Origin of the sequence: Chryseobacterium paludis (assembly GCF_025403485.1) — a bacterium.
Taxonomy (GTDB): domain Bacteria; phylum Bacteroidota; class Bacteroidia; order Flavobacteriales; family Weeksellaceae; genus Chryseobacterium; species Chryseobacterium paludis.
Map to the genome: position 1 here is coordinate 4,556,200 of NZ_CP099966.1, position 57,671 is coordinate 4,613,870.

The 57,671-nt window shown below is 34.0% G+C and carries 57 protein-coding genes and 1 riboswitch (2 of these 58 only partly in view); of the genes, 20 read left to right on the forward strand and 37 right to left on the reverse strand.

All coding sequences use genetic code 11. The features are described 5' to 3' along the window. The 6 genes in view from NG806_RS20710 to NG806_RS20735 are tightly spaced (at most 49 nt apart) and all read right to left on the reverse strand, a layout consistent with a single transcriptional unit that may run on beyond the window. Positions 1-591, reverse strand: the 5' portion of a protein-coding gene (locus NG806_RS20710) for a succinate dehydrogenase/fumarate reductase iron-sulfur subunit (RefSeq protein ID WP_261511197.1). 159 nt of this gene lie to the left of the window's left edge; only the first 591 of its 750 coding nucleotides appear in the window; its start codon is at positions 589-591; the stop codon falls past the left edge of the window. 11 nt (positions 592-602) lie between these two features. Then, the gene (locus NG806_RS20715; RefSeq protein ID WP_261513135.1) at positions 603-2,519 is read right to left on the reverse strand and encodes a fumarate reductase/succinate dehydrogenase flavoprotein subunit; all 1,917 of its coding nucleotides are present in this window, start codon (positions 2,517-2,519) and stop codon (positions 603-605) included. A 9-nt stretch (positions 2,520-2,528) separates the two neighbouring features. Further along, positions 2,529-3,185, reverse strand: coding sequence for a succinate dehydrogenase cytochrome b subunit (locus tag NG806_RS20720; protein ID WP_261511198.1), 657 nt, complete (start codon positions 3,183-3,185; stop codon positions 2,529-2,531). A 19-nt stretch (positions 3,186-3,204) separates the two neighbouring features. Further along, positions 3,205-4,635, reverse strand: coding sequence for an anion permease (locus NG806_RS20725; protein WP_214832481.1), 1,431 nt, complete (start codon positions 4,633-4,635; stop codon positions 3,205-3,207). A 20-nt stretch (positions 4,636-4,655) separates the two neighbouring features. Beyond that, positions 4,656-5,813, reverse strand: coding sequence for an OprO/OprP family phosphate-selective porin (locus NG806_RS20730; RefSeq protein WP_261511199.1), 1,158 nt, complete (start codon positions 5,811-5,813; stop codon positions 4,656-4,658). Positions 5,814-5,862: 49 nt separating this feature from the next. Next, complete coding sequence (locus NG806_RS20735; RefSeq protein ID WP_261511200.1) at positions 5,863-6,015, reverse strand: hypothetical protein; 153 nt, start codon at positions 6,013-6,015, stop codon at positions 5,863-5,865. A 336-nt stretch (positions 6,016-6,351) separates the two neighbouring features. On the opposite strand from NG806_RS20735, the gene NG806_RS20740 reads away from it, so the two are divergent. The 3 genes from NG806_RS20740 to NG806_RS20750 all read left to right on the forward strand — a co-directional run bounded on the left by NG806_RS20740 (position 6,352) and on the right by NG806_RS20750 (position 10,185). Then, the gene (locus NG806_RS20740) at positions 6,352-8,541 is read left to right on the forward strand and encodes an ATP-binding protein (protein ID WP_261511201.1); all 2,190 of its coding nucleotides are present in this window, start codon (positions 6,352-6,354) and stop codon (positions 8,539-8,541) included. A 26-nt stretch (positions 8,542-8,567) separates the two neighbouring features. Continuing rightward, positions 8,568-9,119: a biliverdin-producing heme oxygenase gene (locus NG806_RS20745; RefSeq protein WP_214832475.1), complete on the forward strand. Its 552-nt coding sequence runs from the start codon at positions 8,568-8,570 to the stop codon at positions 9,117-9,119. A 139-nt stretch (positions 9,120-9,258) separates the two neighbouring features. Further along, positions 9,259-10,185, forward strand: a complete 927-nt coding sequence (locus NG806_RS20750; protein WP_214832473.1) for a malate dehydrogenase — start codon at positions 9,259-9,261, stop codon at positions 10,183-10,185. Between the two features lie 85 nt (positions 10,186-10,270). On the opposite strand, the gene NG806_RS20755 is transcribed toward NG806_RS20750, so the two are convergent. The 9 genes from NG806_RS20755 to NG806_RS20795 form a co-directional block, all read right to left on the reverse strand. Then, positions 10,271-11,005, reverse strand: a complete 735-nt coding sequence (locus NG806_RS20755; RefSeq protein ID WP_214832471.1) for a DUF3108 domain-containing protein — start codon at positions 11,003-11,005, stop codon at positions 10,271-10,273. Positions 11,006-11,181: 176 nt separating this feature from the next. Next, the gene (locus tag NG806_RS20760) at positions 11,182-11,598 is read right to left on the reverse strand and encodes a VOC family protein (protein WP_214832469.1); all 417 of its coding nucleotides are present in this window, start codon (positions 11,596-11,598) and stop codon (positions 11,182-11,184) included. A 70-nt stretch (positions 11,599-11,668) separates the two neighbouring features. After that, complete coding sequence (locus tag NG806_RS20765) at positions 11,669-12,583, reverse strand: alpha/beta fold hydrolase (protein WP_261511202.1); 915 nt, start codon at positions 12,581-12,583, stop codon at positions 11,669-11,671. Positions 12,584-12,654: 71 nt separating this feature from the next. Continuing rightward, positions 12,655-14,358, reverse strand: a complete 1,704-nt coding sequence (locus NG806_RS20770) for a S41 family peptidase (protein WP_261511203.1) — start codon at positions 14,356-14,358, stop codon at positions 12,655-12,657. A 560-nt stretch (positions 14,359-14,918) separates the two neighbouring features. Next, a complete protein-coding gene (locus tag NG806_RS20775) occupies positions 14,919-15,842 on the reverse strand; it encodes a helix-turn-helix domain-containing protein (protein WP_261513137.1) in 924 nt (307 codons plus the stop codon). Between the two features lie 13 nt (positions 15,843-15,855). Further along, on the reverse strand, positions 15,856-16,755 hold the full coding sequence (locus tag NG806_RS20780) for an NmrA family NAD(P)-binding protein (RefSeq protein WP_261511204.1): 900 nt from the start codon (positions 16,753-16,755) through the stop codon (positions 15,856-15,858). Positions 16,756-16,894: 139 nt separating this feature from the next. Beyond that, positions 16,895-18,076 (reverse strand): phosphatidylinositol-specific phospholipase C domain-containing protein, encoded by a 1,182-nt coding sequence (locus NG806_RS20785; RefSeq protein ID WP_214832445.1) that lies wholly within the window; start codon positions 18,074-18,076, stop codon positions 16,895-16,897. Positions 18,077-18,098: 22 nt separating this feature from the next. Next, complete coding sequence (locus NG806_RS20790; RefSeq protein ID WP_261511205.1) at positions 18,099-20,951, reverse strand: TonB-dependent receptor; 2,853 nt, start codon at positions 20,949-20,951, stop codon at positions 18,099-18,101. Between the two features lie 145 nt (positions 20,952-21,096). Then, the gene (locus NG806_RS20795; RefSeq protein ID WP_261511206.1) at positions 21,097-22,152 is read right to left on the reverse strand and encodes an AraC family transcriptional regulator; all 1,056 of its coding nucleotides are present in this window, start codon (positions 22,150-22,152) and stop codon (positions 21,097-21,099) included. 429 nt (positions 22,153-22,581) lie between these two features. Between NG806_RS20795 and NG806_RS20800 the strand changes: the two genes are divergently transcribed. Then, positions 22,582-23,595 carry a DUF2268 domain-containing protein gene (locus NG806_RS20800; protein ID WP_261511207.1) on the forward strand — a complete coding sequence of 338 codons (1,014 nt, stop codon included), beginning with the start codon at positions 22,582-22,584 and terminating at the stop codon, positions 23,593-23,595. Between the two features lie 77 nt (positions 23,596-23,672). On the opposite strand, the gene NG806_RS20805 is transcribed toward NG806_RS20800, so the two are convergent. The 6 genes from NG806_RS20805 to NG806_RS20830 all read right to left on the reverse strand — a co-directional run bounded on the left by NG806_RS20805 (position 23,673) and on the right by NG806_RS20830 (position 27,913). Continuing rightward, on the reverse strand, positions 23,673-23,912 hold the full coding sequence (locus tag NG806_RS20805) for a hypothetical protein (protein ID WP_214832438.1): 240 nt from the start codon (positions 23,910-23,912) through the stop codon (positions 23,673-23,675). A gap of 96 nt (positions 23,913-24,008) precedes the next feature. Next, positions 24,009-24,806: a helix-turn-helix transcriptional regulator gene (locus tag NG806_RS20810; RefSeq protein ID WP_261511208.1), complete on the reverse strand. Its 798-nt coding sequence runs from the start codon at positions 24,804-24,806 to the stop codon at positions 24,009-24,011. A 27-nt stretch (positions 24,807-24,833) separates the two neighbouring features. Beyond that, complete coding sequence (locus NG806_RS20815) at positions 24,834-25,811, reverse strand: SDR family oxidoreductase (RefSeq protein WP_261511209.1); 978 nt, start codon at positions 25,809-25,811, stop codon at positions 24,834-24,836. A 230-nt stretch (positions 25,812-26,041) separates the two neighbouring features. Further along, positions 26,042-26,779 carry an SDR family oxidoreductase gene (locus NG806_RS20820; RefSeq protein WP_214832431.1) on the reverse strand — a complete coding sequence of 246 codons (738 nt, stop codon included), beginning with the start codon at positions 26,777-26,779 and terminating at the stop codon, positions 26,042-26,044. A gap of 67 nt (positions 26,780-26,846) precedes the next feature. Then, the gene (locus NG806_RS20825) at positions 26,847-27,431 is read right to left on the reverse strand and encodes a TetR/AcrR family transcriptional regulator (protein WP_261511210.1); all 585 of its coding nucleotides are present in this window, start codon (positions 27,429-27,431) and stop codon (positions 26,847-26,849) included. Between the two features lie 71 nt (positions 27,432-27,502). Next, positions 27,503-27,913: a DoxX family protein gene (locus NG806_RS20830; protein ID WP_261511211.1), complete on the reverse strand. Its 411-nt coding sequence runs from the start codon at positions 27,911-27,913 to the stop codon at positions 27,503-27,505. A 119-nt stretch (positions 27,914-28,032) separates the two neighbouring features. Between NG806_RS20830 and NG806_RS20835 the strand changes: the two genes are divergently transcribed. Next, on the forward strand, positions 28,033-28,374 hold the full coding sequence (locus NG806_RS20835) for a winged helix-turn-helix transcriptional regulator (RefSeq protein WP_214832419.1): 342 nt from the start codon (positions 28,033-28,035) through the stop codon (positions 28,372-28,374). 17 nt (positions 28,375-28,391) lie between these two features. Here the strand turns inward: NG806_RS20835 and NG806_RS20840 are convergent, their stop codons facing one another. The 3 genes from NG806_RS20840 to NG806_RS20850 form a co-directional block, all read right to left on the reverse strand. Beyond that, complete coding sequence (locus NG806_RS20840) at positions 28,392-28,931, reverse strand: GNAT family N-acetyltransferase (protein WP_261511212.1); 540 nt, start codon at positions 28,929-28,931, stop codon at positions 28,392-28,394. Positions 28,932-28,949: 18 nt separating this feature from the next. Next, the gene (locus NG806_RS20845; RefSeq protein ID WP_261511213.1) at positions 28,950-29,606 is read right to left on the reverse strand and encodes a hypothetical protein; all 657 of its coding nucleotides are present in this window, start codon (positions 29,604-29,606) and stop codon (positions 28,950-28,952) included. A gap of 92 nt (positions 29,607-29,698) precedes the next feature. Next, entirely contained in the window at positions 29,699-30,487 is a 789-nt protein-coding gene (locus NG806_RS20850; RefSeq protein WP_261511214.1) for a DUF6896 domain-containing protein, read from the reverse strand. A 96-nt stretch (positions 30,488-30,583) separates the two neighbouring features. On the opposite strand from NG806_RS20850, the gene pafA reads away from it, so the two are divergent. Next, a complete protein-coding gene (gene pafA, locus NG806_RS20855) occupies positions 30,584-32,230 on the forward strand; it encodes an alkaline phosphatase PafA (RefSeq protein WP_261511215.1) in 1,647 nt (548 codons plus the stop codon). A gap of 57 nt (positions 32,231-32,287) precedes the next feature. On the opposite strand, the gene NG806_RS20860 is transcribed toward pafA, so the two are convergent. Next, positions 32,288-33,412, reverse strand: coding sequence for a tetratricopeptide repeat protein (locus NG806_RS20860; protein WP_261511216.1), 1,125 nt, complete (start codon positions 33,410-33,412; stop codon positions 32,288-32,290). Further along, positions 33,409-35,064: a helix-turn-helix domain-containing protein gene (locus NG806_RS20865; protein ID WP_261511217.1), complete on the reverse strand. Its 1,656-nt coding sequence runs from the start codon at positions 35,062-35,064 to the stop codon at positions 33,409-33,411. The genes NG806_RS20860 and NG806_RS20865 overlap by 4 nt, the downstream gene beginning before the upstream one ends. Before the next feature lie 173 nt (positions 35,065-35,237). Between NG806_RS20865 and NG806_RS20870 the strand changes: the two genes are divergently transcribed. Further along, positions 35,238-36,530, forward strand: coding sequence for a T9SS type A sorting domain-containing protein (locus tag NG806_RS20870; RefSeq protein WP_261511218.1), 1,293 nt, complete (start codon positions 35,238-35,240; stop codon positions 36,528-36,530). Positions 36,531-36,614: 84 nt separating this feature from the next. Here the strand turns inward: NG806_RS20870 and NG806_RS20875 are convergent, their stop codons facing one another. The 6 genes from NG806_RS20875 to NG806_RS20900 all read right to left on the reverse strand — a co-directional run bounded on the left by NG806_RS20875 (position 36,615) and on the right by NG806_RS20900 (position 39,874). After that, complete coding sequence (locus NG806_RS20875) at positions 36,615-36,920, reverse strand: barstar family protein (protein ID WP_214832395.1); 306 nt, start codon at positions 36,918-36,920, stop codon at positions 36,615-36,617. After that, a complete protein-coding gene (locus NG806_RS20880) occupies positions 36,917-37,438 on the reverse strand; it encodes a matrixin family metalloprotease (protein WP_261511219.1) in 522 nt (173 codons plus the stop codon). The genes NG806_RS20875 and NG806_RS20880 overlap by 4 nt, the downstream gene beginning before the upstream one ends. A gap of 79 nt (positions 37,439-37,517) precedes the next feature. Beyond that, positions 37,518-38,003: a ribonuclease domain-containing protein gene (locus tag NG806_RS20885; RefSeq protein WP_214832383.1), complete on the reverse strand. Its 486-nt coding sequence runs from the start codon at positions 38,001-38,003 to the stop codon at positions 37,518-37,520. A 10-nt stretch (positions 38,004-38,013) separates the two neighbouring features. Beyond that, complete coding sequence (nadE, locus tag NG806_RS20890) at positions 38,014-38,805, reverse strand: NAD(+) synthase (RefSeq protein ID WP_214832376.1); 792 nt, start codon at positions 38,803-38,805, stop codon at positions 38,014-38,016. 11 nt (positions 38,806-38,816) lie between these two features. Beyond that, positions 38,817-39,344 (reverse strand): GNAT family N-acetyltransferase, encoded by a 528-nt coding sequence (locus NG806_RS20895; protein WP_214832369.1) that lies wholly within the window; start codon positions 39,342-39,344, stop codon positions 38,817-38,819. After that, positions 39,344-39,874, reverse strand: coding sequence for a GNAT family N-acetyltransferase (locus NG806_RS20900; RefSeq protein WP_261511220.1), 531 nt, complete (start codon positions 39,872-39,874; stop codon positions 39,344-39,346). The genes NG806_RS20895 and NG806_RS20900 overlap by 1 nt, the downstream gene beginning before the upstream one ends. 152 nt (positions 39,875-40,026) lie before the next feature. Here NG806_RS20900 and gldB point away from each other — a divergent pair, with 152 nt between their 5' ends. From gldB to NG806_RS20950, 10 genes are all read left to right on the forward strand, one after another. Next, positions 40,027-41,013 (forward strand): gliding motility lipoprotein GldB, encoded by a 987-nt coding sequence (gene gldB, locus NG806_RS20905; RefSeq protein ID WP_261511221.1) that lies wholly within the window; start codon positions 40,027-40,029, stop codon positions 41,011-41,013. A gap of 82 nt (positions 41,014-41,095) precedes the next feature. Continuing rightward, positions 41,096-41,998 (forward strand): ABC transporter ATP-binding protein, encoded by a 903-nt coding sequence (locus NG806_RS20910; protein WP_214832363.1) that lies wholly within the window; start codon positions 41,096-41,098, stop codon positions 41,996-41,998. Between the two features lie 13 nt (positions 41,999-42,011). Beyond that, positions 42,012-44,210, forward strand: coding sequence for a thioredoxin-like domain-containing protein (locus NG806_RS20915; protein ID WP_261511222.1), 2,199 nt, complete (start codon positions 42,012-42,014; stop codon positions 44,208-44,210). A gap of 24 nt (positions 44,211-44,234) precedes the next feature. Continuing rightward, positions 44,235-44,561, forward strand: coding sequence for a gliding motility protein GldC (gldC, locus tag NG806_RS20920; RefSeq protein WP_214832359.1), 327 nt, complete (start codon positions 44,235-44,237; stop codon positions 44,559-44,561). Between the two features lie 91 nt (positions 44,562-44,652). Beyond that, positions 44,653-45,792: a cystathionine gamma-synthase gene (locus NG806_RS20925; protein WP_261511223.1), complete on the forward strand. Its 1,140-nt coding sequence runs from the start codon at positions 44,653-44,655 to the stop codon at positions 45,790-45,792. Positions 45,793-45,892: 100 nt separating this feature from the next. Further along, positions 45,893-46,345 (forward strand): GNAT family N-acetyltransferase, encoded by a 453-nt coding sequence (locus NG806_RS20930; protein ID WP_261511224.1) that lies wholly within the window; start codon positions 45,893-45,895, stop codon positions 46,343-46,345. 35 nt (positions 46,346-46,380) lie between these two features. Continuing rightward, a complete protein-coding gene (locus NG806_RS20935) occupies positions 46,381-46,887 on the forward strand; it encodes a DinB family protein (RefSeq protein WP_214832335.1) in 507 nt (168 codons plus the stop codon). Positions 46,888-46,921: 34 nt separating this feature from the next. Beyond that, complete coding sequence (locus NG806_RS20940) at positions 46,922-47,350, forward strand: hypothetical protein (RefSeq protein ID WP_261511225.1); 429 nt, start codon at positions 46,922-46,924, stop codon at positions 47,348-47,350. Positions 47,351-47,472: 122 nt separating this feature from the next. Further along, positions 47,473-48,021 (forward strand): L-threonylcarbamoyladenylate synthase, encoded by a 549-nt coding sequence (locus NG806_RS20945; RefSeq protein WP_214832331.1) that lies wholly within the window; start codon positions 47,473-47,475, stop codon positions 48,019-48,021. A 138-nt stretch (positions 48,022-48,159) separates the two neighbouring features. Then, positions 48,160-49,584, forward strand: coding sequence for a CCA tRNA nucleotidyltransferase (locus NG806_RS20950; RefSeq protein ID WP_261511226.1), 1,425 nt, complete (start codon positions 48,160-48,162; stop codon positions 49,582-49,584). Between the two features lie 159 nt (positions 49,585-49,743). On the opposite strand, the gene NG806_RS20955 is transcribed toward NG806_RS20950, so the two are convergent. The 3 genes from NG806_RS20955 to NG806_RS20965 form a co-directional block, all read right to left on the reverse strand. Further along, on the reverse strand, positions 49,744-50,781 hold the full coding sequence (locus NG806_RS20955; protein WP_261511227.1) for a YncE family protein: 1,038 nt from the start codon (positions 50,779-50,781) through the stop codon (positions 49,744-49,746). A gap of 11 nt (positions 50,782-50,792) precedes the next feature. After that, positions 50,793-52,640 carry a TonB-dependent receptor plug domain-containing protein gene (locus NG806_RS20960; RefSeq protein ID WP_261511228.1) on the reverse strand — a complete coding sequence of 616 codons (1,848 nt, stop codon included), beginning with the start codon at positions 52,638-52,640 and terminating at the stop codon, positions 50,793-50,795. Positions 52,641-52,673: 33 nt separating this feature from the next. Then, positions 52,674-52,851: riboswitch (cobalamin riboswitch) on the reverse strand. 128 nt (positions 52,852-52,979) lie between these two features. Further along, the gene (locus NG806_RS20965) at positions 52,980-53,462 is read right to left on the reverse strand and encodes a cytidine deaminase (RefSeq protein WP_261511229.1); all 483 of its coding nucleotides are present in this window, start codon (positions 53,460-53,462) and stop codon (positions 52,980-52,982) included. Positions 53,463-53,564: 102 nt separating this feature from the next. Here NG806_RS20965 and namA point away from each other — a divergent pair, with 102 nt between their 5' ends. Genes namA through NG806_RS20980 form a run of 3 tightly spaced genes read left to right on the forward strand, consistent with a single transcriptional unit; the run spans position 53,565 to position 55,279 of the window. Next, positions 53,565-54,617 (forward strand): NADPH dehydrogenase NamA, encoded by a 1,053-nt coding sequence (namA, locus tag NG806_RS20970; protein WP_261511230.1) that lies wholly within the window; start codon positions 53,565-53,567, stop codon positions 54,615-54,617. Between the two features lie 30 nt (positions 54,618-54,647). Next, the gene (locus NG806_RS20975; RefSeq protein WP_214832304.1) at positions 54,648-54,938 is read left to right on the forward strand and encodes a DUF2752 domain-containing protein; all 291 of its coding nucleotides are present in this window, start codon (positions 54,648-54,650) and stop codon (positions 54,936-54,938) included. Positions 54,939-54,958: 20 nt separating this feature from the next. Beyond that, on the forward strand, positions 54,959-55,279 hold the full coding sequence (locus NG806_RS20980; protein WP_214832301.1) for a CCC motif membrane protein: 321 nt from the start codon (positions 54,959-54,961) through the stop codon (positions 55,277-55,279). 192 nt (positions 55,280-55,471) lie between these two features. Here the strand turns inward: NG806_RS20980 and NG806_RS20985 are convergent, their stop codons facing one another. Together NG806_RS20985 and NG806_RS20990 are read right to left on the reverse strand one after the other, a co-directional pair. Next, positions 55,472-57,271 (reverse strand): endonuclease, encoded by a 1,800-nt coding sequence (locus NG806_RS20985; protein ID WP_261511231.1) that lies wholly within the window; start codon positions 57,269-57,271, stop codon positions 55,472-55,474. A gap of 200 nt (positions 57,272-57,471) precedes the next feature. Next, positions 57,472-57,671, reverse strand: partial view of a DUF4136 domain-containing protein gene (locus NG806_RS20990; protein ID WP_214832291.1) — the 3' portion only. It continues 328 nt past the right edge of the window; the window shows 200 of its 528 coding nt (coding positions 329-528); its start codon lies beyond the right edge, outside the window; the stop codon is at positions 57,472-57,474.

The window sequence follows — 57,671 nt, forward strand, 5'->3', positions numbered from 1 at the left end:
CTTACTTCTTTCTTCCTTACCCTGAGGAAGAAGAACCATATGTGTAATTTTAGCAGATGTAAATAAAGCGGCACTTGCATTTTTACAGGTTGCCACACATGCCCCACATCCTATACAGGCAGCGGAGTCAAAAGCTTCTTCGGCAGTTTGATGCGTAACAGCTATGGCTGTTGCATCGGGAGCCTGTCCCGTATTTATGGAAACGAAACCTCCTGAGGAGATTATTCTGTCGAAAGCTGAACGATCTACTTTTAAATCTCTTTTTATAGGAAATGCTTCTGCCCGGAAGGGTTCTATAACAATAGTTTCTCCATCTTTGAAAGAACGCAGATGCAACTGACATGTCGTGGTATTTTTTAAAGGACCGTGAGCTAAACCGTTGATCATCATTCCACATTGTCCACAGATTCCTTCACGACAATCGTGATCGAACTCTACGGGTTCTTCGCCTTCAGTGATCAGTTTTTCATTTAAAGTATCCAGCATTTCAAGAAAAGACATATGAGAATTCAATTCTTTTAAATCATAATTTACCAGCTTTCCTTTGGTCTTTCCGTCCTTCTGTCTCCATATTTTCAAATGTAAATCCATAATTTTTGTTTTTATTTATAACTTCTCACCGTTGGTTGTACCTCTTCAAATACAAGCGGTTCTTTAATTAATTCAGGTTCTTTGTTTTCACCCGTCCATGCCCATGCTGAAATGAACTGGAATTCATTGTCATTTCTCAAAGCTTCACCATCTGGAGTTTGATATTCTTCGCGAAAATGAGCACCGCAGGATTCATTTCGGGTCAAGGCATCATAGCACATCAATTCTCCGATTTCGAAATAGTCGGCAACGCGTCCCGCTTTTTCCAGTTCCGTATTCATGCTGTTTCCCTGTCCGGATACTTTTACATTTCTATAGAACTCTGCTTTTAGCTTTTGTATTTCCTGAATAGCGTATTTTAGACCTTTTTCATTTCTAGCCAGGCCACAATAATCATAAAGCAACTTTCCTAAGGTTTTGTGGTAATGATCTACGGTTTTTGTTCCATTGATGTTGATCAGATTTTCTACCTGTTGTTTAACTGCATTTTCAGCTTTTTCAAATGCCGGATCTTCTGTAGATATTTTTCCAGTATGGATTTCATTAGAAAGATAGTTGGCAATTGTATAAGGAGCGATGAAATAACCATCAACGGAAGCCTGAAGAAGAGAATTTGCTCCAAGTCTGTTAGCTCCATGGTCTGCAAAATTAGCTTCCCCTAAAGCAAATAATCCTGGAATAGTAGTCATCAGCTCGTAGTCTACCCATAAACCACCCATAGAAAAGTGAGCCGAAGGAGATATCATCATAGGCTCCTGATAGGCATCATATCCTGTGATCTTAAGATACATATCAAACAAGTTTCCATATTTTTCCTGAATCTTCTCTTTTCCCTGTTCTTTAATTGCTTTTGAAAAATCGAGATATACAGCATTTTTTAAAGGTCCGATTCCGAACCCGGCATCAATTCTTTCTTTTGCAGCTCGGGATGAGATATCTCTCGGAGCAAGATTTCCAAAAGCCGGATATCTTCTTTCGAGATAATAATCCCTTTCATTTTCAGGAATATCATTAGCAGCTCTGGTTTCATTTTCTTTTGAAGGAACCCATATTCTCCCATCATTACGAAGTGATTCCGACATTAAGGTTAATTTCGACTGATAATCTCCAGATTGTGGGAGCGAAGTAGGATGTACCTGAATCCAGCTGGGAGAAGCCATTAAAGCTCCTTTTTTATGAGCCCTCCAAATGGCAGAGCCATTACACCCCATTGCTAATGTAGAAAGGTAGTATATCTTGCCATATCCTCCGGTAGCCAATACAACAGCATGAGCAGCATGCCTTTCAATTTCTCCGGTATCTAAATTTCTTACGATAACCCCTCTTGCTTTTCCATCTATAACCACCAGATCCAGCATTTCATGTCTTGAAAATAATTCAATTGTTTTTTTGCCAACCTGTCTCATCAAAGCCTGATAAGCTCCTAAAAGTAATTGCTGTCCGGTTTGTCCTCTTGCATAAAAAGTCCGGCTAACCTGAACTCCACCAAAAGAACGGTTATTGAGATAACCACCATATTCTCTCCCAAATGGAACTCCTTGGGCTACAGCCTGATCGATGAGGTTTAAAGAACACTCTGCCATGCGGTATACATTAGCCTCCCGTGCTCTGAAATCGCCACCTTTTAAAGTGTCTACAAACATTCTGTAGACGCTGTCACCATCATTTTTGTAATTTTTAGCAGCATTCACTCCGCCCTGACCTGCTACAGAATGTGCTCTTCGCGGGCTGTCCTGAAAACAAAATGATTTTACATTGTATCCCATTTCGCCTAAAGATGCAGCAATAGAACTCCCTGCTAAACCTGTTCCTACGACAATTACATCTAATTTTTTACGGTTGGCTGGATTAACGAGCTTTGCTGTTTTTTTATAATTGGTCCATTTTTGTTCTAATGGTCCTTGAGGTATTTTAGAATCTAGCATCATCATTTTATTTTAATTAGAAGTAAAGAATATATAGATGGGCATCAGTGCAAAGCCGATACTTATAATTACTGAATAAGCAATTCCTATGGTTTTAACCCATTTTACAAATTTAGGATGATATAATCCTAACGTTCTTATAGCACTGTATATCCCGTGAATAAGATGGTAGCACAAAGCGGCCATTGATATAATATAAATGATCACATACCACCATTCTTTAAAAACTGCAACCACAAGAATATATAAATCTTTATTTCCGTTTTCATCCAGAGGGGGAGTTCCGAATTTATATACATACCAAAAGTTTTGAAAATGGATAACCAGAAAAATTAATAGTAATGTTCCTAATATTCCCATATTGCGGGAATACCATTTGCTGGCTCTTCCACGTCTGTCAGCCTGATAATGGGCGTTGGATTTCTTATTCTTCAAAGTGATTATTAAACCATCGATTGCATGAAGAATTATGCTTGCATACAGAACGTAAGAAACTATTTTAATCACAATATTTCCTGACAGAAAATGTGAATACGCATTAAACTGTAAATGAGCCTGATCCTGGGGAAGAAATAGCTGAAGATTTCCAAGGAAATGAATCAACAAAAAGAAGCTCAGGAAAAGTCCGGTAAGACACATCAGCATTTTTCTTGACAAAGTAGACAGCATAATTTTTTGTTTTATTAATTTAATAATATCCTAATACTTTCATCCAGAGACCTCCTACTACCATATAAATAATAAGTAATACAATTCCTATTTCGAGACCTCGAAGCCACCATGCTTTTAATTCTACATATCCACTTCCGAAAAATACGGGAGCAGGACCATGACCGTAATGGGTAAGAACCCCATAAATAGATCCTAAAAAACCAAGCATCATCGCTAATAACATGGGTGGAATTCCAACAGCAACTCCTACACCTAATAATGCAGCATACATCGCAGCAACGTGAGCTGTAGCACTTGCAAAAATATAGTGACTGAAAAAATAAACTACAATAATTACAGGAAAGGCTATCTGCCAGCTCAATCCACCGATCTTAACCTTGATAAGGTCACTGAACCATCCAATAAATCCAAGTTCATTAAGCGAACTGGCCATCATGACCAATACTGCAAACCATACAATAGTATCCCAGGCGCCTTTCTCAGCTTTTACATCTTCCCATGTCAGTACAGAAGTTAACAATAACAGGGTTAAACCTATGAAGGCTGTTGTAGTGGCATCAATTGAAAGGGATCCTCCAAATATCCAGAGAGCTAATAAGATAAAGAATGCCAATAACATGAGCCATTCATTTTTGGAGATCGGACCCATTTCTTTCAACTTTTGAGCGGCCATTTTAGGAGCATCACCTGTTTTTTTCAATTCTGGTGGATACAATTTATACAATACAAGAGGAACAACAAAAAATGCTACCAGACCAGGTAGGAAACCTGCAGCTGCCCATGACATCCATGTGATATTGATGCCAAGGTTGGCTGCAAACTTCTGACACATCGGGTTGCTGGCTGTTCCTGTTAAGAACATTGAAGAAGCAATCAGATTCATATAGTAGCTGTTCAGTGTTAAAAATGAACCCAGTTTTCTGTGGGTTTCAGGTTTTTCAGGAACAGAATCAAAACTGATGGCCATGGATTTCATAATAGGGTAGATGATTCCACCACCTCTTGCGGTATTACTTGGAATAGCCGGGGCAAGGCAAACGTCTGCCAGTCCTAAACCATAGGCTAATCCAAGGGAACTTTTCCCAAATATTCTGATAAATAGAAAAGCTATACGGTTTCCTAATCCGGTTTTAATAAATCCACGGGCAATAAAAAATGAGATCCCAATCAACCAGATCACTTTATCTCCGAAACCTGAAAGTGCTTTGGTAATTGATTTTCCAGCATCTCCGGGAGCGATCACTTGTGTAAGCGCTGTAAACGCAATGGCCATCATACACATAGTTCCCATGGGAGCAGCTTTAAGAATAATTCCTAAAATTGTTGCGGCGAAAATAGCGAACAGATGCCATGCATCTGCAGTAACACCATCGGGTTCAGGGATAAACCAGATGATAAGAGCAACAGCAAAAGTTATTGCTGTATTCTTGATATTAATTTCTTTCATAATAGTATTGATATTAATGATTAAAATCTACTTTGTACCTGAACAATGAATAGATTATTATTGTATTGTGAGGTGTTTGCGATCTGTTTTTTATATCTGTCGAATTGTACACCCAACTGAATTCTGGCACCATAGTTTTTAAGGAATTCCAATCCGAACATTGGGGTAACCGTCTGTCTGGGATTAGAGCTTACTCTGAAATTAGTATCCAGATATTCATAACGGCACGACAGCTCAAAGGCGCTAAGATTTCTATGGTTAATTTCATACCTCAGATTAGGAAGGAAATAAACTCCGCGAATAAGATAATCATCGGGATTAGAAAGTCTTTGTTCTGGGGTTATGGAGTTGTACAAAACATGGTTGGTTGCCTGTTTACCTTCTAGTTGCATTTCAAGGCTCCATTTGGAATCGAAATTGATCAATGAGCTAAAGTCAACCCCCAATGCATATACTTTCTTGCCCAGAACTTCACCGATACCGCCATTTAAGCCAACATTAAAATTATATTTTTTGGACAGTCCGAATACCAATCGTGTTGAATACTGCTTTCCATTATCGTTATCATTAACCTGATTTTTCCCATTTCCATTAACTACAGAAACGGCATATTGAAACGGTATTTCTCCCAATTCCAGCTGACCTGTTGCCGCCATTCCAATTTGGAAACTCGTCCAGCCTAATTTTCCAAACTCGGTGTACTGATTAGACCAATCCAAAGACTTGATGATATCAATAGGATAAGTTTCTTCGATACCAAATAATGGACGGAATTGACCTACAGTAATGGCCAGTTTAGGGTTAAAAGTGTATTTTAAATAGGCATTTTCAAGAACCCTGCTTTTGGGGTCATTCTTAAAGTCGGCGAGATTGGCCAAAACAACAACTTCTGTTCGTTTGCTGATCTGTGCCCGAACCTGTACCCGCATATATTTCAGCATAAAATTATTGTCTGTTCCTGATCCATCCTCGTGATGAAGGCCGTTAACGTCTACATTTTTGGTCATACCTAAAAGGTATCGAGCCTGGAAAAGACCTTTGATCTGTAGTATGGGATATTTTACATTTTCTTCCTCTGTTTTATTTTGAACAGAATCTTTTACCTGTCCACTCATTGATAAAGAGAAGACTAAGAAGCAAAATAATTGCGTTCTTTTTTTTGTTGAAAAAAAAGTCATAGTGCTTTGTATTGGTTAATGATTGGGTGAATGCTAAAATCCTCGGAATTTAGAAAACCTGATCTTCGCGAAATTTTGTGTGCTCATGATAAATTTTGATATTATCAGAACTGATCACTATTATTTTTTCCTTGGAATTGATATGACTTAATAATCCAGATAGAAGAAAAGAATGAAGCATAATGGATGGGAATTTTTTCATACTGATGTATTTGATTGTTAGAGAAGTAAATAATGAATTTTTTATAATAATATTCAATTATTTATCCGTATTTTCATGTTTTGGTGATATAAATCTACTAAATTTTACTTAATTAAGAGAATAATTTTATTTTAATACTGTTTTAATGTTAATAATCATTTCTCATTAATTTCTATGAAAAAATTGTGATTTTGTTAACAGAATTGTGTATATTAAAGACAATTGGTGTGTATGTAAGGTGTTTAGCTTCAGTTAGTTATTGCTACTCATAAATTAGATACCACACTATAATATATCAGCAAAAAATTCGTTATATTTGATTGATTTTAGAATATTATGAATTTTGTAGAGTGTCATGAAGAACCCATCCATATTCCAGGGTATATACAAAGTTTTGGATACCTGATTGGCATTGACGCAGAATCTTATCTCATTACTTTTTTCAGTGAAAATATCCGGGATATATTTACTATCGAAAATAAGGAATCACTTTTCGATAAAAAAATTACTGATCTTCCTGAAAGCTTTCAAAGCATTATAGAATCTGATATTTACAAGTCATTGGACACATTTACAAGACGTGAAAATGAAACCTATTTTGATAAAATTTTTATTAAAGGAACTGAATATCATTTTTCTGTTTTCCGTAATGGAGGCCAAATCTTTTTAGAGTTTGAAACCGTACTGGAAAATCCTGATAAACGTATTTCGAACAAATATGATAATTTCTATGTGATTGATAACGCACAGGATATTTGGGATCAGCTTCTAAGTACACTTTCTAAAATTGTAAACTATGACCGGATGATGATCTATAAATTCATGACAGACGGTTCTGGGAAGGTAATTGCTGAAAAGAGAGATGATAATATGCAAAGTTACCTTGGCCTGCATTATCCTGAAACGGATATTCCCAAACAGGCAAGAGCGCTGTATATGAAGAAGAGAAAAAGAATCTTCAGTAATGTATATTCTGAAACGGTTCCGATTTTAAGCAAAACAAAACAAAATATTGATCTTACGTTTACGGCTTCACGAGGAATGTCACCGATTCATGGTCAGTATATAAAAAATTCCGGAGCTTCTTCCAGTTTCAGTATTTCTATTATCATTGATGATAAACTTTGGGGGTTGGTTACATGTCAGAATTCAGAATCTAAACATATTGATCTTGAGGACAGGGTACAGGCCGGAATTTTTACCGCTTTAGCATCCAACGCTTATTCATCTTTTAAGACCAAGAAAGAGCTGGAGTATCGTATGGATCTTAATGAAAAATCAGCCTATCTGAAAACAGAATTTCTGAAACAAAATTCTTTATTTGATTCTTTAGTTCAAAACAGAATAGAAATTAAAGATCTTGCTGAAGCTGATGGACTGGCTATTATTTCTGATGAAAATATTGTAAGAACAGGAGCAACTCCTCCACATGCGATTATTGAAAAAATAGTAAAATGGGCATATGAAAATACGAATAAAAGTATTTATGTAAACCGCAGTTTCCTGAAGGAATATGGTGAGAATTTAGGATTGGACAAAGATTCAGCAGGTATTATTATATATTTTATCGATCGGACTAAAAATGAGATGCTGATCTGGTTTCGTAAGGAATTTGATGAGCATATTCAATGGGCCGGAAATCCTGAAAAGAAAACTGATGTTTTCTTTCACAATGGTGAAGAAAAACAAATGGTATCTCCAAGAACATCTTTTGAAGTTTTTAAAGAAAATATTAAAGGGAATTCCAAAAGATGGAGCTCAAGAAATACAAGTGGTGTACAGGCAATCAGAGATGTGATCTTGGAAACTTCACATAAACAGTACAATACGATAAAGCAGCTTAATGATCAGCTTAAAAAGGTAAATGAAGAACTTGATAGTTTTTCCTATACCATTTCCCATGATCTTGGAACCCCGCTTACCGTAATGAAACTAAATGCTCAAATGCTGCTCGCTAATTTTGATAAATCTGAGAAAGAGAAAAATAAGCTAAAGTCTATTATTGAGGAAATTGATAATATGGCAGAGATGATGCATGATGTTTTGCAGCTAAGCCGGGCAAAACACAGTGAAATAGAACTTGAAAGCCTGCCCACAGTTCATACAATAAGAAAAATCTCTGAAAATGCTAAAATGACTTTTGAAAGTCCAAAAAGCGAGATCATTATTAAAAACTGTCCGGAAGTATTGGCCGATAAAACAATGCTCCATCAGGTATTTCTAAATGTCATCAATAATGCTGTAAAATATTCGTCAGATCAGGATCATCCAAGAGTAGAAATTGAAGGGATAGAAAATGACGAAACCATTGTTTACCGAATTTCAGATAACGGAATAGGAATTCCTGAAGAAGAGAAACATAAGATGTTTAAAATTTTTAACAGGATGGATAATGCAAAGAAATTTAAAGGCAATGGAATAGGCCTGTCAATTGTTCATCGAATTATGAAAAGAATAGGCGGAAATGTGGATTATGAAAGTAATAAAGATGGTACTTCTTTTCTTTTAACGTTTAAAAAGCCTTAAATTTGGAGGACTTATAAACTCTAATTATGGTTTCAGAATATCTTAAACAAAATACAGCAGAGTATCACGATGCTGCTGAGAAACTTTTTAACTCTGAAAAGATTTTTAACAAGACTTTCAGTTTAGAAGATTACAAAAAAATCATCAATACCAATTATTTAATGCTTTTGCATTCTGAAGACAAAATTTTTAATAGCCTTAATGGAAAATTCGCTGAGAAACTTCAATTGAATCAAAGAAAAAAGCTTCCATTGATTGAAAAAGATCTTGTAAGCCTTGCTTTGAAAAATCAAGTTGTTTCTCATGCTCTTGAAATTAATAATGAAAATGAAGCGTTAGGAATGATGTATGTGATCGAAGGGTCTACTTTAGGTGGAAACGTGATTGCAAAACAACTTTCTAAAACAGAAGGTTTCGATGATATAACGTTCAATTTCTTTGGGTGTTATCAGGAAAATACAGGGCCAATGTGGAAGAATTTTAAAGAAGTTCTGGATACAGAAGTTGCTGAAGAGAACTATAACGAAGTATTATCAGGAGCTAAAAAATTATATACGTTCTTATTAAACGTTAATTAATTTTCAAATTAAAATCTAAATCTATCCTTTGCAGATAATTAACTTCCTGAAAGATTGCTCAATTTTTCAGGAATTGTTAAATTTGGGAGTCAAATTTTTAGACTGAACTAAAAATAAATAATTTTAAAAAGTATACATTATGAAAGTAACTGTAGTAGGTGCAGGCGCTGTAGGAGCAAGCTGTGCAGAATACATCGCTATGAAAAACTTCTGTTCAGAGGTAGTTTTAGTAGACATTAAAGAAGGTTTTGCTGAAGGTAAGGCAATGGATTTGATGCAGACAGCGTCGCTTAACGGTTTTGATACCAAAATTACCGGGACAACAGGAGATTACAGCAAAACTGCAGGTTCTCATGTAGCAGTGATCACTTCAGGAATTCCAAGAAAACCTGGAATGACAAGAGAAGAATTAATAGGTATTAACGCAGGGATTGTAAAAGATGTTACTGCAAACTTAGTAAAACATTCTCCAGAGGTTATTATCATCGTAGTTTCTAATCCAATGGATACAATGGCTTATTTGGTACACAAAACTTCTGGTCTTCCGAAACACAAAATTATCGGAATGGGAGGTGCACTGGATTCTGCTAGATTTAAATACAGATTGGCTGAAGCATTAGAAAGCCCAATTTCTGACGTTGACGGAATGGTAATCGCTGCTCACAGTGATACTGGAATGCTTCCATTATTGAGCAAAGCGACAAGAAACGGAGTTCCTGTAACTGACTTCCTTGATGATGAGCAACAAAAATATGTAATTGAAGAAACTAAAGTTGGTGGAGCTACATTAACTAAATTATTAGGAACTTCTGCTTGGTATGCACCAGGTGCTGCTGTTTCTGTAATGGTTCAGGCAATTGCATGTGATCAAAAGAAAATGATCCCTTGTTCTTTAATGCTGGAAGGTGAATACAATCAAAGTGATATCTGTTTAGGTGTTCCTGCTATTATCGGTAAAAACGGTGTAGAAAAAATCGTAAACATTACCCTTACAGTAGAAGAACAATTGAAGTTTGCTGAAGCTGCTAAAGCGGTAAGAGAAGTAAATGGAGATTTGAAGTTTTAATTATTTTAAACTTTATATAAAGAGAAAACGCGCCCGAAGGGCGCGTTTTCTCTTTATATTCTCTATTCTCTATTCTGTTCCCTTCTTAATTTCCTTCAATTCTCTCAATAAGCATTTTTCTTCCCCCTGCGTCAATTTCCTGCTTCAATACCTGATTGGATTTTGTATCGATATAAAAAGTCATCTTTACAGCATTACTTGAAATATCATCCGTTACGCTAACGATCCAGACTTCCTTATTTTGGAAACTTCCTTTTTGAGTGTTTGTAATATGGGCTTTCATTAATCCTGAGCCTGATTTTGGATTATAATCAAAAATGGCAATATCAGTTTTGTAATTATCCTTTAATGGCAGCCAACGAATAATTTGCGGGTATAGATTACTGTCAAAAAAACTTCCGTCCACTTTTTCATTGATTTCAGTTTTGGCATTTGTCACTTTGTCTGTGTAATATCCGGTTACTGTTTTTCCGAAATTTAAAGACATATCCCTTTGGGTATTAAAGGAGGTATGTTTTATCGGTTTTAATTGAGGAAGTTCAGCCGTAGTTTCATCTACCCAATCAGGTTTTCCTGACATTTTTACAGTGGTTTTTACATTGATGGTTTTACCGTTGCGACTGATATCGGTGTATATTTTTGCAATTTCAATTTTAGTGGTATCCTTTAATGCATACCAGATCATTGTTTCTTTTCCGTTCTTTATTAGATTCGGAACAATTTCATTCTTTTCAGGAGTCTGATCTTTAATCTGTGCATTTGTAAGAGAGAAAAAAGATAAGATTACAAAAACAGAACTCAAAAAGTGGATTGATTTCATATTATATTATTTTGTTGATTTTATTATTAAGTCTTTGGAAATGAACAAATGTTACAGCACACACGCTAAAGAATGGTAATTTTTTTATTTGATTATCGGTAACGAATAAAAAATCCAAACAAAAAAACGCACCTGATAGTACGTTTTATATTCTTTAATAAAATAGTAATGATAAATTATTTTTCGGCATGTAGACCAATCCTGTTACCTTCTGTATCCGTGATAACAGCAATATAACCTGCGTTCATTTGAATGGGTGGAGTTACTATTTTCCCACCAGCAGACTCCACCTTATCTAAAACTTTTTGAATTTCAGGATAAGCATTGATATAGACCAGTGTTCCTTTATCTGAAGGGTGGCTGTCTTTTGATTTTGATAAAACGCCTGTAATTCTTCCGGAGGTTGCCTGAACTACATTCGGGTTGTAAGGAAAAAAAGTAAGTTCCTCATTGGTTTCGGGAATAGAACGGGTAATCATTTTAATGTCTAAAATTGTCTCATAAAATGTTTTTGCCCTGCTGGTATCAGTAACAGGGATTTCAAACCAGGTAATAACATTGGTATTCTCGTCGATTTTTTTTAGTGGTTGCATAACTTAATATTTTTTTGGTGTAAGGTTGAGGTATCCAATACAATACCAACAGTGACAATCACTATCTAATTTATTTTTCCTTCTTTACAAAGGTCCATACGGTATTAATGAATTCTGGGTTTTTCTCATAATACAAAAGATGCCCACCATCAATTGAAACCACTTGTTTATTAACGAATTTGAATGATTGATAATGTTTTGTACCTACCGCTTTGTCTTTTTTTCCTGTAATGATTAAAGTTGGAACCTTAATGTCTTTTGTTGATTGCGCATAATCAGCATAATATTCCGGATATTCTTTAGGTTTTGAGATCACAGCCATTCCAAAATCAATAATTCTCGGATTTAATGAATCTATTTTGTCCATTTCTTTGATCGTCTCAATGTCATCAGTAAGGAATCTGTATCCCATTCGTTTTGATCTTAACGATTTGCTTAATTTGGAAAGCTCGGAAGAAAGACTATCGTTTTCTATTTTTCTATTTTTTAGATGGAGAAGTTCATTGGCATAATCAATTTGTTCCTTAACTGATTCATTATTTAAGAAATGTAAGGTTACGTTGGCTAAAATAAGACCTTTTACATTTTGAGGGTATTTCTTGGCATAGCTTACCGCGATAATTCCACCAAAAGAGTGAGCCATGAGGAAAACCTTATTTAATTTCAAGTGTTGTCTTAATTCCTCAATATCCTGTACCATTTTATCTAAATGATAATCATCCGACTGAGCAGATTTTCCGGATCCTCTCTGATCCATATAGATCATCTTTAGGTTTTTCTCAAGATGATTTCCTCCCATTAGTTCAAATGAAGGATAGCCCTGTCCCGGTCCCCCTGGAATATAAATGCAGGCTTCTCCGGTTCCCGAAACTTTATAATGGATCTGCACATGATCACTGGTCTGAAAAAAGTCTTCGGATTTGGGTTGACCTTGAGCAGGCAGGTAGTTGAAAAATAACAACAGGGTAAAGAAAAGTGCTTTCATATGCTTTGTACATTTTATATTAGTAGAACAGATTAGTAAATGTATTTATTACATAATGGATTTTATTTGTCTTATTTAATAGCTTTTAAAATATGTTCAAATTCCAGATCACGATTTTGAATAATATCATCATCGGTATATTTTATCAACTCGTTAATTCTTATACCTACTTTTTGAGTTTGTGTGTTATCATAATAGAATATGCCATTCCCTGTAAACACCAGTGAATAGCCTGCTGGTAATTGTATTTCTACTGTATCTCCATCAGCACCAGCTGTTTGCTGTCCTATTGTAATGGCTTGAGGAAAAATATTTTGCAGATTCATAGTGTTCCATTCACTCATACTTAAGGTTTCAGGATTGACGATTATAAAAACTTTTCCTTTATATGGGTTTACTGTTTTGTTCTCAATCTTAGGGTAATAGTGGCCATACACCTTATAACTGATAGGAATGTAAGTACCCATATTTTTTAAATTAGGCTCATAATATTTTCCAAAATAATTTTCTCTGGGTGAGAAGTATTTGTAAATATAATGAAAAACAAATCCACCCCAGTTCGGATATCCTCTCATATCAAAGACAATTGCTTTTTTAGAAGAAGCTTCTTTAAAAATAGTATCCATGTGACTGTCAAACTTATCATCTGCAATATTATCAGTCAGAGAAAATACATCATTGATTTTAAAATATGCAATATCATTGTGAACCAACTTGTGTTGCTGTTTTAGACTGATTTTCTCATTTAAATAAGCTGAGATGACAGACGTCTGTTGCTGATCTGTAGGATTAATAAAGGTGATTTTTGTATGTTCAGCTTTATTGTTTTGGGTATGTAGTATTTTGAAATCTTTTTGTTGTACATCATCTGGCCATATCATATTTCTTTGATAATCTGAAAGGTGATATAATAGATTCTCAAGGTTTGAAACGGAAAGCAGTTCTCTTTTTTCATTGATGATCTGTTTAATACTTTTACCATTGATTTCGGTTATTCTATCTCCAACCATTATTTGCGCATTAGAGCAGATCTCAGGAAAAATAAGATGAGTAATTAAGAGATGATCATTAAAAACTTGGTAATCAAAAGGAGCATAATAAAATCTGTGCAGGATTTCATTTTTATAGTTTAATTGATCATAGAACTTAAAAGCATGACTGTCTTCCATTTTAGAAATTGCTTTTGCAAGAATAATTTCAAAATCTTTTCTTGAAGGTGAAGATATTGCTTGTCCCACCAGATCTGTAAAGAAGACTTCGAAGTTCTTATCCATAAGGTATTTATGCGGATATAAATAATCTATGGAGCCTTGTATCTTAGCAAGTATGAGCAGCCTGAAGGGCAGTGGTAATTGTTCTTTTTTGGAAAGCTCATATTGTTTTTCTTTTAGAACTTTTCCTATATACCGATGTTCAAATATAGTGCTCAAAATCGTTTTACCTTCCGCAGTGAGCATTTTATTCTTTTTATACCAATCAAAATTCTGATTTACCGTTAAAGCTTCTTTATTTTCATCAATCACAAGTGAATGGGAAATAGGATTACTCAGTTTTCCTGATAGTTGCTTAATAATAGAGTTAGCATCCGATTTCTCATCTACCTTCTCAATATTAGCTAAAAATAGACTGTCAGCATCCACTTTCCCACTTGCTAGATCCGGATGATAATATTTTAGAAAATTCCAGGTTTTCATAAAAAAAGCATACTGCTCTTTTTGAGCATAAATCGCCTGTTGAATGAGAAATAAAAAGAAAAGAGTAATGATTTTTTTCATGGAAATGGAAGTTTATCAGATTAGTTTTTATTGCATAAAGATATCTTAAATGATTATATATTTAAATAATTAAAAAGCTTGATCAATAAAAATAAAAAAACGCATCTAATGATGCGTTTTTATCAGTTGAAACTATTTGTTCTTATTTGTAAAAAATATATTTTAAGTAATCAAATGTGCCATCTCAGTTATAATCGTAATTATCGGGGACATAAATCACTAATTTGTTTGAAGTGAGTTCCAGGACCTTTGCTTCTATAGAGTTATTTATGATGATTTTCTGTTCGGATGATTTGTAAACATAATCGCGGGTATCGGTCTTTTTTATACAAGAGTTACCAATATTATTGTAATCATTAGATATATATATTCCGTCATTTCTGTACTCCTAAGTGCTTTGTTTTTTACAGTCATCAGGAAGATATTCGTGTAAAACAGTTGTATTATCTTTCCCGGATATGACAATGTTTGTAATAAACTCAAAACCAAAGCTCCTACTAAAATTTTTTTCATAGAATAATTTTCCGCGAACTTAACGAAGATTTCAAAAATAAACTATTTCAATTAAAGGACTGCCTGAATTCCAGTGGTGAAAGATTGGTTTTATTTTTAAATAATTTACTGAAAGACTGTGGATGTTCAAATCCCAATTCATAGGCAATTTCACTTACGGATAATTGAGTAGTAGATAATTTTTCCTTTGCCTTTTCAATTAATTTTTCGTGAATATGCTGTTGAGTGCTCTGCCCGGTAAGAACTTTTAATAATCCGGTTAAATAACTAGGTGATATATTTAGAGTGTCAGCAATATACTGAACGGTAGGAAGCCCTTTACTGATGAGGTCCTCCTGATTAAAATATTCAGTAAGTAAGGTTTCCAGAGAATCAAGAGTTTTATGATTGGTTATTTTTCTGGTAATGAACTGTCGCTGGTAATAACGTTCAGAATAATTTAATAAGGTTTCAATTTGTGAAATAATAATATCCTGACTGAACTTGTCAATATTGGAATGGTATTCCTGCTCAATATTTTGAATGATATTGCCAAGCACAGTTTCTTCTTTGTCTGAAAGAAATAAAGCTTCATGCACAGAATAATCAAAATATTCATATTGTTTGATCTTTTTGGCAAGAGAAGTGTTCCACAGAAAATCAGGATGGATTAATAGCATCCATCCTGTATGTTGTATTGTTGAATTAGGATCTACACTAACGCTGAACACCTGACCTGGTGCCATAAAAAACATCACCCCTTCATCAAAATCATAATCCTGTTGGCCATATTTCATTTTAGCATTGGAGGTGCGTTTAATGGAAATAGAATAAAAATCCAATATCCAGTTTGTCACAGGTTGATCTGGAGAATGTATGATGATATCACTGTAATTTATGACGCTGATCAATGGATGCTCAGGTTTGGTTAAGCCTCTCACCTGATGGAACTCAGTGATGGATTTTATTCTTTGAGGTTGTTTGTTCACGATACAAATGTAGAAATTATTGATGATATGCTATGGCAAATTCCCTGGCGAACTCTTTCACTTTTACTTGGCCCAAAACAGGTTGATGAGCATAATAATCTTCATACAGTATTCCGTTACGTCTTGATGCATTCATTTCTACAAAACCTTTAGCTGTTTGAGGATTCATTCCTGCATTAATTAGATTGTTTAGCAGTTTTTCATCCTCAATAGTTTCCCATTTCAGTTCCCTGTTTCCAATGGCATCTCCTAAGGTTTCAGCTATTTCATTGGGTGAGATTTCTTCACTGGCAATATATCTGATTTCTCTGCCATTAAAAGGTTTTTCAATTTCTTCTGCAATGACTTCTGCAATATCCAATGGAGAAACCCAAGGTTCTTTGTCGTCTCCACCATAATTCTGAATAATAGCTCCTTGCGTTTTTATACTTGGAATAAAAGCAAACATATTGTAATAGAATCCAACCGGACGCATAAATTTTATGGATACATCTTCAGGTAATTTATTCAATATGTTTTCCACATTATAATGAAACGCTAGAATACCGTTTCCCTTATTCGTATGTGCTCCGATACTGCTAAGATGGACGATACGTTTTACACCTGATCTTTCAAATGCCTCTTTGTAATTTTTACCGATCTGAGTACTGGCTGCAATAAAATCTACGTTGTGATCAAAAAAGCTTCCCGCATTCAATGCTTCCATAGCGTAAACAATATCTGCGTCTTTGAAAATCTCAGAAAGGAAGTCTACATCTTCCATTGTTCCGATGGCGGCTTGAGCACCTAAAGCTTCAATTTCTGCTTTCCTGTCTGAACTTGTACTGATGACAGTAACACGGTGTCCTTTTTCTACTAAGTGTTTTGTCAGTGGCTTGCTGATATTTCCTAAAGAGCCTGTTACGATTATTTTCATTGTATTGATTTATAGGAACAAAATTCAGAAATGTCCGATCAGCAGATGTATCCGGATCTACTTTTTTTGTAGTCAGAAAAAGAGTGTTAAGATGATAAAATAAAAACAGCCTCATGATTTGAGGCTGCCTGCTGTTTACTTATTGACAATTACCATTAATTGGATTTACAAAATAATCTTTATCCTGAGGTGGCTTTACAAAATAGGATGTTCCATAGGTGTTTCCAGGTTTAAAAAAATCGGTGGAAACGACCTGAGCGCCGCTGCTGAATGCTTCTTTAGCACGGGTGAGGTCATTTACTTTTGCTTCATAAGTTTCAATATCTGCCCTGGTTCGAACAATAAATCCTTGTTTTACCATCTCCTGAATTTCTTTTTGACGGACAATAGCATTATCTCTCAAAATAAAAGCGGCAAAACTATCTTCAGGTTCACTTTCCATAAACATCAGTCTCTTTTCCAAGGAGCCATCTATTAAATATGGATTGTCTTTAGTGGATTTTGTTCCTGCACTTCCCGGTAATAACATCAGGATAAATTTGCCTCTGCTGTTCTCTGCTTTAGGCCAATTATTATGAACTACTGCTTCACGCAATGTTTTAAATTTACCCTGTATCTCTTTGGGAGTAATCAATTTATCTTTGCCTAAATATTGTGAGATTTCCTGATCCAGATCATCGTATGCTTTTTTAGTAAAAGGCAGAACCTGAGTGCTGTTAGGGAAAATTGGAAACCCTGAATCTTTAGCTTCAACCATAATAAAAATCGTGGAATGCTGGGGATGTTTGTCAGACCATTCACGCAGTTCCAATAAAGCGTCTTTTAATGTAGGGTAGTGGGATCTGAAATCAATGTCTGCCATATGCAGGACTTTAAACCCGGGTTTATCCAATCCTTTAGTATTGTGAGGAGCAAGATCATTTACTCCTTTTTCCTTCAGCACGCGATAAGATGCAGGATTATTAAAACGATTACCATCCGGATCATAATAAACATCCAGCTCCAATCCACGCAGGTTAGCGTTTAATTGTTGTGTAAAATCAGGATGATCGTAGTTAAGGGCTTCATTAAAATCCATACCGTTAGGATGATATTCCTGAAATTTAGCTTTTTGTTCGGCAGACATTCCAGAGTCATATTTTTTCATTAAGTTTTTAATAATAGGCGCTGCAAGATCCAGCACTTTTGGATCAACGGGTTCCGCATAAGAGTTGTGAGTTCCTACTACCTGTAGTTGATTGATTTTAATATTCCGGCACTTTTCCTGCGCGTTTATTAATGCAACAGCAGCCATTGCTGCGGAGCAAATATATTTTTTCATAAAGGTGAAGTTTATTGTATGATTAAAAATTAAAGTTTACACCAAGTTGACCTCTGATCCCTGAATAAGAAATGTTTTCAACTCTGGATTTTATTCCCATATAATAGCGATTGGGTTCGTTGAAAATATTATTCAATTCTACAAACAGTCTGATGTTTTTATTGATACTATATGAGGTAGAAGCATCAACAGTGAAATTTTTGTCAAAGTGCTGATAATGATCCGGACCTGCAGCCGTTCTTATTTCACTTACATAATCACCTTTATAATTTCCTGCTAATCGAAGCATGAACTTACTGGTTTCATAGAATAGTATCGTATTAAAGATATGCTTCGCCTGATTTGGAATTGTGGTTTTCATCGTTCCGGTCTGTTTGCCATTTTCATATACGGGCATTTTCATTTCCGACGCGATATAGGTATAGTTTCCTTCGAAACCAATATTTTTCAGAAATCCGGGTAAATTTTCTAAACGTTTAGAAATTCCTACTTCAAAACCATATAGCTTGGCACCTTCTAAATTCTTAGGAGTTGTGAATGTATAAGGAAGTCCATTCACACTTACAATAGACTGATCCTTGTAGATCAAATCAGTAATATCTTTATAGAAAGCTCCGGCCGTGATCAGATCCAGCTTTCCAAAATAATTTTCGAACATCAGATCAAAATTATTAGAGAACGTAGGATTTAGCTGAGTGTTTCCCTGGGTTACTGTATTGGCAAGGTCATTAACGATAGTTCCAGGGTTCAGATCATTGAAATCAGGTCTTGCAAAAGATCTTGTATATGCAGCTCTTACGATTTGATTCTTAGTAAGATTCCATTTCATATTAACCATAGGAAGAAATACATTGTATTTTTTACCATCTTTAATATCTTCTACTTTAGATCCTTTGTTATCTGAAATTACCTTTTTACCGAAGAAAGAGATATTATTATATTCATTTCTTACTCCACCCAGGAACTGTAAATTTTCATTTATTTTCCAGGTTCCCATCAGATAGGCTGCCCAAACATTTTCCTGTCCCCGATAAGAGCTTGTTACATTAGAATTACTGTTTTTTCCGCTTACCTGTGAGAGACCCAGATTATTTTGAGTATCACTGTTGTAGAACTGATCAATTTGCCCGTTGGTGATCTGATTAATAATAACAGAATTATATGGATTACCAATAGGATTCATAAAACCTCCATTAAATGGAAAGGCTATTTGCTCAAATTGATTCATATAACTTACCGGAGCTCCTGGAACTCCCAATGCTGATTTGGGCATCCATACCAATACAGCAGCATCTACAACCTTTTCCTTATTATCGAATTTGGTTCCGAATTGGAGCTTGAAATTTTCTGCTACATTATATTTCAGGTCGACTTGCCCACGAAGGTCGGTTTCACTGTTCCTGTTTTGACTGAGAATAACCTGATTGAGCTTCAGCTGATTTCCCGATATAGGATTTTGATTATAGGGTAAGGTGTAGCCGTTTGGATCACCAACACCATTTGGGGCATCCATGGCAAAATATTTCCTGCCATCAGAAGCCAGATTTCCATAAGTCATTGGTTGTACAAAGTTGACGATAGGATAGCCTCTCTCATGTTCTTCCAATTGCTTGGGAGAGTTAAATTTAAAAGCCGATCTTGCTTTGGATAAAGACCAGTCTATTTCTAAACGTTGACCGACCTGATGGTTTCCACCAAACTGCATAGAATATAAATCGGTAAGATAATCAGCATGTCTGGCTTGTAAAGTCACATTTTTATTATCAAAATTAAAATAAGTTTCTCTTACAGATTGTCCATCTTTATACTGACTATACAAGCCCTTGAAGTATAATTTGTTTTTACTGTTGATATCATAATCCATCGCATAGTTGAAACCTAATGTTCTTCTGTTTGCAACGTAATCACGTAACTGCAGTTGATTGATAGAATAGGAGGATACAGGATCTGTAAGTCCATAGTTAAAAATATTACGCATTTGATCTATGGCTCCGGATCGTTCCCATATGACGGCAGAGGAAATAAATTTCAGTTTATCTGTAATTTTGTTTCCATAGACAATAGAGGAGTTAAAAGTAGGGGATTTGGACATATTGACGTATCCGGTAGATGTACTGATAGCCAATGTTTCTTTATTTGGGGATGTTTTTGTAATAAAATCTACATTTCCACCTATAGCATCCCCATCAAGATCGGGAGTTAAGGCTTTTGATAAACGTACATTCTGTATCAATTCTGAGGGGAAAATATCCATCTGAACCCCTCTGTTGGCATTGTCACCACTCGCGCTGGGCATTCTGTTTCCATTTAATGTTGAAGCTGTCCATTGTACAGGAGTTCCACGAACGGCAACAAAACGTCCTTCTCCCATATCTCTCTCAATTGAAACACCCTGCATTCGTTGTACCGCATCAGCGGCATTACGGTCTGGAAGTTTACCAATAGCGTCTGCACTTAAAACCTCCGTAATGGTATTGGAATTCCTCTTCATCGTAATAGCTCTTGCCTGGGATGCTTTGTATACGCTGGCTACCACGACCTCCTGAATACTATTTTCCTTTATTTTCTTTTCACCTATTTTGATAGGCCCGAAATCTATCGGTTTTTTATCTGCTATTGTAAAATCCAGATAGGCATTTTCATAACCGGTATATTCCACTACAAGTCTATAACTTCCATCAGGAATATTACTTAAAGTAAATGATCCGTCTGTATTGGAAGTTATTTTCTCAGCTTTATTTTCCAGATAGATTAAAGCATTAGGCAGATTTCCCTGATTATCTACAACCACACCATGTACCGATGTTTGGGCAATGGCAAAACCTCCCAGTAAAAAGCATGCTGCAGTTGTTAAAAAAAATCTTCTTCGTAACATTTTATAAATTTTTTGCAAAGATGATTTCTCGTGAAAAAAGCGGAGTTCATTTAAATTTAAGCAAACCTGTACAGAAGAACTTGTGTTTTATGTATTTGATTATTAGTTGTTTGTGAATATTAAGTTATAGTAACATTAGTTTTTACTAGAACGCATACTCGGTTGGAAGGCAGTTGAATTCCTTTTTGAAATATTTGTAAAAAGTAGATTTAGACTTGAAGCCACACTGGTAAGCGAGATCTGTAACATTGGCACCAGGTTCTTCTTCCAACATACGTTTGAACCGTAATACCCTGTTTCGATTGGTGTATTCATGGAAATTGGAAGTAAGATACTGGTTAAAAGTAATGGTAAGATCCGTTCTGGAAACAGATAAATGCCGGGCAAGATGATCTAATGTAAAGGTATCTTCCAGATATTCCTGACTTTCACTATAAAATTCTTCTATACGGATTTTTATTTTTTCAAAATCTATTTTAGATAAGTCTTTATACTGGTATTTTTCCTTAATGACAACCTCTACAACAGGTTGCTGCATATTTTTTTTGAGCTGCTCCTGGTGCGTTAAAACATAAACGTACAAAATCCAGGCAAACTGAACCAGGAATAAAAGGGTATATATTTTTTGAAACAAGAGAATATCAAAACCAAATTTAAAACTGCACCAAAATGCTAACATGCTGGCTAAGATAAAAGACAGAAATAAACGAAATTGTTTAAATAAAGGATTTTGGATCTTATTCTGATATTTATACAATAGGAAAATACAAATGATAAGACTACATGCCCAATAATGAATGTAATAGTTAACGAAATAGGTTTTGTAGAAATGAATAATAGCATCCGCCTCTTGGTACCCAAACAACTTAGCCGATAAAGCAAAAGTATGAAGCAGAACGATCATAGAGAAAGGGTACAGTAAATACTTTAACTTATCACGCCATTTGATTTCTATAAAATTAAAAGTAATATATAAAAATATTAAGCCTTTAAAGATCCTTAAGCTTCCAGGGATTTCATAAAGAATAGATTCATAACCAAACCTATTTATAATGAAGTACTCATAACCCATATCCAATATGACAGTTACAATATATAGCAGTAGCATATTGAGGAAAGATTTTCTGTTTTGAGCCAGAAAAAGTAAAACGGCAAGCGTAATAATTGCCTGCAGAATGACAACCATTATAATGTACAACATAAACAATTAGATCTGGTCAAAAGTATTAATAAAGAAGAAGTCTATTTTTAACACATCATTAAATTATTAATAAACCTTTATTTTTTTTAATTACCATAAAATTTTAATACCTGATCCTAAGAAACGGTAAGAGAAAATCTTTGATTGAAAAATAATCTCCATTTTGGATGATTTCCTTAAAATATGATTAAATATTTCCCTACTTACTTATTTCATTTGTAATAAAAATTAACTTTGAAATGTCTAATAGATAGACAACCTGCTTATCTGAAATGAAAATATTTGCATTTTTTGATTTTAAATAATACGGATATCCCAATAAATCTTTAGGCTTGGTCTTGTACTGGTATTTTTGGAAGAATGAAATTTATTAAGGGCAACTAAGAATATCGAAGTCGAATTAATAGTAAGATTAAACTAAAACTCAAAATGAAAAGAACAACTTTATTAATATTCTCTGTTGTGACCGTATATTTTTGTTCAACAAACCAAAAATTAAATCCCGAAAATTCTTTTGAAAGAGATCTTAATAAAGTGGCTGACAGTATCAAGGTGAATGATATAGTGGTTAAAAATCTTTTCAAGTATCAGATACTGGCGCATCGTAATGATTCTTTTGATGAAAGGATGATCGTTGACAAAGTATACAAATCCCATCAAAAACTTTGGGATAGTTGCTATGCTGCGATTTTTGGTGAAAAAAATGCTGGCTTATATAATAATCCTGAAGGTATGATACAATGGAATAAAACGTTGTATCCAAAACATAAAGCTGAATTTGATAGTAAGACAAAGAAACTTTTAAAACTGAATCTCAACCGGATATTAACAACAAATCTAAAAAAGTTCAGCCAGATGGTACCATATCAACCTAAAGCTACCATAAGTATACTTTTTACACCATTTACAGGAATCGGTTTCGGTGGCTGTAAGGCTGATCAGTTTGCACTTGAACTGAATAATGACAGTACAGATCCTGAATTTACATTGGAAAAAGGTTTACCACATGAGCTCAACCATCTTGTTTATGAAAAGTTCAGGAACCACGACATTAACAAAAATTCTGCATTAAGCCAAACAATTGATGAAGGTTTTGCATGTTATTTTACCTGGATATTTTTTGAAGGTAAAATGGAAAGATATCATGCTGTAGAAAATATGTCACAGGAAAATTGGTCCTGGTATCTTAAAAATGAAAAAAAGATCTTTATGAGCGTGAAACCCTATTTTTCAGATACTTCAGGAGATAATCCATTATTGCAGAATGATAAGAAAAAACTTTTCCCACAAGCTCCAAAGACCTTGAATTATTGGCTGGGATTCAGGATCGTAGAAAAATATGTAGAGAAACACGGAACGAATTCCTGGAAAGATATTTATAAGCTTACCCCAAAAGAGGTGCTTGATAAAAGTGGTTATGAAAATTATATTAATTCTTTATAAAATATATTGATTGTTAGAATAATGTAAAAACGCATCCAAAAGATGCGTTTTACTGTTACTGATTTTTTTTTCAACTATTAAAAATAGATACATCCACATCCGGTTTCCCATTCTTGGCAAAAACGTTTTGGTTCATGACATCCTCCTCCAGGTCCACCACCTACTTTAGGACTTTTGTAACATACATCTCCACTACAATAAGTGTTATAACCAGGACCCGCTGGAGGGCAAACCCCATCAAGGCAAAATGCATAAGCAGTATCTCCACCACTGATTAATACTAAATCTCTTCTCGTTAGTTTCTTTAAATTTTTCATATTACTAAGTTTTAATTTATTGATTACTAATGTAATAAAAATTATTTAATACACGTTGTTGTGATTAAATAAGCGCATATTAAACTAATTTGAAGATTACAAAACTGTTTTATGACTCAAATGTGCTGGAGAGAAGCCATACTGTTTTTTGAAAACATAAGAGAAGTGGGAGAGATCTTCGAAACCGAGATCGATATAAATTTCTGTAGGTTTTTTATGTTCTTTATCCAGCAAAAAATAAGCTTCCTGCAAACGTTTATTCATTAACCATTTACCCGGAGGCATATTGAAGATGGTTTTAAATTCACGTTTAAAAGTAGATAAACTCCGTCCCGTCATAAAAGCAAAACGTTCCAGACTGATGTTGAATTTAAAATTATGGTTCATAAAAGATTCCAGATCGATTTTATAAGGAACATTAAAATTGAAAAAGATATTTTTCAATTCAGGATTGTTTTTTAATAAGATCATTAATAGTTCCTCTCTTTTAATATCAACAAAAATACTGTCCAACTGCTCAGTCCCGTTATAATATGGTTCTAATGAGTGGATAAAATTTTTAATCAGTTTATCTTCATTAATGAACAGGAAAGAGTCATTGTTTTCTGTTGGTTCTACAGAGTAGGGGTGACGTTCCAGAAATTTTCTTAAAAATGCTTCATCAAAAGATATAATTACTTTCTCAAAGACTCCATCTTCCTTATGCTTTGTATACCGTACCAGATGATTTTTCCTTGCAATACAATAGTCTCCCGGTTTCATAGTGTAGTGTTTATAACCGTCATATGAAATCATGGAGCCCTTCAGTAAAAATAGAAAGAAATGCTCCGGGATGAATTGTTCCGGTGATATCTCAGGACCGAGGTAGCAGGATTGTATGTTGTTAAATTTCAATGTACTATTTCTTTTGATATAACAAATTTATGCTTTTACCTTTAAACTGTCTGCACTCGCTAATAGTGCCTCTTCTCTGCTTTTGGGAATCCAGTGTAATATTGTTTTTGCCTTTTCATTAGAAATTTCTTTATAAAAATCCCTTCCGATAGGACTCAGATCCTGAATGCTTGAAGAATACTCTGGTCTTTTTGCTTTAATAAGTTGTGCTACATCATAAAATGCCATTACTCCTTCAGAAGTAGCAATGAACCTTTCTCCTGCAGCATTCGGATGGAGCATTGCTTTGATATGAATATCTGCAACATCTCTGACGTCAACTACTCCCATCGTAAAGTTTGGATTGTAATTGGTTGTCCCATCAATAATTCCTGCAACGGCAATATCCAATGACGCGGAAGAAATTCCCCCTACAATTGGACCAAAAATCCCGACAGGATTAATAACGGTTAACTCCATACCATTACCTTCTTTTTCAATAAATTCCCAGGCGGTTTTTTCAGCTACGGTCTTTGATTTGATATACGGTGGAAGATCTGCATTTACATCTGTCCAGTCCTTTTCCGTGAAAATATGTCCTTTCGTGTCATTACTGTAGCCCACTGCCGCAAAAGATGAGGTAAGTACTACTCTTTTTACGCCTGCACCACGGGAAGCTTTTAATACACGTAAAGCGCCATCTCTGGCGGGAATGATCAGTTCATTTTCGTCTTTCGGATCCTGAGCAGGGAAGGGAGATGCCACATGAAGCACATAATCACAACCTTTTACAGCTTCATCCCAATTACGATCACTTGTAAGATCTGTTTCATAAAATGAAAGGAGCGTGAAATCTGTAATTCCACCTTCTTCTAATGCTTTCAATACAACATCTTTTTTAGCAAGCGAACGGATTGTTGTTTTTACTTTATATCCCTGCTGTAATAATTGGAGGATGGTATGTATTCCTACGAATCCTGTCCCACCTGTTACTAATACTGTTTTTCTTGACTCTAAATTTTCCATAATTCTTTTAAATTTTATAAGACAAAGTTCCTTATAAATTAAACTGAAGATTTTGTTGTGGAGTTCAATTTTTGTTTGTTGTAAAGTTCAATTTAGAAGATAGAAAAGAAAAAAGCAATCAAAGCTTAATTGCCTTAATTGCTTTTGATGTATTAACCATTTAATTTACATTCGAGTTAAGTCAATTGTATAAAAGATTTCTTAGCTTCGCCCGAAATAACAGAGATTGTTTAATTATTGAATGTACTGAAAGCAGCTTCTGAACTTGCAAAGAAATTGTTATACAATAATTCAGTATTTCCAACACGTACTTCGTAAACATCATTCTGAAATGCTTTTATCAGATCTCCGGCTACTTCAGAAGCTGGGATGCCATTTTCACGACCACCAATTTCTACTGAAAATTCAGTGTTTACTAAAGGCGGCATTAATTCAAAAACTTTTACACTCGTGTCTTTTGCCAATTCATATCGTAGTAATCTTGTGTAAGAACGTAGAGCAGCTTTAGAATCTGAGTAAGTCGGTACATGAGATCCAGGAACAAATGCTACAATAGAAGAGACATTTACTATTGCAGCTTCATTCTGTTGTTTTAATAAAGGAAGCAATTTTTCTGTCAAGCGGATAGGTGCGAAGTAATTAGTTGTAAATTCCGCTAAAGCTTTGGTGTAGGTATCCGAAGAATCAGAAAGTGTATATGCATAAGCATTAGCTGCATTATTAATCAGGATATTTAATTCCCCAAAATTAGTTTTGATTTCCTCTACCAATCTGTTAACATCATTTTCATCTGTAATATCAGCCTGAATGGTGAAAACATTGTCTAAATCTTTAGCCGCAGCATCCAGCTTTTCCTTGTTTCTTCCTACAATGATAACTTTGTTTGATGGGTTCAATGCTTTTGCAATTTCTAAACCGATTCCTGATCCTCCTCCTGTAATAAGGATAGTGTTGTTTGTAATGTTCATAACTTTTGTTTTAAATATATTAAATTTTATTATTGTACTATTTGGTACAAAATTGTTTAAAAAAAATTTATTCGAGTATTTTTAAATTCATTTCAATAAGGGAGCGAAATATTTTGGGTGAATCTTCCATGCGTCTGGTCACATGAAGTCCATTCCACAAATTAGTAAGATGCCAGGCTAAAATTTCGGCCTCTTCATTATTTTTTATTTGCCCGGTGGATTGTGCTTTTCTAATTGCTTCTGCAAATACCTGCTGTAAATTTTTAAGAAAACCAACAGAGATCCGTTTTACCTCATTGTCTTTGTCAGAGAGTTGTACCAAAGCATTTCCAAGGTAACATCCACGTTCTTCATCGCAATTGTGTGCTTCAGCTAATTTCAAAAAGAATTGCTTGATGAATTCAATTTGATTATCTGATTTGGAAAGTTGTTCTAGAAAACTGTTATTAAAACCTTCCGCAAACTGTTCAATAGAACGAATATACAATTCACGTTTTCCACCTTTAAAAGCAAGATAGAAACTTCCTTTTCCTATACCCATCGCATTCAGTAGCTCATCCGCAGAAGCAGTATCGTAGCCTTTATCTTTGAAAACATGAATTGCTTTCTCAATAGCCTGATGTTCGTCGAATATTTTAGGTCTCCCTGCCATGGTTTCTTTATTTTGATGAAACAAAGGTATGTAATTGTACCATTCGGTACAAAATAAAATTTACAATATCTTTAATTGATTTTGTCGATTGAATTTAATTTTCCCAGTTGTTTGTTTTTACCCCATACAATATAAACGGAAATAAGCAGAAAGAATATATTGATTCCGATCTGTGAGATTTCTCCACGGGAAATGTGAAAAATTGAAGCTGAAATCATTAATAGGATTACTCCATAAGCCGCATATATTGTGAATCTGGTTTTTGGGTTGATTAGATTTGGCAAAATAAGCCCGATCGCTGCTGCTGCATCAACAATGCCGGTTATAATTACTAATCCTCTGTTTTCAGCAGTCCATGGCCACATTTTAGATAGTTCATCGATAGGTTGAAAGAGTTTCATTGAAGATGCCCAAATTAGAGATGTAGACAGGAAAATTTGTACGGTCCAGAGTGAGATATTTAAAATTTTTGATGTTTTCATTTTATAGTAATTCTTTAAAATTGATGGATCAAAATTACTTACTTTTGTTATCCGAAAATGCTTGCTTTCCAGGTGGATAGCGCTTTCTGATCGGAAAGTAATATAAAAATCAAAGACTTATGTTATCAAAAGGGGGATGTCCTAAAACTATGCTTTCTATCAAGGATGCTTTGGATGCTGTAGAAGGGAAATGGAAATTGCTTATTTTATTTTCTTTATCTGAAAAACCTAAAAGATTTAAAGAACTTTCAAAAGAAGTTATTGGAATAACAGATAAAATGCTATCCAAAGAACTGAAGCTTTTGGAAACGAATAAACTTATCGAAAGGGAAGCTTTTGATACAGTTCCACCAAAAGTGCAATATTCTATTACCGAACACGGTTTGTCCCTTGAAAAGGTGCTGGATGAATTACATTTTTGGGGACTGTCTCATCGGTCAAGAATTCTAAGCGAATGGTAGATGTTTTAAACTGCAGATTATTCGACATCAAAACTCATATATAAAGCCGTTTCTGTAGAATTATTATACAGCTTGGTATTGATTCCTGTTAAGGCAAATCCTGCCCGCTGATAGAATTTTATAGCAGGGTAGTTGGTGTTTTGAGTTTCCAGTTCCACTATTCTGCACTTTAAATTTCTGGCTTCTCTGTTTGCCTTTTTTAGAAGTTGCTTTCCGATATCCTGCCCTCTGAATTTTTCATCGATCAGAATATTTTCTATGTAATAGCTGTTATTCCATTCCCTGAATTCAGCGATCAGCCACCCTACTAATTCATCTTCTTCATAGGCTCCAAAAGAATGTCCCTGTTCTATTATTTCATTGAGTTCAGTGATATCATCAGGACTTGTTTCCCATATCTTTTTATACTGTTGTTTTTTCTCTCTCAACGAAAATTCAAAAGTATTATTCATTTCAATGGCGGAAACTACAAATATGGTATCTGTTTCATATCCATTAAATCCCCAATTGATCGTTGGATTAGATGGGAGTTTTTCCAGTTTTTTAATTTCTATCATGAAAGATTAATGTGAGATTTATTGGTTGGCAATATTATTTTCATAGAAATCAGTAAATCTTTCAAGGAGATCATCAGGATTATTTCTATCAAATTGACCAAACCCTAAAGTCATTATATGTCCTGAGACAAATTGAGAAAATACAGAATTGAAATTTTCAATATAGGTTTCAGCATGCCCCTGCAACTCTATCTCAGCCTCGATCATTTTTGTCCAGTGAGGAGGGTTTTCCTCATTCTTCGAATAAGTAAGATAAGGAAATATAAAAGGAACAAATTTTTGATATTGTTGATGTTTATTGGGATCCAGACTATCATTTGGCCAGACCATGAATTGGTCTAAGCCTAAATTTTGTGATTCTACAACCATAGCAGTTTCATTATTGGCAATTTCTGCGATCGCCTTTTTTTCTTTAAGATAAATGGAAAACCAGGCGAGGTCCCATGCCGTTGCCCCTTTTTGATTGACAAGGTAATAGGGATGGAAAATAGAATCTATTGCAATGAAACCTTGATTGCCAACTGTATTTCTTATAATTTCGGACACCGCTTCTTTATCTGAAATTTGTTGCAGTGGATTACCATTGATAAATCCATAAATGTAATGAGAGTTCCAGTGAGAAGGATCGAATGAAGGTTCATTATCCTCCTCGTGATTAAGTTCTTGTGATAGCATTTTTGTGGTGTTAAATTATTATTAATATCTTATTTATCTAGACTTAAAATCTAATAAGAACATAGTTAACTGCTTTTTAAGTAAATTAAATTTTACTGTAAATTTTTACGTTTAAGCCCTAAAAATTCTAATAAATTAAATTTAGGATGGTAATATTCTTCATTATCATTAAAAACTGCAATTTCAACTTTATCCCTATCAGCTACTACAACTCCAGTATGATCTTTAAAATTTGAAGTAATTTTTTCAAATAAGTCAAGATTCAACATAACTTCAATGATTCTTTGTCCATCGGCAAAATCTTCATATATATTTACAGGTAAAGGATAGTATTTTGTAGAAGACTTTATAAATTGTATAAAAAAATAAGGATCTAAATCTCCAAATTCCATCCCAAACATAAAAGGAACTTCAATCTCTTGTTTTGTGTTAATATTTCCAAAATGACAATGAAAACCGTGAATGAAGTACTTCCAATCTCCTACTTTTCCCTTTTGTTCTTTTCCTTTAAAATGATTAAACATTATAGATGGAAATTTGTGATTAAATCTTATTTTTTTCTTGTGAGCAAACATGAAAACCAATTCTTCACCGAGCTTTCGGTAGTCCTTTGCACAGTTTTCAAAAAACACTTGATTTGCAATAATCTCTTCATCAGTAATCAACTTGACAATGTTGATTTCAGGTTCAATAGTATGAATAGCAATTTGAAAACCTGAAAGTTGCATTCTTAAATCCTTTCCAACATTCTCTCTTAAACCCTGAATAGATTTGTCAAATAATATTTTAAGTTTTTTGTTTCGAGGAATATTTTTGATATAATCAATCGGTGGAAGCTTGTCAATTGATTGAACTTTGATTTCCTCTATTGTTCTTTCCAATAATTCTAAATATTTAATCTATCTCAAATTTAATCAAAATTTCATACTGCAAAACTTTCAAAACCCTTAAATTTGCTTTCAATAAAAATTTACTAGATGCTTAGGAAAATTTCAATTGCGGCACTTACCATGTTGTCCGTAGTTACAATTGATGCTCAGAAGAACAAAAATTCTCAATTAGAAAGACCCAAATTAGTTGTAGGTTTAGTAGTAGACCAGATGCGTTGGGACTACTTGTACCGTTTTTACAGTAAATATGGAAATGACGGTTTCAAAAGATTATTAAATACCGGATATGCATTAAACAATGTTCATATTCCTTATGTTCCAACAATAACAGCTTTAGGACATACTTGTATTTATACAGGATCAGTTCCCGCGATTCATGGGATTGCAGGAAATGACTGGACCGATAAAGAAACAGGAAAAAATGTTTACTGTACAACAGATGAAAGTGTACAACCGGTTGGAACGACCAGTACCAGAATAGGAAGTCATTCCCCAAAAAATCTGTGGTCAACTACAGTTACTGACGAATTAAAACTGGCAACAAATTTCCAGGCAAAAGTAATCGGAGTGTCTTTAAAAGACCGTGCTTCTATTCTTCCCGCAGGACACACCCCAAACGGAGCTTTTTGGTTTGATGATTCTACCGGGAATTTTATTACCAGCAACTGGTATATGAATGATCTGCCACAATGGTTAAAATCTTTCAATTCTCAGAATTTACCTGAAAAGTTAGTTTCTAATGGATGGAATACTTTATTACCTATCAATCAATATACAGAAAGTTCACCTGATAATTCTGCTTGGGAAGGTCTTTTAGGAAGTTCAAAAACACCTACTTTCCCTTACAGTAATTTAGCAAAAGATTATAAAGAGAAAAAAGATAATATCCGATATACACCTTTTGGAAATACCTTGACATTAAAGTTGGCAGAAGCTTCTGTAGATGGTGAAAAACTGGGAAGTGATAATGTCACAGATTTCCTGGCGATCAATCTTGCTTCTACGGACTATGCGGGACATAAATTCGGACCTAACTCTATTGAAGTGGAAGATGTCTATTTAAGATTGGATCAGGATCTTGCAGAATTCTTTAGCTACCTTGATTCTAAAGTAGGAAAAGGAGAATATACCGTTTTCTTATCTGCAGACCATGGTGGAGCTCATTCTGTAGGTTTTTTAGAAGAGCATAAAATTCCAACAGGTTTCTTTGGTGAAAACAGTCAGAAAGATATCAATCAGAAACTGAAAGAAAAATTCGGTGTAGATAAACTGATCAATGCTGTAGACAATTACCAGATTTATTTCGATAGAAAGCTGTTAAAAGAAAACAAGATCGAATTGGATGATGTAAGAGATTTTACCATCAAGGAATTGGAAAATGATCCAACGGTTTTATATGCTGTTTCTGTAGTTGAAGTTCAGGAAGCAACAATTCCGGAACCTATCAAGCAGAGAATTATCAACGGGATCAACAGACAGAGAAGTGGTGATATTCAACTGATATCTCATGATTCTATGCTTCCTTCTTATGCAAAAACTGGAACATCACACAGTGTATGGAACTCTTATGATTCTCATATTCCTTTATTATTTATGGGATGGGGTATTCAGCACGGAGAAAGCAATAAGCCGTACAACATGACAGATATTGCACCTACTGTTTCTTCTTTATTGAAAATCCAATTCCCAAGTGGAAATGTTGGAAATCCTATTACAGAAGTGATAGGTAAATAATCCTTCAGAAAATGTAAATTGTAAAAGCACTCTAAATGGAGTGCTTTTTTTATAAAATCAAGATCTGATCAAGGACTGGATCTCTTTATGGTATTTGCTGTTCTGTTTCCTGATCTTTATGATTAAATAAATAATGATGCCTATAACAGCAGCTCCTAACAGGATAATTCCAATTGTAAGATACTTATATCTGTCTTTTAGTTCCTGGGTTTTCTTTAAAGTTTCTTTATTGTGATTGTCAATTGAATGATTAATAGAACTTAACTCACTTTGTTCTCTTTTAAAACGCATCTCAAAATACTTTCTGTTATAGGTCTGATAGAGATCGGGTTTTCCCATAGCCAGATAGTTTTCCGACATTTCTTTATAGATTCCCTCATTAAGAATAAGGTCTCCCGTATTTTTACAAAGATTTTCAGCCTGAACCAAAAGGTCCAAAGCTTTTTCATTTTCGCGATTTTGCTTAAACATCTCTGCCATACCTTTTAGAGCAAAGGCTTTAAGACTTTTTGCATTTAGCTTTTCAGCATAGTTTACAGATTGTACAAATGCTACATGAGCTTCTTCTCTTTGATTCAAATTAAGATAGCAGTATCCAATATTATAATAAACAATGCTCATATTCGCATAGGTTGTTTTTTTGCTTTTTACTTTTTCAAAATTTTGAATAGATATCAGTAATTTTTCCAGAGCAATTTCGGAATTGGACTGACTTTTATAGATCATTCCCCGGATTGCATAACTTCTAGCCGTTTCAATATATTTTTCAGGAGTGTCTTCTTGAAGCTGCGCTAAATAATGATCAGCTTCATCAAGTGTTTCAAGACTTTTACTGAAAAGTTCCATTTGTTGATACTGTATTCCTACAGACACGAGTACACTGATTTGTGTTTTTAAATCATTTGTTTTTTGAGCCAGATCCTTTGCTTTAAGAATGTATTGTAAAGATTCGTCGAAGTTTCTTTTCGCAATATTGGCCGTTGACAATAATAGATAAATGGTAATGGATTGATTAATATCCTTTTCTTCTTTTAGTAATTTTTTTCCTATCATAATTGCATTGTCAGGATTGTCATAAATCTCAAGACGTGCTTTTTTGATCAGGGAATCATCAGAAATTTTCTGTCCATATAAAAAAAATGGCGGGATCAGTAATAAAAGGATGATTATAGTGAGCTTCATGACATTTTGTTTTTAGTGATTTCCTGAATGTAAGAATTGGGAGACATTCCCGTAACCGACTTAAATACTGTGGTAAAAGCACTGTGTGACGAAAATCCCGAAAACTCTGCCAGATAACTTACTTTATAATGAAGAAAAGCAGGATCTGTTTTTAATAGATGAGCAATATGATTGATTCTTAATTCGTTAATATATCCATTGAAATTTTTCCCTTTGCTATTGTTAATCACTTCAGAAAGGTATTTTGTATTCACACCCATTTGCGCTGATAGGGTAGAAAGTGACATGCTTTTATTAAGGTAACGATCAGATTGTTCCCAATCATTCAGCTTTTGTAAAATTTCAATTTCTTTCTCTTTTGAAATCTTATTGGAATCTTTTTCTGCAGTTCTATCAATGATAATTTTTTCCTGTTTCTCTTTGTGATAAGTTGCTATTGGAATTGGACGTTCTCTTTTTTTCTGTTTTTCAAAGAAATATACCTGCTTCTTTAAGTCTTTATTTCTTCTTTTTTCTATCAGAAAGTAAACGATCAAGCTTGTTATTGATGATATGAGAACAACAATTAATAGCCATAATTTTTTAGATTGATTTTGTCTCTGAAATTCAAGATTATTGTTCTGATAGGTTTCCACCAATTTTACAATGTAACGTATGCCTTCTTTTTGATTAGAGTCTAATTTGGATTTTATCTCGAGATAAAGCTTATTATATTCGTGGTATTTAGTATCATTATGTAAAGCAAAATAAGTTTTTGCTAAAGACTCATAAATTTTCGATTTTAAATTATTGTAAGGTAGATTTTCAATTTCCAAAAGTCCCTTTTCCAGTTTATCAATGGCCGTTTTATAATTTTCAGTGAGAAAATAATAACGGGATAGATTTTCATAAGCCAATGCAGATAAAAATGGCTGATGAGATTCTTTTTCTAAATTAATGATCACCTGATCAAGGAGAATTTTAGCATCATTATATTTATTTTGTCGCATTAAATAAGAAGCGCGAAAAATTTTATTTTCAAAACCTATCATTCGGTTTTCCTCATTATGAAAATCGATATATTGATCACTTTTATTTAAGTTATCAAAAGCTGTACTATAATTTCTTATAATAGCTGAATTAATGGCTTGTAGCTGGTAAAGTTTAGCAATCGTTATTTTTGATTTTGGACTTTCATTTTTCAGTAATTTAGTATCAGATAAAAGGCTTGAAATGATTTTTTGAGATTGATTATAAAGATCAAGATTCTGATACTGATCGGCCAGGTTATACTCTCCAAATAGCTGCATAAAATAAGAAATATCCCGATCTTTTTCAGTATCATCTTTCTGTGCAGAAGCATTAACAGATTGTACATAATCTCCTTTCATGGCATAAGCCTGTGAAATAATATTCTGTAAAATGATTTTGTGTTCAGTATTTTGGTCACTTATCAATAAGCTTTGAGAATAGCTGATGCAGTCATCAGGGTTTTGATAGAGTTTCTGAAAAGCTTTATCCGCTAAAATGGTAAAGTCAGGACCAGACTGTCCATTGATAAAAATGCAACACGTAAATATAGCCAGTATGAGTATTCTGCTTTTAGCGTTTTTAGTTGAAAATAATTCGTTTTTCTTATGGTTTTCGTCAATCGTCTTAAAATCTGTCTTCAAAGTTGAATTTTTGTAATTTATTGATTTTTAATTGTTTAAATTTTTAATTCTTTTAAATTTCACGAATTATGTAAGTCAAATTCTTTTAAAAAGGTAAATATAATATTAATATTGTTTCCACCAATTCAAAATATTAACACCAAAGAAATATGAGAAAATTTTACAAAATTTCAATGAAAGCTTTATACGCTTGTTTTTTGTGTAACCTGTCCTTTGTGGCAAATGCGCAATTAACGGTAATGGCAACCGGAAATTATACGGTAGGAGCGATCTCCGGTAATGGAGTAGTAAGTATGCATACCAGTGGCGGCGGAATTTTTAAATGGGATGCCGCAAACGGATTATCGCAAATAGGAACGATTTCTAATGGTTATCCAGCTGCAGGAAGAACGATGGTTAATAGTGATGGCTCAAGAATAGCATCCTCTGTAACCAACACAATCACTGGATTTAATGAAGTATCCATCTACAATACAACAAACTCTACATGGACTAATCTGGGCGGGCTTGTGCCTACCGGTTGGGATGGCTCCGTAAGTTCAACCTGGGGAATGAGTACTGATGGAAATACTATTGTAGGACTAGGCTGGATAAGTGCAGCTAACGCACATGCCATAAAATGGAATTCTCAAAATGGAATGGTTGATCTTGGTAGTATGGTTTCCGGAAGAAGTTCAAGAGCAAACGCAGTCAATGAAAATGGAACAGTAATCGTCGGTTGGCAAGATGAAGACGATGGCACAAGAAGTGGTGCAAAATGGGTAAATGGAGTTGAAAGTTATATTACCGACGGTAGTGGAAATAATGTAGGGGAGGCTGGAGACGTTTCTGCTGATGGAAATACAATAATAGGAGCGAGTATGCCCAATCCGTATGTATGGAACAATGCTACGGGTCTCACCTATATAACACATCCTAATTCCTCAGCCTTCTTCAGAGGTGGAGCAACCGGAATTTCCGCTGATGGCGGAACGGTAATAGGCTTTTTCAGGCCATTTGCAGCACCACCAATGTCTGGAGAAGGCTTTATATGGACAGCTGGAGGAGGGAGAATTAATTTAAATGATTATGCCACAAGTTTGGGTATTGCTACCCAAGGTGTAATCATGTCACTGCCTTTGGCTATTTCCAAGGATGGTAAAAAAATAGCAGGAATAGGGACAAATTCTTCTAATCAGATTGTTGCATTTTATCTGGATCTTTCGGAATTCCTATCAACTCATGAAGTGACAAAACAAGTTTCAGGACTATCTATTTATCCTAATCCGGTTAAAGACATCATCTATTTTAAAGGAGTTGGAAAAATTGAAAAAGCTGAAATTTATAATATGGTCGGTCAGAAAATAATGGCCTCTGATGCTGAGGGACATCAAATTGATGTATCATCGTTATCAACGGGGAATTATATACTGCAAATTTTTGTGAGGGGGGAAATCTCACAGAATCTAAAATTCATTAAACAGTAAAGATAAAAATTGGACACTTTTACATGACTTAGGCCAAAAAACTCGCAGAACAATCTGCGAGTTTTATTTTATTATGTTCTTTAATTATTCTTGGTCTTCGGATGCGTCCTCATCCTCATATTGCTCAAGATAGTAACTGAAAGTGAAGTCTTCCATTTGTTCCTCTGCATCTTCAAGAGTCGTCAGTAAATCTTCAAAAATTTCCAACTGATCCACGGTTAAATTCACAAATTCCAGATGGAGAGGCATTTCCAGTTCACCAGTAATAACATCATAGAGTGCATCAAGGTTATCTCCAAAATATTCCGGTAAACTGATCTTTTCTTTTAACTGAGTATAAAAATCCTCATAATCTCCTATATCCGTAAAATCTATATATACTGTTTTCATATTAAGTTGAATTTCCAATTTTTATTTTTTAAAAAAGTTTTACATTTTGGGCAGAAATCAATTTCCTCATCTGTAGGATTTTTACCTTCTGCACTTCTCATAAAACACTTTTTCTCAGGACAGTGTTTTAGTCCTTGTGTATGACCAATTTCATGAATAGCAATTTTAAAAAGCTGTTCATCGTTTTTTTCTTTATTTAATCTAAAGTTTGAAGCAACACATGCTTTTCCAGGTCTATAACCCAAACCCATGATTCCAAAATCACTTACTTTGCCCTTAGTTGTGCTAATATCTTTTGAGGTTAACCCAATGGTTACAAAACCCTCTTTAGTTTTTTCACTTAGAAATTTGATTATCGAATCTGCTTTATAACGTCTTCTATCATTATAATAGGCATTTTTAGGCAAATCTAAGGGTTCCAAAACTTTTATCTTTGGATAGATTTTCTTTATCTCATTAGTTACAAATTTTACGCTTTCAGGGTTTAAATCTTTAAAAGGCTGAACTAATATGATCATCCCATTGTTTTCCTTTTCTGATATTTGCGGTTTATCCGAACAGGAAAGTATAATTATTGAGAGTATAAATAAGAAAAAACTACTGCTTTTCAAAACTTTTGTAATGGTTTTTAGTCAGGTAAACATCGCCGTTTTTTGTAAAGATAATTCGATCTGCATTTCTGTTTCCACAGCTGTAGTTAACATCTGCTTCAAAATACTGATCACCCTTCGGAAGACCACCTTCTCTGTTACCAAAGTGGTCACCACCAATTGCTCTTCCTGGTAAAACTTCACAAAGATTTCCCTTAGAAGGATTCCAGCCTTGGTTTCGGGCTTCATTTTTTGTCATGTAATAATCTGGAAGTTTATGGTTTTGTTTTACATAAGTAATCACGGTTTTCTCAGCCGTCAACTGATCGATAGTCTGTTGATCCGCTGAATTGGCTGAAGTACTGCTATATTCTACTTTTGGACCCTGAACATCTTTTTTGGGATCCGAAAATTTATTAAATACATACATCACGGACATTCCGAATAAAAGTCCAAGACAGGCAAAAAATAAAGGTCTCATTTTACTATTCATAATTTACAAATTAAGATCGCCATTCTTCAGGAACATCACAAACAGGAATAGGATTTATCTTATGTTGTGCTGCTTTATGCATTCTGTCGAAAATTAAAAATACTTCCTTATCACGTCCTTCATAATCTTCTACAGTCTTGGTTCCATATTCTTTTTGAATTTTTTCAAGCTCAGGATATGTGGCGCCAATTTGTTGTTCGTCCGTTCTTTCGGCATCCCAAAGCCCATCCGTAGGAATAGCCTCCTGAATATTCTTAACCAGATTTAAAGCGGTTGCCAATTTGTAAACCTCGGTTTTATAGAGATCAGCAATAGGAGATACATCGACACCACCGTCACCATATTTCGTATAAAATCCGATTCCAAAATCTTCTACTTTATTTCCTGTTCCACAAACCAATAATCCATTGATCTGCCCATAATAATATAAAGTAAGCATTCTTAAACGAGCCCTTGTATTAGCGAAAGCCAATTTTTCATTGGGATAAAGATCATCTTTTACATCAAAGGTTTTATACAGTTCTTCAAAAGCGGGAGTTAAATTAACAGACATTACTTCTACATTGGGAAATCTCGATTTCAAGTCATTCATATGTTCCCAAGCACGGTTTACCTGATCTTCTTTCTGACGGATCGGCATTTCAATTAATAAGGTTTTCAGCCCTGTCATTGCCGCCAGTGTAGAAACTACCCCAGAATCTACCCCTCCTGAAACTCCAATTACATATCCATTTACTTTTGACTTTTCAGCATACTCTTTTAGCCAGCTTACAATATGATCAATTATTTTTTGTGTCTGCATTATTTATATTTTTAATCTATTCCAAATTCTTTGCGGTATTTTACTACCCCTTTTACATTTTTTAAACCATCTTGTATTAGTTCTATAGCCATTCCATTTTCTTCCGGAATCTCAAAAGGAAAAGTGATTCCAAAATTAGTTGTTTTTTTATATCCAAACTTTGGATAATAATTTTCGTGACCTATTAAAATTACAGATTCATAACCTAATTCTTTTGCGATCTTATGTCCATATTCTATCAGCTTGCTTCCTATTCCTTTACTTTGATATTCAGGTTTTACTGAAACGGGTGCTAATGATAAGGAGCTAAAGATTTCCGAATCACTTCGAATAAAAAGCTTTGTGAAAAGGATATGGCCAACAATTTCGTTGTTTATTTCTGCAACAATAGATAATTCAGGAATGAAAGCATCAGACTTTCTAAGCTTTTCTACTAAAAAATGTTCCTGATGATCACTGTAGTCAGCATCTTTAAATGCCTCTTCTACAAGATTGAAAACCTGAGAATAATCTTTTTCCTGTTCCTGCCTTAAGATCATTAGTTTGAATTGTATTTTTCACGCTTTAATTCATACCAAAAACAAAGTCCATCGGGTTCTTCAAATTCTCCGGTTTTTTCAAATCCTAATTTTTTTAAAACATGAATAGAACCGTCATTTTCACAATGAGCGCATGCATAAATTATCTCTTTATCAAGATCATTAAAACCAAAATCTAAAGACGCCTTTGCAGATTCTACGGCATAACCTTTGCCCCAAAATTCTGGAATAAAACGATAACCTAATTCATAAATATTATTGTAACCATTTATCTCTTTGGTAATAAATTTTAACCCGCTCCATCCAATAAGTAAGTTACTTTCTTTTTCGATCACAGCAAGTCTTCCAACACAAGTATCTTTATATTGCTGCTGGATCATTTTAATTATATTTTCAGATTCTTTAATATCCGTTACAGGAGGTGTACCTACATACTTCACCACTTCCGGGTTGGAGTCGAGAAGAAAAAGGCGCTCAGCATCATGATCTTCGAGCCTTCTTAAAATGAGTCTTTCAGTTTCTAGTTGCATTAGTTTGTTTTTTTTTAAAATTCAATATAAGAAAAGACTTTAAGCAATAGAAAAATGAAAATTTATAATGAAACAAGGTGTTTATTTTATTTTTCATGATGACATTGTGTTTAAATCCGTATTTTCGTACACTTAAATTTCATGTAAAAATAATGAAGATTTTTAGAACTATTGCGCTTTCTTCGATTTTAGTTTTGGCACTTTATTCTTGTAAAAAAGAATCTCAGAACCAATGGAAAGTCGAATTGAAAGATCCTGTTGAAAAAGTAGAACTGACCGATATTTCCAAACAATTCTATGACCAGAGTATTCCATTGGAAAAATTTAAGGCTGAGTTTCCCTGGTTTCAGGGAACGGTTTCTGATGAAGATTTTAGAAAGAGAAGAACAGATGTTGAAGAGATAAAGATCTATAAAGAGGCTGCTTCTAAAATAGATCAGGTGAAACTTCAGAAGGAACTTCAGGAATTGTTTTCACATATAAAATATTATTTTCCAAAATTCAAAAGCCCGAAAGTATATCTTTTTTCATCTGCATTACAGATGATTCAGGATCCTATTTTTTATGACGAAAAAGGAAACCTTTTATTTATAGATATTTCCGGATTTATGGGCGATAAAAATCCTAATTACAAAGGATTAGAAATGTATTTCCAAAAATCAATGAATCCCAATAATATGGTTCCTAAAGTATCCAGAATGTTTGCGGAAAATATTGTTCCTTTTTCTACGGATCATCAGAAATTTATCGATCAGTTAATGTTTAATGGAAAGATAATGATCCTTCAGGATGCGTTTTTACCTGATACTCCGGATTATTTGAAAATGAATTATACCAAACAGCAATATGACTGGGCAGTGGGTAATGAAGGCAATATCTGGAATTATTTTGTGGAAAGTAATTTATTGTTTGGAGATGATCACAGATTAGAAGAACGGTTTATTTCACCGGGGCCTTTTTCCAAGTTTTATACAGATATCGATAATGAATCTTCTCCTCAGATCGGAATTTTTACAGGATGGCAGATATCTAAAAAATACCTACAAGAAAAGCCTGAAACAAAGCTTACAGATTTCCTTAAAATGGATGGCACTGAAATATTTAACCAGTCTGGTTATAAACCAAGTGTAACAAAATAGATCACTTCTAACACCTATATAAGACCTTTTGCGAAACGCAGGGGGTCTTTTTTATTTTTTAACACCTATCAATACAATATGCATGGAAAATTTAATTAAAATCCAAAACTTAAGTTATGGATTCTCTCAAAATAAACTCATTCTTAAAAATGTAAGTTTATCAGTCCCTAGAGGAAGTATTTTTGGCTTTCTTGGAGCCAATGGCGCCGGAAAATCAACTACCATGAAGTTAATGTTGGGAAGTCTTCCTGATGAAAGCAATACGATTGATATTTTTAACCAAAAGTTATCTCAGCTTTATCCTGAAGGGTTTCAAAAAATTGGAAGCTTAATTGACAGTCCTGCTTTTTACGACCACTTATCCGGATGGGATAATCTTGTTATTCTCTCTAAGCTGAGAGGCCTTCCTGATTCAGAATGCGAAAGGGTTTTGAATTTGGTAGATCTTTGGGATAGCAGAAAAATGAAGATGAAAAAATATTCACTCGGAATGAAGCAAAGGTTGGCAATTGCCATGGCGCTTCTTGGAAAACCAGAGCTCTTAATTCTGGATGAACCTGTTAATGGTCTTGACCCCAACGGAATGCTGGAAATTAGGGAGCTGCTTCTAAAGCTTAATAAAGAGCAGGGAATTACGATATTTATTTCAAGTCATTTATTACAGGAAGTTGAAAAGATGGTTACTCATTTGGCTATTATCTCGAATGGTACCATTAAGTTTTCAGGAAGTGTAGAAGAATTAAATAGCCATTACCGCCATAATCATTTACGGATAGGGTTGAATAATGCTGCCAATTTTGTCCAAAGTATTCCTGAGTATTATTCAGCAAAAATAATTGATGCAAACACAATAGAAATAACCGTTCAGTCCAGAGAAGATATTATCAGGCTTAATAAAATGCTGGTGATGAACGAGGCTGAGATTTTTGAGATCAAAAATAGTGCAGGATTGGAAGATTGGTTCATGGAAATAACAAAAAATTAAAAATCAACACAAAATGAAAAAATTATTCATATTGGTCAATACTGAATGGCTAAAGATAAAAGGACTTGGATTGGTTTATTTAGGATTGATCCTAGGTGCTTTAATTCCTCTTATCGGTTTTTTGAATCAAACTTTTAACCCAGTATTTATTACTGCAGAAGATCTTCCAGCCTCCGTTTTTGAAAGCACTATAACCGATACTTTCAAAGCTTTTTCTCTTTTCTTTCTGCTGCTTTACATTATTATTACAGCAAATAGAATTGCTCAGGTGGATCATAAGAATAATGGTTGGCAACTTATGGAAACACAGCCGATCAGTAAATTTCAGCTGTATCTTTCTAAATATATTGTTCTCTTGATCTTAGGCTTTTTGTGTATAGCTTCTTACTTTATATTTAGTATTCTTTTTTCTTTATTGGATTTCTATATTCATCCCAGTGAAACAAAACTGCTTACTTTCGATTTGCTCTGGGTTGTGAAAACATTTACTAGGCTATGTTTCGCGATATTAGGTGTTGCAGCGATTCAACTATGTGTTTCTGTGGCTTTTCCCGGCTTTATTTGGGCTTTTTTAGTGGGGATTCTTGGACTCATTGTTAATATGTATTCTCTGGTTGAAAGAGCAAGTCTTCCATATATTCCATACAATTCCATGTATATTTTAAGTAAATCTCCTAACATAAGAAGTCTTAGTCATTTTGTTACATACAGCGAATATTTAAGCTTGTTTTGGGCGATTGTATTTTTTATAATAGGATATTTCTGGTATCGAGGAAAAAGTTTCAAAACTGCTTTTCTAAAAAGTAAAAAACAAATTATCCTTTCATGCATTTTTGTAATTGTGGTATCTGGGGCATTCTTTATTTTAGAAAAACCAAAAGCTTACTATAGTGAAGGTTCGGGAATTTTGATCAAAGGAAAATTGAGTACAGATCTGAAAATAGACTCCATAAAGATTTTCTCTAAAGATTTTCATAAAAAGATCGGAAGTGCTGCTGTAAGAGATGGGATCTTTTTATGGGAAACAAAACAAGATTTACCATTTGATGAATATAGTCTTGAATTTGGAACTAAAAGAATTGATTTTATGATGGGAGATGGGGATCGATTTGACTTTAATATTCGATGTAACACCATGCATATTCTTTATTATCTTAATTCTAACCGATCTGCAGAACAGGAGTACAAAAATGAGGAAGATGGCTTTGGATCTGAATTTTCTTATGCTGTGGATGGGCAGAAATATAATGATGATCCCATCCAATTTTATAAGCTGGCTCAATCTGACTGGAAAAAGAATATGAAAAGGCTTGAGTATTATACAGATTCCGAGAATCATGCACTTTCTGATGAATATAAAGCATACCGAAAGCAGTTGCTTGCTATTCAATATTTGAATGAGATTAATAATTATAGAAAAATGACTTCCTATGATGATCCTAAATTTGCTCCTCCAGCTTCCTTTCTGACAGAATTAAATACAGGAATTAAAAACCCAACTCTATTATTAAGCAAGAATGATGATTATATTCAATATAAACTTGATCAAATGCTTACTGATAAGGATAGATTATCAAATGCTGACAGTATTCTTTTTATAAAATTAAATACTCTGCCAAATGGAATTAATAAAGATCGTCTTTTAACAAAACATCTTGTTAAAAGTATGGAATTAGAATCTGATAGTCTTTCAAGAAATCAGCTCTTTGCAAAAGAGATTAAAGAATTAAAAGATATTGATTATCAGAAATTGGTTGAATCCAATTTCGAGCAGCTTAATATCTCTCAAAAAGGTGCTCCATTTTTAGATTTAAAACTCCTTGATAATAAAGGAAAAGCTCATCAACTATCTCAATACAGAGGAAAGTATGTGGTCATAGATCTGTGGGCGACATGGTGTGGACCATGTAAACAGATTCGTCCGATATTTGATACCCGAAGTAATCAGTATCGCTATTACAGCAATATTCAGTTTATTTCGATCAGTTTGGATCAGGATAAAACCAAGTGGGTGAATTATTTGAAAACAAAACCGTCGAAAGTGCCACAATATTGGTTATCAGACGCACGAGAGTTTATGAACAAGTATAAGATCCAGACAATTCCAAGATTTATTATCATAGATCCTGATGGAAAAGTTTTCAACCTAAATAGTCCATTTCCTGATGAAGATAATTTCGTAGAAATTTTAGATAAGCTCAAGAAGTATTAACTTTGTGAAAAATTTAAAATTGATATGAGAAAGACTCAGATAACGATAGACGTTGAATTGGATGAAAACCATATTCCTGAATTAATAACCTGGAATGCGCAGGATGGAGGAATTGAAAAGGAAGAGACTAAAGCAACAATGATTTCTGTTTGGGATGAAAAAACAATGGAAGCTTTAAGAATTGACCTTTGGACCAAGGAAATGCCTGTTGATCAGATGAAGATGTTCATCCACCAGATTTTAGTTTCTTTAGGAAATACCTACCAGAGAGCAACCGGAGAAGAGGATGTAGCACAATGGATTGAACAGATTGCAGAAGAGTTTGCCATAAAGTCCGCAATAAAAATGTAAATAAAATTTACCAATATATCAATGTACCAATGTATTTTTAATTGTTAAATTGTTACACTGGTAGATTGTTACATTATAAAAGAAAAATATTATGAATTTCAATACAAAAGTTATACACGGCGGACAACACCATGAGTCTGCAACAGGTTCTGTAAATGTTCCGGTATTTTTAACTTCTACTTTTGCACAAAAAAGTCCTGGAGTGCACTCTGGTTACGAATATTCAAGAGCAGCTAATCCAACAAGACAGGCTTTAGAGGATTCTTTAGCAAGTATCGAAAACGGAGCAAGAGGTCTTGCTTTCGGCTCTGGTCTTGCAGCCATCGACTGTGTTTTAAAATTATTAAATCCCGGTGATGAGGTAATTGCTGTAGATGATTTATATGGTGGAACTTATAGAATGTTCACAAGACTTTTTGAAAAATACCAATTGAAGTTTACTTTCGTAAATTTTGATGATGTTTCTAAAATTGCTGACGTTATCACAGATAATACAAAGCTGATCTGGGTGGAAACACCTACGAATCCTTTGATGAAATTGGTGGATATCAAAGCTGTTGTTGAAATTGCTAAAGGAAAAGATATTCTAGTAGCGGTTGATAATACTTTTGCAACTCCTTATATCCAAAGGCCAATCGACTTGGGTGCTGATATCGTAATGCATTCAGCTACAAAATACTTAGGCGGACATTCTGATGTTATTGCTGGGGCTCTTATCGCTAAAGATGCTGAATTGGGAGAAAAGTTACATTTCATCCAGTTTGCAAGTGGTGGTATATTAGGACCTCATGATTCTTATTTGGTATTAAGAGGAATTAAAACATTGGCATTAAGAATGCAAAGACATTCTGATAATGGGCTTGAAGTAGCAAAATATCTTGAAACTCATCCTGCTGTAGATAGAGTAATTTATCCGGGATTAGAGTCTCACGCACAATATGAATTGGCAAAATCTCAGATGAAAGAAGCTGGCGGAATGGTGTCTTTTACTTTCAAATCTGGAAAAAAAGAAGACGCAATCAAATTCTTAGAAAGAGTAAAAGTTTTCACATTAGCTGAATCTTTAGGTGGAGTAGAGTCTTTAGCCAATCACCCGGCATTAATGACGCATGCTTCTATTCCTGCAGAAAAAAGAGCTGAATTAGGTATCACAGACGATTTGGTTCGTTTAAGTGTTGGTATCGAAGATACAGAAGATCTTATTGGAGATTTAGAAAGAGCTTTTTCTTAAATTAAAAACAATAAATATCCGGTTTTGATCAATGCTTTTTATATTTTGCTTAAAATAGTATGATCAAAAACGGATGTTTTTTTATAAACCAAATCTTAATATGAAAAACACAAGAAAAGCAACCACTGAGGATTTACCTCAGTTATCAGAATTGTTTGATCAATACAGGGTTTTTTATCACAAAGAATCTGATATTCCAAGTGCGGAAAAATTTCTAAAAGAAAGAATTGAATATAAAGAATCTGAACTCTTTGTTGCTGAAACAGAAGGTAAGTTGATAGGATTTGTTCAGCTATATCCTTTATTTTCCTCTACAAGAATGAAACGCTATTGGATATTGAATGATTTATATGTGAATGATTCTTACAGAGGAAAAGGCTATTCTAAGGAATTAATCGAAGAAGCTAAAGAACTATGTAAATCTTCAGGAGCCAGCGGAGTATTGTTGGAAACAGGAAAAAGCAATGATATCGGGAATCAGCTATATCCATCTTGTGGATTTGAATTATATGACTCTGTTAACTTTTATGAATGGAGTAACCCGGATCAATAAAGAATTACTAATTACTTATAACTAATAGAAGTCATATGACCGATTTTCAAAAATACATTCAAAGATATTTAGACCAGATTCCATCCGAAGACTGGATGGGAGAATTAAACAAATCAGGGGAGAAGACTACCGAAATTTATTCTACTCTTACTGAAGAGCAATCTCACTTTGCTTATGGAGAAGGGAAGTGGACATTGAAGGAGTTGCTTCTACATTTATCAGATACAGAAAGAGTGTTTCAGTACAGAATTCTTGCTTTTGCAAGAGGTGAGGAGGCCGCATTGCCAGGATTTGATGAAAATGATTATGCCGCCCGTTCTTTCGCCAATGAAAGAAGTTTAAGTTCCCTTTTAGAAGAATACAAATTGGTAAGAAAATCTTCTCAAATATTACTAGAAACACTTAATCCAAGTGCTTTAGCCAATAAAGGGATTGCCAGCGGAAATGAGATAACGGTTGAAACAATCGGAAGGCTTATTGTTGGACACAATTATCATCATTTGCATATTATTGAGGAAAGGTATTTGCCGAATTTGCTGTAAAACTAAAAGAAAGATTGGTTATAATTAAATTTCAATGATATTCCGGAAAAATTTTTTACTAATACCCCTATTTATTTTTTTTATCTCCCTTTTTTTCAAGGCTTTTAAAGTTGTTGATTTGGGTAAGATGACAGATTACAAATCTGGATTGATTCTTCTTTTTGGGGCAATTAGCTTTCTGGGTGGCGGAATATTAGAGTTTTTTATTTGGACTGCTAATTTATGGTTTTTATTGGCTATTTTGTTTCTGTATAAAAAAGAATATTTTATAGCTATTTTATTTGGATTATTAGCTTCAGCTATATCTTTATCATTTATTTCTTGGAAAGAAATTTTAGTTTCTGAGAATGGCAGAATGGGAGAGATATACAGTTTAGAAATAGGTTATTTTTTATGGCTGTTTTCCATTTTGTTTACGACGATTTCTTCTATTTATTTAAAAATTACGGTTAAAAATAATTGATTTTTCTTTAATTCCCCCCAGGGGGCTTTAGCCAAAACATAATGAAAATTCTTATTTTTGACAAAACAAAAAAATAAAGGTCTTTGGTCTTTTACCTTTATTCTTTCTTCTAAAAAATTAAAATGGAAAACATTATCAATATATTAAAATCCGGTGGAACGATTCTTTACCCCACAGATACTATCTGGGGGATTGGTTGTGACGCGACCAATGTCGAAGCGATCAATAAAATCTTTGATATCAAAAAGCGTGAGAAAAATAAATCCATGATCATTTTAGTGGAGTCTGAGAAAAGACTGCAGGACCTGGTAGATGTTCCGGAGATGGCTTGGGAGATCATTGACTTAAGTGAAAAACCGGTAACAATCGTCTATGAGAATCCAAAAGGCTTACCCAAGGAATTATTAGCAGAAGACGGAAGTATAGGAATCCGTTTAGTGAAAAATGATTTCTGTAAAAAACTGATTACAAAACTGAACAAACCTTTAGTGTCAACATCAGCCAATTTTAGTGGCGATAAAAGCCCATTAAAGTTTTCTGACATTTCCTCAGAAATAATCAATTTGGTTGATTATGCCGTGGAAGAAGATCGAGAAAAGGTTTCTAAGTTTTCAGGATCTTCGGTTATAAAAATATGGAGTGATAATAGAATAAAAGTTCTTCGGGAATAGAAAACAAGATTTTAATTATCTTTGCAGATCATTTAACCATTAGGAAATTAAGAAAGATGGAGTTTGTTTAAAATACATCAGTTTTTAAACATTGATCTACAACTGGATTTCTTAGTGGTTTTACATTAAATAATAAATATGTTCATCAATCTTACTCAAAATAAAAATCTAAAGCTTTTTAAAATAATCTCGGAAGTAGCGGCCAGAAATAATCAGTCAGTATATATTGTTGGTGGGTATGTTCGGGATTTATTGATGAAAAGAAAAGCATCTACAGATATTGATTTTGTTACTGAGCAGAGTGGAATTGAACTTGCCCAAAGTGTAGCTGAAGAAATTGATCCTAAGTTAAAAGTTTCTGTTTTTAAGACCTATGGAACAGCGATGATCAAATATAGAGATCTTGAATTAGAATTTGTAGGAGCAAGAAAGGAAAGCTATACTGAAAATAGTCGTAAACCTGAAGTAGAAGGAGGCACACTGGAAGACGATCAGAAAAGAAGGGATTTTACCATTAATGCAATGGCTATCTCTTTGAACAAAGATAATTTTGGAGAACTTATTGATCCTTTTAATGGGATAGAAGATCTTGAAAAGAAAATTTTAAGAACACCTTTAGAGCCTGTCCAGACTTATTCTGACGATCCACTGAGAATGATGAGGGCAATTCGTTTTGCCTCTACCTTACAGTTTACAATAGAAGAAAATTCATTATTGGCGATCAGTCAGGAAGTAGAAAGAATTAAAATAGTTTCTATGGAAAGGATCATGGTGGAATTTAATAAAATTATGATGTCTGAAAAGCCATCTATCGGATTAAGTTTATTAGGACAGACAGGGCTTTTAAAATACATTATCCCAGAGTTAATAGAGCTGAAAGGAGTAGAAGAGGTAGAAGGACAAACCCATAAAGACAATTTTTATCATACTTTGGAAGTGGTAGATAATATCTCGTTAAATACAGATAAACTCTGGCTACGTTGGGCAGCATTGCTTCATGATATTGGAAAAGCTCCCACAAAGAAATTTGTTGAGGGAACGGGCTGGACATTTCATGGACACGAGTTTTTAGGTTCAAAAATGGCAAAAACGCTTTTTCAAAGACTTAAATTACCTTTAGGTCCAGATTTAAAGTATGTCCAGAAAATGGTAAAACTTTCATCCCGTCCAATTGCTTTGATTACAGATGATGCATCCGATTCTGCATTAAGAAGGCTATTGTTTGATGCCGGTGAAGATATGGAAGATCTGTTTACACTTTGTAAAGCAGATATAACGACGAAAAATTCTAAAAAACAGGATAAGTTCAAACGTAATTTTGAATATGTTGCTGTCAAAATAAAAGAGGTTGAAGAAAAAGACCAGGTAAGAAACTTTCAGCCCCCAATTTCAGGAGAAGAAATTATGGAGATGTTTGATCTTAAACCGGGACGCGAGATTGGGATTTTAAAAGAAAAAGTAAAAGAAGCTATTTTAGAAGGTGAAATTTTAAATGACCATGATGAGGCGAAAAGATTCGTAATTATTGAAGCTGAAAAATTAGGACTAGAAGCTAAAATTTAAAATAAAACTTCAAATAATAAAAAAGATCTGAAAAACTATTTCAGATCTTTTTTATTTAAATCTTTTATAAAAGAAATCCGGGCTGCCCTAAGGCAGCCCGGAAAAAACACAAATGATGAAAAAAAATAAAATTTATTTGTATATCGAAGTATAAATTTCTTAATTCAGATATACACCATTAGAACCTTTACCCGTTGTAAAGGACTTAATTTTTGATCCTGAAGTTGTATATACTGTAATTTCACTGTCTTCAGTGAAGTTTTTAACGTCTGATGTGAAGATTTTTCCATCTACAACGCTAAATCCATATAAAGTATAATATTGTCCACCGTCTACAGCTGTAATAATAGGAGTTGTAGGAGTGATATTAGATGTCATATTCATTGAATATACTTTGTTGGCAGAAGAGAAGAAATACTTCCCGCCATCTATCTGAAGATTGGTGGCATTAGCAATACCTGTTAAAGTAGTCGTTTTGGTAATGTTTCCAGTATTAGAGATCTGATAAATATAGGAATCTGTAGCTTCTGAAGCAATAACATAAACATTTCCATTATAAGAAATAGTTCTGTTGATATTTCCGTTTGGTAATGTGATTACAGATTGTATTTCATTATTTGAAGTATTGATGTAGGTAATTTTGTTTCCAAAACCAAAACTTGCATTTTGAACAAAAATGTTTCCTCCAGCTTCAACAATTCTTTCTACAGCATCATTGAACGTAATTTTTTTAACGAAAGATAAATCTGAGCTTTTATAAATGCTTACATATTTTGCACCGTTATACTTATCGTTAGTTACATATACGTTATTAGTAGTAACGGCAACATAACGAGGCTGATCAATTTGATCAGTAATTGTACCTGTACTTTTAAAAGTATAACGGTTAACCACTTGAATTTTATTGGAATTGTTCAACAGAAGATATGCTTTGTCACCATTGAATGCTACAGATTGTAAAACATCTCCCAGTTGAGTTCCATTGTTTTTAGAAAAAATACTGTTCTGGCTAAAAGTCAGATCTCTTGAAACAAAAGTTACTTCTGCATTAGGCTTTCCAAAATTCCCTTCATTAGCGATTAAGAAACCATTTTCATAAGTAATTACTGGTAATGTATCATCATCATTGTTACTACACGAAATATTGAATAGCAATACGGTAGCAAATAAAAGTTGTAAGAGTTTAGTTATTTTCATGTTATTTTTAATTAAAAATTTATTGTTGCTGAAATACTGTAGTTTCGTTTTGGCATAGGATAATAGGATACCGTTTCATAAACAGTATTGGTTAAATTATTTACTTTAAACCCTATGATGTATTTTTTTAGGATGGTTGCCGAAATTCCAGTGTTTAAAACAAAATAAGGATCCAGGGCGTCTTCTCTTTTTTCATCGGTTGTGGTATATGTAAGACCGTTAAATAAACCTTGAACATAAAATTTTAAGAAATCGTACTGATAATCAAAATTTCCAAAAACTTTATGAAGTGGGACATATACCATCTGGTTCTTAGTTTCTTTGTTAATTGATTTGGCAAAGGTATATCCAACATTGAATCTGAAATGGTGTTCATTGAATTTTTTATCAAATGTAATCTGAGATTCTAAACCATAAGATTCCACCTTGTTGATATTTACAGGAGACCAATAACCGTATTCTGTAGGAAGCCAAACAATATTGTCTGAAATATTAAGATAATATGGGCTTAATGTAAGTTTAAACGCACCAAATTTAAAATCATGATCCATATCTATCTGGAATGATGTTTCTGGTTTTAAATCAAGGTTTCCCCCGGGATTCCAATACAGCTCATTGAAAGTAGGAAATCTGAAGTTTTTGGATATATTCAAACCTACGCTGTACCATTGTAGAGGATCCCATTTTCCGGAAAATGAATAAAGCAGAGGTGCATTTATATTTTCAACAAAATCTTTTTTTACTCCAGCCTCAAAACGCAGATCTTTCGTTGGGAAATAGCGTAATAATCCAGCCACAGATCCCACATTTCTACTTACATTTCCAATTCCCTCTGTTTTTATACCTGGGATGACGGGCTGATATCCTTCTCCTTTATTCACCTGAAATTCAGTAATTACATTAAAATTCAGTTTTGGAACAATGAAATAGTTAAAATCATTTTTAAAAATGTAATTCTTTCCTGTAGATCCACTTGTTTTTGGAGCGTTATAATTGCCGAAATATTGAAAGTTTTCTTCTGTATAAGCTGCTTTTAGGCTATTCGAAAATTTACTTTTATTGATGTCCCAAGAAAGTAAGCTTCTGGTACTTTGTGTCTCATATCTTGTTCTGTTCCCATTTTCGACAAAAATGGGATAGTTTTGAGCGGAATCAAAAAACTGACTTTGCCACGAAAGGGTTTGATGATTGGCAATTTTGTATGATATACCAACATTAAATGTTGTATTGTAATATTTCCCGTTTCTGTTTAGGTAATTTTTCTCTTCAACTTCATAATCATTCTGACTGATCGAGTGATTTCCCGAAACTTTAAAACTGAACTTATCATTGCTATAGGCAGCTTGAGCAAAATTATTAAAGGTGTTAAAAGAACCTGCCTCAGAATATAAAGATGCTTTGAAGCCATCATTAAAGCCTAAATTGTTATTGAGGTGAATGCTTCCTCCAATAGCACCACTTCCATAAATGACACTTCCACCACCTGCTTTTATTCCGATCTGATCATATCCGAATAAAGGGATATTATTAATGTCTCCTTGTCCAAGAAATATGGAGTTAATATTAATCCCATTCCATACAAAAGCAGTCTGTTGTGCAGTTGTTCCCCTAAATGAAGGCGAAGATACAGCACCACGGCCATTTTCTTTAATGTAAACGCTGGACTGGAAACGTAGAAGCTCTGAAAGATTGGTGGAGTTTTTTTCCACATCTTGTGGAGTAATCGTATTTACCTTATGAAAAAGCTTTACTTTATTCATTTGGTTGTCAAAAATATACACGGTGTCAATTGCTTTCTCCTGTCCCAGACAAAAAAAATAGGCAGATGACGATAAAAGTAGTACTAAAGTTTTTTTCATACTATTTTACTTTTCCTCCGAAAGCAATATATTTTTGATATTATCATTTTGGCAGGTCTCCTGACTTTCGCTTTTCTATACCTTCCCGTTTGCACAGTGGTTTGTTATAGAATATGATAGTTGCGATTTACAGTTGCGGGGACAGTTTGGGTTTTCCACCCAATTCCCTATTATTTTCAATAGCTTGAAAACCAAAATTTTTGCAAAGATAAGTTTTTAAAAAGAAACGCCAATTTTATCTATTAAAATGTGTTTTTTTAAATCAGAAATCACGAAATATTCTGTTATTAAATGATATTGATAAGCAAATTTAAACTTTCATGATTTTACTCTTAGTGATTATAAAAACGTAGCATCAAAATAGAAAGGTAGTAGATCTTTAATGGAATGAACTTTTACAATCTCATCATTCATGCTTGAGAAATAAAGATCAATATTTTCATTTTGCTTTGTTTCGTACTCCATTAAACTTTGTCTGCACGCTCCACATGGAGGGATAGGAGGATTCTTTTCAGAAAATTCTTTAGGTCCGCCCACGATAAAGATCTTTTTGATCTTTTGATCCGGAAAGTTAGCACCAACCCAGAATAAAGCTGTTCTCTCAGCACAAAGTCCTGAAGGAAAGGCTGCATTTTCCTGATTGTTTCCAGAGAAAATTTCACCGTTTTCCAGCAAAATGGAACAGCCAACAAAAAACTCAGAATAAGGGGCATAAGCATTTTCACGAGCTAGTTTCGCTCTTTCGAAAAGTTTTTTTTCTATATCGTTCAGTTCGCTACTATTTTTAAAGTATTCATAGCCGATCTGTATGTCTTTTTTCATATATTGGAGCCTAAAAAGGGGGGATAAAATTAGTTCTTTTTCAGCACGTAGGCAAGCCAATTTTATTCAGTCATTTAATATTAAAATCCAAAATAGATAAAGATGTTATATACTCCAATACAGTTTAGAAATGTTGAACTGAAAAACCGTTGGGTAATGTCTCCCATGTGTATGTATTCGTGTGAAAACGGATTAGCAAATGACTTTCATTTTGTCCACTATGGAAGTAGATCCCAAGGAGGAACAGGATTAGTAATGGTTGAAGCAACGGGTGTTGAACCTCGTGGAAGAATTACCAATAAATGTATGGGTATCTGGAATGACGAACAGGCGGCAAAGCTTCAGAAAATTGTAGAATTCATTCATTCAAATTCTGAAAGTAAGATTGGAATCCAGCTGGCGCATGCTGGAAGAAAAGGATCTACCTGGAATAATATTCAGATTCCCATGGAGGAAGGATGGGAAACTCTTGCTCCAAGTCCAATTCCTTATCATCCGACTGAAAGAATTCCACATGTTTTAACTGTTGAAGAAATTAAAGAACAGGTTCAAAATTTTAAGACTGCTGCAAGAAGAGCTGTTAAAGCTGGTTTTGACATCATAGAAATTCATGGGGCACATGGTTATTTGATCCATCAATTTTTATCTCCACTTTCTAATATCAGAACAGATGAATATGGGGGAAGTTTTGAGAACAGAATAAGATTTCTATTAGAAATTGTAGACGCAGTCAATGATGAGTTGAACGAAAATGTAGCCCTATTTGTTAGAATCTCAGGAACTGAATATGCTGAAAATGGATGGAGTGTTGATAACAGTGTAGAATTGGCAAGAGTTTTAAAGAATCATAATGTAGATTTAGTAGATGTTTCCAGTGGTGGAAATATCCATGGAGCAAAAATATCTGTTTTTGATGGTTATCAGGTACCTTTCTCTTCACGGGTAAGAAATGAAGCTGGAGTAAAGACAGGAGCAGTAGGTTTGATCACTAAAGTGGAACAAGCCGAAAATATTTTACAAAAAGGAGACGCAGATCTGATCTTTGTTGCCAGAGAGATTTTGAGGAATCCATATATTGCCATTCAGGGCTCATTTGAAATGCAGGAAGAATGTTTTTTTCCGCATCAATATCTCAGAGCTAAAATTTCTTCTTAATTTTAGATAATAATAGTAAAAATACCAAAAATGAAAATCGAAGATTTTATGCTGCCTTGTCCAAGTAAGAAATTCTTAGGAATAGAATGCTTTGGTTGTGGTACACAAAGAGCAATAGTTTTGGTTTTTGAGGGAAAATTTTCGGAAGCCTTTCATATGTTTCCTGCAGTATATACCTTACTGCTTTTTTTATGTACTGTGGGGTTGAATTTTATTGACAAAAAAAGAAATTACGGTAATGCATTAGTTTTTTTAGCAATTATTAATTCAATTATCATGGTAGTTTCCTATTTTTACAGACATCCTTTACCAATAAATTAAAATTATTAAAATAAAAAACTATGAATCAAAAATTACCAAACGCAACAACAGTATTAGTATTAGGAATCGTTGCAATCTTAGGAAGTTGCTGCTGTAACGGAATTGTTGGAGTAATCTGCGGATTAATCGGAATGAACCTTTATAATAAGGATAATGCTTTATATCAACAAAATCCAAGTTTATATTCAGATTTTGATAATTTGAAAGTAGGAAGAATATTATGTATTATCGGTCTTATTATAGGAATTCTAAGTTTAATATACATGATCTTTGTTCTTTCAACAGTGGGTTGGAGCGGTTATATGGATCAAATTAATCAATTAAAAAACATGGGTAAATAAATATCCAGTTAATGATAACTAAAAAGACTGCAATGAAAATTGTAGTCTTTTTTATTTAAAAAATAATCTCTTGAATGATTGTATAATAAAAGGTAATAAGCACAGCTAAAGAGAATTAAAATAATATTTAATAGTAAAATGGCTTCTCTTTAATTAAAGAGAAGCCATTATATTTATAATTAAGTTAAATTTTTATTTAACGATAAACTTCAAACTAGAGTTATCTAATTTTAGAATGTAAATTCCCTGTTCAAGACTTTTAATTTTAATTGAGTTTCTGCTGTTTTTAAAAGGGCTGTTAATAGTCTGCATTACTTTCCCTTGTAAATTATAGATCTCCGCTACTTTAATATTTTGAGTCTCACCTTTAACGAAGATTTCCTGATTTGAAATTGGGTTAGGGTAGATTTGTAAATCTCTGGATTCTATCTGTAAGTCGGAAGCAGTGCTCTTGCTTTGCTTTCCCGTTCCAGAGTAACAAGTCCAGTTTAGGTTGTCAAGAGCCACTCTGTTACTTGTTGAATTATTTTCTAATGTCACAATCACATTACCGGAAACATTGATGTTATTAATAGTGGTAGTTGCAGTTGTTGCGCTATAAGGAATTGTTCCTACCTGCGTTCCATTGACAAGAACATTGAATGTTCCGTTGCTTCCACTGAATTTTAATTGAGTTGTCACTGTTAATGATCCAATACCGTTACTTGAGCTGCTTGATTTTAAAGAACCATCTCTCACAGTAATTGCTTTGTTAGAAATTGTCTGGTCAGTTCTGGAATCTGTTGCTGTCCAAGTAATTCCACTGTTAGTCCACGTTCTTGTTGAATAACTTGATGAGCTGCCTGTAGGAATTGTTTCAAAAGTTTCATTTACACAATCAGTTGGCGGATTAGTGGTTCCGGATTCTGTTGTTGCAGAAACGGTTGAACTGTTTGAAGAAGTATTTCCAGCTGTATCTTTAGCCACTACATAGAAATTATAGGTGGTAGAAGAACTTAATCCTGAAATATTAGCAGAAGTGGAGCTAACATTGGTTTTTAAGCTTCCATTCATATAAACGTCATAAGAAGAAACTCCTACATTATCTGTTGATGCACTCCATGAAAGAGAAACACTACTGGATGTTTTTCCTGAAACGGTAAGACCTGTAACTGTAGTGGGTGCCTGTGTATCATTTGAAGGCTGCTGAGATCCCCAAATTTGATCTACATAAGCCGGATTATCAATAAAAGGATTTCTATTTCCCTGGTAAGTATAAGTAGCATTGTTTCTGACGATTTCTGTCTGAGAAACAGGATCCTGATTATGCCAGGCTAATAAAACATTAAGCTCCCAGGTTTGTAATCCAGGGAAAGTTGTATTTCCAAGCATGTTACCTGAAGAGAAAGTAGAAAGTTTGCTTTGATAACGTGTTACAAAATAAAAGATCATACGGGCAACATCACCTTTGAATTCATCGATAGGCTCGAAAACTGTTCCACCATATCCTGAAGAAACAGAATTTCCTAGTTTTGAACCGTTTTTAGAGGTGAATGTAGCTGTTCCAACTTTTCCGAAAGGATAATTAGATCTCATTCCATTTACCTTTCCATCAGTTGCTCTGATAAAATTCACATCGGAAACCATTGGTGAAGCTTCATTAAATAAACTTTGTGGAACAATATGCTCACGGTTGTAGCAATTTCCTTCTACTGAATAAGTACCACATTGGTTAGTAACTACCGTATAGTTATAAGGATCCGCAGCAGTAGGCTTTTCAGAATAGATATCCATAATAGACCCATCGTTTTCGTAGGTTTTATCAATATCAGTTGTTTTATAAGCGGTCCATAATCCGCCATATCCTTTGTCCTGATGTCCATTTGTTATGATGGTGCTTAGTGCCGTTTTTAAAGAAGCACCGGTAAGTCCATTTGCAGAAGAATAATAACCCGACGGAGCCTGGGCATTAGCAACACCTGCAAAAGCAAGAAATAAGATAATTTTTTTCATATTAATAAAATTTAGGGTGTAAGATTACTACAATTTTACGAAAAGATAAATTACATTATTGTTAATTTTGAATGCTATGCATTAGATGCTATATTTAGCTGTATTCGTGAGATTTCCTGAGTCTTTTCCACGTTTTTGAGCACAAAAAAGCCAATACAGGGCTGTATTGGCTTTATATATAATTTTGATCTAAATAAATTTTATTTTCTCTGTGGAGGATAATTTTTCATTATTTCCGCCATGATTTCTGGAATTTGTCTTTGTTTTGATTTTGGAGAATCTACAGAAATTCCGCTACCGATTCCCTGCCAAACAAGTTTATTGGTTTTTGTGTCAATAAGATCAACAATTAGAGCCCCCTCGTTGTAGTTGCTCGTCCATGTTCTGCTCATTCCAATTC

Excerpts from the sequence above, each read along its gene's own strand:
- NG806_RS20900 (WP_261511220.1), bottom strand. The coding sequence starts at position 39,874 with ATGCAACTAGAAACTGAAAGACTCATTTTAAGAAGGCTCGAAGATCAT.
- NG806_RS20980 (WP_214832301.1), top strand. The coding sequence starts at position 54,959 with ATGAATCAAAAATTACCAAACGCAACAACAGTATTAGTATTAGGAATC.
- NG806_RS20870 (WP_261511218.1), top strand. The coding sequence starts at position 35,238 with ATGAAAGCTTTATACGCTTGTTTTTTGTGTAACCTGTCCTTTGTGGCA.
- nadE (WP_214832376.1), bottom strand. The coding sequence starts at position 38,805 with ATGCAGACACAAAAAATAATTGATCATATTGTAAGCTGGCTAAAAGAG.
- NG806_RS20880 (WP_261511219.1), bottom strand. The coding sequence starts at position 37,438 with ATGATCATATTAGTTCAGCCTTTTAAAGATTTAAACCCTGAAAGCGTA.
- NG806_RS20815 (WP_261511209.1), bottom strand. The coding sequence starts at position 25,811 with ATGGAAAATTTAGAGTCAAGAAAAACAGTATTAGTAACAGGTGGGACA.
- NG806_RS20975 (WP_214832304.1), top strand. The coding sequence starts at position 54,648 with ATGAAAATCGAAGATTTTATGCTGCCTTGTCCAAGTAAGAAATTCTTA.
- NG806_RS20985 (WP_261511231.1), bottom strand. The coding sequence starts at position 57,271 with ATGAAAAAAATTATCTTATTTCTTGCTTTTGCAGGTGTTGCTAATGCC.
- NG806_RS20715 (WP_261513135.1), bottom strand. The coding sequence starts at position 2,519 with ATGATGCTAGATTCTAAAATACCTCAAGGACCATTAGAACAAAAATGG.
- gldB (WP_261511221.1), top strand. The coding sequence starts at position 40,027 with ATGAAGATTTTTAGAACTATTGCGCTTTCTTCGATTTTAGTTTTGGCA.
- NG806_RS20755 (WP_214832471.1), bottom strand. The coding sequence starts at position 11,005 with ATGAAATCAATCCACTTTTTGAGTTCTGTTTTTGTAATCTTATCTTTT.
- NG806_RS20840 (WP_261511212.1), bottom strand. The coding sequence starts at position 28,931 with ATGATAGAAATTAAAAAACTGGAAAAACTCCCATCTAATCCAACGATC.
- NG806_RS20730 (WP_261511199.1), bottom strand. The coding sequence starts at position 5,813 with ATGACTTTTTTTTCAACAAAAAAAAGAACGCAATTATTTTGCTTCTTA.
- NG806_RS20760 (WP_214832469.1), bottom strand. The coding sequence starts at position 11,598 with ATGCAACCACTAAAAAAAATCGACGAGAATACCAATGTTATTACCTGG.
- NG806_RS20915 (WP_261511222.1), top strand. The coding sequence starts at position 42,012 with ATGAAAAAATTATTCATATTGGTCAATACTGAATGGCTAAAGATAAAA.
- NG806_RS20800 (WP_261511207.1), top strand. The coding sequence starts at position 22,582 with ATGAAAAGAACAACTTTATTAATATTCTCTGTTGTGACCGTATATTTT.
- NG806_RS20835 (WP_214832419.1), top strand. The coding sequence starts at position 28,033 with ATGTTATCAAAAGGGGGATGTCCTAAAACTATGCTTTCTATCAAGGAT.
- NG806_RS20940 (WP_261511225.1), top strand. The coding sequence starts at position 46,922 with ATGATATTCCGGAAAAATTTTTTACTAATACCCCTATTTATTTTTTTT.
- NG806_RS20770 (WP_261511203.1), bottom strand. The coding sequence starts at position 14,358 with ATGAAAAAAATCATTACTCTTTTCTTTTTATTTCTCATTCAACAGGCG.
- NG806_RS20860 (WP_261511216.1), bottom strand. The coding sequence starts at position 33,412 with ATGAAGCTCACTATAATCATCCTTTTATTACTGATCCCGCCATTTTTT.
- NG806_RS20955 (WP_261511227.1), bottom strand. The coding sequence starts at position 50,781 with ATGAAAATAACTAAACTCTTACAACTTTTATTTGCTACCGTATTGCTA.
- NG806_RS20805 (WP_214832438.1), bottom strand. The coding sequence starts at position 23,912 with ATGAAAAATTTAAAGAAACTAACGAGAAGAGATTTAGTATTAATCAGT.
- NG806_RS20960 (WP_261511228.1), bottom strand. The coding sequence starts at position 52,640 with ATGAAAAAAACTTTAGTACTACTTTTATCGTCATCTGCCTATTTTTTT.
- NG806_RS20945 (WP_214832331.1), top strand. The coding sequence starts at position 47,473 with ATGGAAAACATTATCAATATATTAAAATCCGGTGGAACGATTCTTTAC.
- NG806_RS20965 (WP_261511229.1), bottom strand. The coding sequence starts at position 53,462 with ATGAAAAAAGACATACAGATCGGCTATGAATACTTTAAAAATAGTAGC.
- namA (WP_261511230.1), top strand. The coding sequence starts at position 53,565 with ATGTTATATACTCCAATACAGTTTAGAAATGTTGAACTGAAAAACCGT.
- NG806_RS20740 (WP_261511201.1), top strand. The coding sequence starts at position 6,352 with ATGAATTTTGTAGAGTGTCATGAAGAACCCATCCATATTCCAGGGTAT.
- NG806_RS20925 (WP_261511223.1), top strand. The coding sequence starts at position 44,653 with ATGAATTTCAATACAAAAGTTATACACGGCGGACAACACCATGAGTCT.
- NG806_RS20930 (WP_261511224.1), top strand. The coding sequence starts at position 45,893 with ATGAAAAACACAAGAAAAGCAACCACTGAGGATTTACCTCAGTTATCA.
- NG806_RS20765 (WP_261511202.1), bottom strand. The coding sequence starts at position 12,583 with ATGAAAGCACTTTTCTTTACCCTGTTGTTATTTTTCAACTACCTGCCT.
- NG806_RS20910 (WP_214832363.1), top strand. The coding sequence starts at position 41,096 with ATGGAAAATTTAATTAAAATCCAAAACTTAAGTTATGGATTCTCTCAA.
- NG806_RS20720 (WP_261511198.1), bottom strand. The coding sequence starts at position 3,185 with ATGCTGTCTACTTTGTCAAGAAAAATGCTGATGTGTCTTACCGGACTT.
- NG806_RS20785 (WP_214832445.1), bottom strand. The coding sequence starts at position 18,076 with ATGAAAAAATATATTTGCTCCGCAGCAATGGCTGCTGTTGCATTAATA.
- NG806_RS20875 (WP_214832395.1), bottom strand. The coding sequence starts at position 36,920 with ATGAAAACAGTATATATAGATTTTACGGATATAGGAGATTATGAGGAT.
- NG806_RS20790 (WP_261511205.1), bottom strand. The coding sequence starts at position 20,951 with ATGTTACGAAGAAGATTTTTTTTAACAACTGCAGCATGCTTTTTACTG.
- NG806_RS20780 (WP_261511204.1), bottom strand. The coding sequence starts at position 16,755 with ATGAAAATAATCGTAACAGGCTCTTTAGGAAATATCAGCAAGCCACTG.
- NG806_RS20745 (WP_214832475.1), top strand. The coding sequence starts at position 8,568 with ATGGTTTCAGAATATCTTAAACAAAATACAGCAGAGTATCACGATGCT.
- gldC (WP_214832359.1), top strand. The coding sequence starts at position 44,235 with ATGAGAAAGACTCAGATAACGATAGACGTTGAATTGGATGAAAACCAT.
- NG806_RS20820 (WP_214832431.1), bottom strand. The coding sequence starts at position 26,779 with ATGAACATTACAAACAACACTATCCTTATTACAGGAGGAGGATCAGGA.
- NG806_RS20825 (WP_261511210.1), bottom strand. The coding sequence starts at position 27,431 with ATGGCAGGGAGACCTAAAATATTCGACGAACATCAGGCTATTGAGAAA.
- NG806_RS20950 (WP_261511226.1), top strand. The coding sequence starts at position 48,160 with ATGTTCATCAATCTTACTCAAAATAAAAATCTAAAGCTTTTTAAAATA.
- NG806_RS20935 (WP_214832335.1), top strand. The coding sequence starts at position 46,381 with ATGACCGATTTTCAAAAATACATTCAAAGATATTTAGACCAGATTCCA.
- NG806_RS20795 (WP_261511206.1), bottom strand. The coding sequence starts at position 22,152 with ATGTTGTACATTATAATGGTTGTCATTCTGCAGGCAATTATTACGCTT.
- NG806_RS20735 (WP_261511200.1), bottom strand. The coding sequence starts at position 6,015 with ATGAAAAAATTCCCATCCATTATGCTTCATTCTTTTCTTCTATCTGGA.
- NG806_RS20885 (WP_214832383.1), bottom strand. The coding sequence starts at position 38,003 with ATGAATAGTAAAATGAGACCTTTATTTTTTGCCTGTCTTGGACTTTTA.
- NG806_RS20750 (WP_214832473.1), top strand. The coding sequence starts at position 9,259 with ATGAAAGTAACTGTAGTAGGTGCAGGCGCTGTAGGAGCAAGCTGTGCA.
- NG806_RS20895 (WP_214832369.1), bottom strand. The coding sequence starts at position 39,344 with ATGATCTTAAGGCAGGAACAGGAAAAAGATTATTCTCAGGTTTTCAAT.
- NG806_RS20830 (WP_261511211.1), bottom strand. The coding sequence starts at position 27,913 with ATGAAAACATCAAAAATTTTAAATATCTCACTCTGGACCGTACAAATT.
- NG806_RS20725 (WP_214832481.1), bottom strand. The coding sequence starts at position 4,635 with ATGAAAGAAATTAATATCAAGAATACAGCAATAACTTTTGCTGTTGCT.
- NG806_RS20845 (WP_261511213.1), bottom strand. The coding sequence starts at position 29,606 with ATGCTATCACAAGAACTTAATCACGAGGAGGATAATGAACCTTCATTC.
- pafA (WP_261511215.1), top strand. The coding sequence starts at position 30,584 with ATGCTTAGGAAAATTTCAATTGCGGCACTTACCATGTTGTCCGTAGTT.